The organism is Crocinitomix catalasitica ATCC 23190 (genome assembly GCF_000621625.1).
Lineage (GTDB): Bacteria > Bacteroidota > Bacteroidia > Flavobacteriales_D > Crocinitomicaceae > Crocinitomix > Crocinitomix catalasitica.
Genome location: NZ_JHXV01000005.1, coordinates 173,015 through 230,685, shown reverse-complemented (window position 1 = coordinate 230,685; position 57,671 = coordinate 173,015). Strand labels below are relative to the sequence as shown.

At 32.3% G+C, this 57,671-nt stretch carries 49 protein-coding genes (2 of these 49 running past the window's edge); 25 read left to right on the top strand and 24 right to left on the bottom strand.

Annotated elements, in window-relative coordinates:
- From T367_RS0103355 to T367_RS0103345, 3 genes are all read right to left on the bottom strand, one after another.
- Positions 1-683, bottom strand: the 5' portion of a protein-coding gene (locus T367_RS0103355; RefSeq protein WP_027418584.1) for a universal stress protein. 157 nt of this gene lie to the left of the window's left edge; only the first 683 of its 840 coding nucleotides appear in the window; its start codon is at positions 681-683; the stop codon falls past the left edge of the window.
- Between the two features lie 34 nt (positions 684-717).
- Positions 718-1,677, bottom strand: a complete 960-nt coding sequence (locus T367_RS0103350) for a hypothetical protein (RefSeq protein WP_027418583.1) — start codon at positions 1,675-1,677, stop codon at positions 718-720.
- Between the two features lie 126 nt (positions 1,678-1,803).
- Entirely contained in the window at positions 1,804-2,928 is a 1,125-nt protein-coding gene (locus T367_RS0103345; protein WP_027418582.1) for a site-specific integrase, read from the bottom strand.
- Between the two features lie 206 nt (positions 2,929-3,134).
- Here T367_RS0103345 and T367_RS0103340 point away from each other — a divergent pair, with 206 nt between their 5' ends.
- Both T367_RS0103340 and T367_RS0103335 read left to right on the top strand, forming a co-directional pair.
- On the top strand, positions 3,135-3,407 hold the full coding sequence (locus tag T367_RS0103340) for a hypothetical protein (RefSeq protein WP_027418581.1): 273 nt from the start codon (positions 3,135-3,137) through the stop codon (positions 3,405-3,407).
- Between the two features lie 139 nt (positions 3,408-3,546).
- Complete coding sequence (locus tag T367_RS0103335; protein ID WP_027418580.1) at positions 3,547-3,738, top strand: hypothetical protein; 192 nt, start codon at positions 3,547-3,549, stop codon at positions 3,736-3,738.
- On the opposite strand, the gene mnmA is transcribed toward T367_RS0103335, so the two are convergent.
- Positions 3,735-4,922 (bottom strand): tRNA 2-thiouridine(34) synthase MnmA, encoded by a 1,188-nt coding sequence (gene mnmA / locus T367_RS0103330; RefSeq protein ID WP_035842267.1) that lies wholly within the window; start codon positions 4,920-4,922, stop codon positions 3,735-3,737. The genes T367_RS0103335 and mnmA overlap by 4 nt on opposite strands.
- Positions 4,923-5,071: 149 nt before the next feature.
- On the opposite strand from mnmA, the gene T367_RS0103325 reads away from it, so the two are divergent.
- Positions 5,072-5,791, top strand: a complete 720-nt coding sequence (locus tag T367_RS0103325; protein ID WP_027418578.1) for a hypothetical protein — start codon at positions 5,072-5,074, stop codon at positions 5,789-5,791.
- Between the two features lie 6 nt (positions 5,792-5,797).
- Here the strand turns inward: T367_RS0103325 and T367_RS0103320 are convergent, their stop codons facing one another.
- From T367_RS0103320 to T367_RS0103300, 5 genes are read right to left on the bottom strand one after another with little or no spacing between them, the layout of a single operon-like run.
- Positions 5,798-6,370 carry a class I SAM-dependent methyltransferase gene (locus T367_RS0103320; RefSeq protein WP_027418577.1) on the bottom strand — a complete coding sequence of 191 codons (573 nt, stop codon included), beginning with the start codon at positions 6,368-6,370 and terminating at the stop codon, positions 5,798-5,800.
- Positions 6,371-6,376: 6 nt separating this feature from the next.
- On the bottom strand, positions 6,377-7,633 hold the full coding sequence (locus T367_RS0103315; protein ID WP_027418576.1) for a dihydroorotase: 1,257 nt from the start codon (positions 7,631-7,633) through the stop codon (positions 6,377-6,379).
- 19 nt (positions 7,634-7,652) lie between these two features.
- Positions 7,653-9,695: a vWA domain-containing protein gene (locus T367_RS0103310; protein WP_027418575.1), complete on the bottom strand. Its 2,043-nt coding sequence runs from the start codon at positions 9,693-9,695 to the stop codon at positions 7,653-7,655.
- Positions 9,696-9,747: 52 nt separating this feature from the next.
- A complete protein-coding gene (locus tag T367_RS0103305; protein ID WP_027418574.1) occupies positions 9,748-10,500 on the bottom strand; it encodes a TIGR02757 family protein in 753 nt (250 codons plus the stop codon).
- On the bottom strand, positions 10,500-11,153 hold the full coding sequence (locus tag T367_RS0103300) for an ABC transporter ATP-binding protein (protein WP_027418573.1): 654 nt from the start codon (positions 11,151-11,153) through the stop codon (positions 10,500-10,502). The genes T367_RS0103305 and T367_RS0103300 overlap by 1 nt, the downstream gene beginning before the upstream one ends.
- A 51-nt stretch (positions 11,154-11,204) precedes the next feature.
- Between T367_RS0103300 and T367_RS0103295 the strand changes: the two genes are divergently transcribed.
- From T367_RS0103295 to T367_RS0103275, 5 genes are all read left to right on the top strand, one after another.
- Complete coding sequence (locus tag T367_RS0103295) at positions 11,205-12,164, top strand: zinc metalloprotease (RefSeq protein ID WP_027418572.1); 960 nt, start codon at positions 11,205-11,207, stop codon at positions 12,162-12,164.
- Positions 12,157-12,705, top strand: a complete 549-nt coding sequence (locus T367_RS0103290) for a Smr/MutS family protein (RefSeq protein ID WP_027418571.1) — start codon at positions 12,157-12,159, stop codon at positions 12,703-12,705. Before T367_RS0103295 ends, T367_RS0103290 begins: the two co-directional genes overlap by 8 nt.
- Positions 12,706-12,883: 178 nt before the next feature.
- Complete coding sequence (locus T367_RS0103285; RefSeq protein ID WP_027418570.1) at positions 12,884-14,500, top strand: T9SS type B sorting domain-containing protein; 1,617 nt, start codon at positions 12,884-12,886, stop codon at positions 14,498-14,500.
- Between the two features lie 8 nt (positions 14,501-14,508).
- Entirely contained in the window at positions 14,509-15,420 is a 912-nt protein-coding gene (locus T367_RS0103280; protein WP_157454109.1) for a PorP/SprF family type IX secretion system membrane protein, read from the top strand.
- A gap of 1 nt (position 15,421) precedes the next feature.
- Positions 15,422-17,689 (top strand): OmpA family protein, encoded by a 2,268-nt coding sequence (locus tag T367_RS0103275; RefSeq protein ID WP_169736017.1) that lies wholly within the window; start codon positions 15,422-15,424, stop codon positions 17,687-17,689.
- 72 nt (positions 17,690-17,761) lie between these two features.
- Here the strand turns inward: T367_RS0103275 and T367_RS0103270 are convergent, their stop codons facing one another.
- A complete protein-coding gene (locus T367_RS0103270; protein WP_027418567.1) occupies positions 17,762-20,314 on the bottom strand; it encodes an ATP-dependent Clp protease ATP-binding subunit in 2,553 nt (850 codons plus the stop codon).
- Between the two features lie 285 nt (positions 20,315-20,599).
- On the opposite strand from T367_RS0103270, the gene gyrA reads away from it, so the two are divergent.
- From gyrA to T367_RS0103245, 5 genes are all read left to right on the top strand, one after another.
- On the top strand, positions 20,600-23,170 hold the full coding sequence (gene gyrA / locus T367_RS0103265; protein ID WP_027418566.1) for a DNA gyrase subunit A: 2,571 nt from the start codon (positions 20,600-20,602) through the stop codon (positions 23,168-23,170).
- A gap of 151 nt (positions 23,171-23,321) precedes the next feature.
- Entirely contained in the window at positions 23,322-24,509 is a 1,188-nt protein-coding gene (locus T367_RS0103260) for a tetratricopeptide repeat protein (RefSeq protein WP_027418565.1), read from the top strand.
- Between the two features lie 69 nt (positions 24,510-24,578).
- A complete protein-coding gene (locus T367_RS0103255) occupies positions 24,579-25,106 on the top strand; it encodes a GNAT family N-acetyltransferase (protein WP_027418564.1) in 528 nt (175 codons plus the stop codon).
- A 205-nt stretch (positions 25,107-25,311) separates the two neighbouring features.
- Entirely contained in the window at positions 25,312-25,848 is a 537-nt protein-coding gene (locus T367_RS0103250; protein ID WP_027418563.1) for an RNA polymerase sigma factor, read from the top strand.
- Positions 25,845-27,290, top strand: coding sequence for a hypothetical protein (locus T367_RS0103245; protein WP_027418562.1), 1,446 nt, complete (start codon positions 25,845-25,847; stop codon positions 27,288-27,290). Before T367_RS0103250 ends, T367_RS0103245 begins: the two co-directional genes overlap by 4 nt.
- 1,511 nt (positions 27,291-28,801) lie before the next feature.
- On the opposite strand, the gene T367_RS0103235 is transcribed toward T367_RS0103245, so the two are convergent.
- Positions 28,802-33,265 (bottom strand): FG-GAP-like repeat-containing protein, encoded by a 4,464-nt coding sequence (locus T367_RS0103235; protein WP_027418561.1) that lies wholly within the window; start codon positions 33,263-33,265, stop codon positions 28,802-28,804.
- 200 nt (positions 33,266-33,465) lie between these two features.
- Positions 33,466-34,215, bottom strand: coding sequence for a hypothetical protein (locus tag T367_RS0103230; protein ID WP_027418560.1), 750 nt, complete (start codon positions 34,213-34,215; stop codon positions 33,466-33,468).
- 474 nt (positions 34,216-34,689) lie between these two features.
- Here T367_RS0103230 and T367_RS0103225 point away from each other — a divergent pair, with 474 nt between their 5' ends.
- The gene (locus T367_RS0103225) at positions 34,690-36,372 is read left to right on the top strand and encodes an acyl-CoA synthetase (protein WP_245593017.1); all 1,683 of its coding nucleotides are present in this window, start codon (positions 34,690-34,692) and stop codon (positions 36,370-36,372) included.
- Between the two features lie 80 nt (positions 36,373-36,452).
- On the opposite strand, the gene T367_RS0103220 is transcribed toward T367_RS0103225, so the two are convergent.
- A complete protein-coding gene (locus T367_RS0103220; protein ID WP_027418558.1) occupies positions 36,453-37,694 on the bottom strand; it encodes a glycosyltransferase family 87 protein in 1,242 nt (413 codons plus the stop codon).
- A gap of 177 nt (positions 37,695-37,871) precedes the next feature.
- Positions 37,872-38,147, bottom strand: a complete 276-nt coding sequence (locus T367_RS0103215) for an EF-hand domain-containing protein (RefSeq protein ID WP_027418557.1) — start codon at positions 38,145-38,147, stop codon at positions 37,872-37,874.
- A gap of 645 nt (positions 38,148-38,792) precedes the next feature.
- Here T367_RS0103215 and T367_RS24825 point away from each other — a divergent pair.
- The 10 genes from T367_RS24825 to T367_RS21195 all read left to right on the top strand — a co-directional run bounded on the left by T367_RS24825 (position 38,793) and on the right by T367_RS21195 (position 47,666).
- Entirely contained in the window at positions 38,793-39,101 is a 309-nt protein-coding gene (locus T367_RS24825) for a hypothetical protein (RefSeq protein ID WP_157454108.1), read from the top strand.
- A 146-nt stretch (positions 39,102-39,247) separates the two neighbouring features.
- On the top strand, positions 39,248-39,631 hold the full coding sequence (locus tag T367_RS0103205; protein ID WP_157454107.1) for a hypothetical protein: 384 nt from the start codon (positions 39,248-39,250) through the stop codon (positions 39,629-39,631).
- Positions 39,632-40,319: 688 nt separating this feature from the next.
- Positions 40,320-41,084, top strand: a complete 765-nt coding sequence (locus T367_RS0103195; RefSeq protein WP_027418553.1) for a sensor histidine kinase — start codon at positions 40,320-40,322, stop codon at positions 41,082-41,084.
- An 11-nt stretch (positions 41,085-41,095) separates the two neighbouring features.
- Positions 41,096-41,758 carry a response regulator transcription factor gene (locus T367_RS0103190; RefSeq protein ID WP_027418552.1) on the top strand — a complete coding sequence of 221 codons (663 nt, stop codon included), beginning with the start codon at positions 41,096-41,098 and terminating at the stop codon, positions 41,756-41,758.
- A 9-nt stretch (positions 41,759-41,767) separates the two neighbouring features.
- Positions 41,768-42,325 (top strand): adenylyl-sulfate kinase, encoded by a 558-nt coding sequence (gene cysC / locus T367_RS21200; RefSeq protein WP_051568318.1) that lies wholly within the window; start codon positions 41,768-41,770, stop codon positions 42,323-42,325.
- Positions 42,312-43,397: a TIGR03032 family protein gene (locus tag T367_RS0103180; RefSeq protein ID WP_035842263.1), complete on the top strand. Its 1,086-nt coding sequence runs from the start codon at positions 42,312-42,314 to the stop codon at positions 43,395-43,397. The genes cysC and T367_RS0103180 overlap by 14 nt, the downstream gene beginning before the upstream one ends.
- A 151-nt stretch (positions 43,398-43,548) precedes the next feature.
- Positions 43,549-44,895 carry a T9SS type A sorting domain-containing protein gene (locus T367_RS0103175; RefSeq protein ID WP_027418550.1) on the top strand — a complete coding sequence of 449 codons (1,347 nt, stop codon included), beginning with the start codon at positions 43,549-43,551 and terminating at the stop codon, positions 44,893-44,895.
- A 167-nt stretch (positions 44,896-45,062) separates the two neighbouring features.
- On the top strand, positions 45,063-45,467 hold the full coding sequence (locus T367_RS0103170; protein ID WP_027418549.1) for a hypothetical protein: 405 nt from the start codon (positions 45,063-45,065) through the stop codon (positions 45,465-45,467).
- A 135-nt stretch (positions 45,468-45,602) separates the two neighbouring features.
- Positions 45,603-46,271 (top strand): DUF2461 domain-containing protein, encoded by a 669-nt coding sequence (locus T367_RS0103165; RefSeq protein WP_035842260.1) that lies wholly within the window; start codon positions 45,603-45,605, stop codon positions 46,269-46,271.
- A 147-nt stretch (positions 46,272-46,418) separates the two neighbouring features.
- Positions 46,419-47,666, top strand: a complete 1,248-nt coding sequence (locus tag T367_RS21195; RefSeq protein WP_051568317.1) for an adenylate/guanylate cyclase domain-containing protein — start codon at positions 46,419-46,421, stop codon at positions 47,664-47,666.
- Positions 47,667-47,670: 4 nt separating this feature from the next.
- Here T367_RS21195 and T367_RS0103155 read toward each other — a convergent pair whose 3' ends face one another.
- The 3 genes from T367_RS0103155 to T367_RS0103140 all read right to left on the bottom strand — a co-directional run bounded on the left by T367_RS0103155 (position 47,671) and on the right by T367_RS0103140 (position 49,197).
- Positions 47,671-48,372 carry a DUF6503 family protein gene (locus T367_RS0103155; RefSeq protein ID WP_027418547.1) on the bottom strand — a complete coding sequence of 234 codons (702 nt, stop codon included), beginning with the start codon at positions 48,370-48,372 and terminating at the stop codon, positions 47,671-47,673.
- 248 nt (positions 48,373-48,620) lie between these two features.
- A complete protein-coding gene (locus T367_RS25455) occupies positions 48,621-48,743 on the bottom strand; it encodes a hypothetical protein (protein WP_262485453.1) in 123 nt (40 codons plus the stop codon).
- Between the two features lie 172 nt (positions 48,744-48,915).
- A complete protein-coding gene (locus tag T367_RS0103140; RefSeq protein ID WP_157454106.1) occupies positions 48,916-49,197 on the bottom strand; it encodes a hypothetical protein in 282 nt (93 codons plus the stop codon).
- A 306-nt stretch (positions 49,198-49,503) separates the two neighbouring features.
- Here T367_RS0103140 and T367_RS21190 point away from each other — a divergent pair, with 306 nt between their 5' ends.
- Positions 49,504-50,904 (top strand): PIF1 family DEAD/DEAH box helicase, encoded by a 1,401-nt coding sequence (locus T367_RS21190; RefSeq protein ID WP_051568316.1) that lies wholly within the window; start codon positions 49,504-49,506, stop codon positions 50,902-50,904.
- Here the strand turns inward: T367_RS21190 and T367_RS0103130 are convergent.
- From T367_RS0103130 to T367_RS0103100, 7 genes are all read right to left on the bottom strand, one after another.
- Positions 50,901-51,389, bottom strand: coding sequence for a TolC family protein (locus T367_RS0103130; RefSeq protein ID WP_169736016.1), 489 nt, complete (start codon positions 51,387-51,389; stop codon positions 50,901-50,903). The genes T367_RS21190 and T367_RS0103130 overlap by 4 nt on opposite strands.
- A gap of 7 nt (positions 51,390-51,396) precedes the next feature.
- Positions 51,397-51,588: a hypothetical protein gene (locus tag T367_RS0103125; protein WP_035842253.1), complete on the bottom strand. Its 192-nt coding sequence runs from the start codon at positions 51,586-51,588 to the stop codon at positions 51,397-51,399.
- Positions 51,589-51,590: 2 nt separating this feature from the next.
- Entirely contained in the window at positions 51,591-51,827 is a 237-nt protein-coding gene (locus T367_RS0103120; protein ID WP_157454105.1) for a hypothetical protein, read from the bottom strand.
- Between the two features lie 129 nt (positions 51,828-51,956).
- Positions 51,957-52,724 carry a hypothetical protein gene (locus T367_RS0103115; protein WP_027418542.1) on the bottom strand — a complete coding sequence of 256 codons (768 nt, stop codon included), beginning with the start codon at positions 52,722-52,724 and terminating at the stop codon, positions 51,957-51,959.
- Between the two features lie 85 nt (positions 52,725-52,809).
- Entirely contained in the window at positions 52,810-53,310 is a 501-nt protein-coding gene (locus T367_RS21185) for a cold-shock protein (protein WP_051568315.1), read from the bottom strand.
- A gap of 247 nt (positions 53,311-53,557) precedes the next feature.
- Complete coding sequence (locus T367_RS0103105; RefSeq protein WP_027418541.1) at positions 53,558-55,354, bottom strand: hypothetical protein; 1,797 nt, start codon at positions 55,352-55,354, stop codon at positions 53,558-53,560.
- A 43-nt stretch (positions 55,355-55,397) separates the two neighbouring features.
- Positions 55,398-57,671: the 3' portion of an ATP-binding protein gene (locus T367_RS0103100; protein WP_027418540.1), read on the bottom strand. The gene runs 741 nt beyond the window's last position; the window shows 2,274 of its 3,015 coding nt (coding positions 742-3,015); its start codon lies beyond the right edge, outside the window — the gene reads right to left on this strand; its stop codon occupies positions 55,398-55,400.

The window sequence follows — 57,671 nt, the reverse complement described above, 5'->3', positions numbered from 1 at the left end:
TTGATATCGATGGAGTCAATAGAAACAAATTCTACATTATCATAATGGGATAATTCTATAGAGTTCTTAAAGTTCTCCATTAATGGTGTGATTGATTCTCCATGGGCTAAATCTATGTGTAGAACATGAAGTTTAGCCTTGAAAAATTTGGCTTGTACGAGAATATCTTCTAAAGCTTTTTTTTCGTCTTCTCTATAATCTACTAGAAAAACAATATTATTCATTAAGCCATCAAAAATCGCTTTTTCAGGTATAGCAAGAACAGGTTTATTGATATCCTCCAGTATGCTCAATGTTTTCGTCTCCATGAATATTTCAAAGAGTCCATTTTGCATACTTTGCGTGCCCATAATCACTAAATCAATTTTGTCTTCACGTTTTGCAATGTATTTTTTAATGTTTTCTAAAAAATCTCCTTCATTCACTACGTACTTTATTTCAACCTCTTTAGCCTGTTGTGCTAGCTTTATATTTTCAAACGGTTGGAATTTGTCTTTTTTATTAATAAAGTTTTCAATATCAATTTTGTCGTAGAATTTCTGAGCTTCAACCTTTGATGTTAATGGATTGTATGCATGGTAAACGATTAGTTTAGCTTTTGATTTTTTAGCATATTCTAGCGCATATGTGAAGGCATTGAATGAAAGCTCTGTAAAATTAGTGGGGAATAAAATTTTTTTCATTGTGCTAATTGTTGGTCTTCAGTTTTTAAATAAATCATCTATTTGCTAGGTAGTTAACAACAAATACTAATATAATACTTACAATTAACCCAATACAGACTTTGAAGAGATCCATCAATAAATTTTTGAACATTAATCTTCGTCCTTCATCTCTTCTTAGCATTAAGTTTATAGCGATCTCTCTTCCTGCTAAAATCCCAATAAATACCCAGGTTGTACTCATTGGTACTGAATTTAATTCTTTAAAATAAAACAAGATAATCCCATAAGTGAAATCAATTATGGTTGCTGAACGTAGATCGACAGTATTCGTTTTCGTTCGAATGATTGTTTGAATGGAGCCACCTTTTGTAGACATGATGTATGCTAACATACCAAGAATAATAACCAATGATAAGATCATTGTTAAGCTATCAAGTTTTCTAGGTAGGTAAACGTAAATATTCGCAAAATCTTGAATTAGCCATTGCGACCATAAGAAACCTGTCGATCCCCATTGTAAAATCGTCCATATTTTAGTCTCCCGTTTTGTGATAGGATTTTCTATAAAACGTTTTTCTACAGACTTAGCAATAATCACGTAAATTAAAATAGCTGCGGTAAATGCAACTAAATATCCTGACAGAGATTTAAGTACCATACTAGATAAGTTCTTCTCATTAAAAAAAGTAAGGATTAAAAAGGAGGTGCTTACAGGGATTCCAGTTCTAGTTAAGAGCATTAAAATGATGGGGGGAAGAAGGAAATACCATGAAAAATGTACTGGTAATGGGTATTTAGCTAATCGTCCATAAGATACGTCTCCGGCATAGTTGATGTATCCATAAATTAACGTTGCAGATAAAATTCCACCAGCGAATAGCCAGAGAATCCACCATTTTTTTCGTTCATTCGAACTTAAGAAAGTTCCTAAAGTTTGAATTGTATCATTGCCAACAACTGAATAAGCAGCTAGTATAAAACCTAAATACATTACTAAAGTAGAACTGTCCATCCAATTTATATTTTGAATACAAAAGAACCTCTTTAGAGTAGGCTAGCTGTTAACTGTATTTTAATTCTAAATTAACATTTAAGATGATTGTTAATACAATGTAAACTTAATAGAGTAGGAAATGATTCAACCAATATTTTTATTGGCTAATTTCCATTTAATTTCACGTATTGGTCGAATGTAATTCGTGATTAACGGCCAGCTATCTGGATTCTTTTCTAACGCTTTATGAATTTTCTTGTGATGATTTTTTAAAGCATCAGAAACAGCAGGTCCACTAATTTTTAACGCTTTAGCAAGATTCTTACCATTTATTCTTTGGTTTGATTGGTCAAGTTCTCTTGCTGCTCGTTCGTACTTGTCAAGTAGCTCGACTGTTTTATTCAATCCGATTAATTGAACCGTGTGTGACTTGTTTTGTTGATCTTGTATAGAATGAATTGGGCGAATTAAGTTAGCGGAAAGGTAAATATTCGATTTGTCAAGTGATAAATCGTAAGCTGTTGAACAAGCTGAATCGATAATTTCATTTAGTTCATTTAATCTTACTCCAGTTTCACTTAATTGATTCAAAAAGTCTGGCGCAAACTTTATAACACAATTAAATTTCGATTCGTGTTCGCCAATCAATTGAAGGATGTATTGATTAATGAATAAATCATTCGTTCGTTTGATTTCCGAAATCTCTTCATTTTTAGAAATAACTGTATCAATACTTTTTTGATAGGCGATTTGAATCTTTTCGATGTTGAATTGCTGTTGTTTATAGAAGTTGTAAATCCAAACCACTTGGTTTCGAATAGTTTTTCCAATACTTAGTTTCATTTCACTTGACAAATTATTCCTACTATTGGAAATGTAGAAATTACTAAATGATTTAGAAAATTCTATTGCAAACACATCTGATATGTCATCATTCGCACTGTCAACTCTAAAAATTAAGACGTTTTGTTCAATCTCATCTTGAATAGATAGTTGTTGAATTTGCTTACTTCTTGTTACGAAAGGTAAGTCGTTTTTATCTCCCCAAAATATTTCTTTCTTCAGACTTCTGAAGTCTTGAATCTTAGGTTTGATATCGCTAATGTCAATCTCTTGATGCGTATAACTCTCTTGATCCTCACCTTTACACATATAAGCATGTACACCTTTGTCATTACAAAAAGTGTAAATTCCTAAGTTTCCTTTAAACTGATCGTTTAAAGAATATAAAGCAATTAAGGCTGGGTGATATGTCGAGAATAAGTTCAAGGCTTAATTAAATTAAGTTACGACTTAATTATTGATTAAGTGCAAATTTAATAATTGTTTTTACTTAATCTTCTATTTTGAGTAGTAACTATGTCCGATATTTGCGATATATAATTCACTGAGAGGTTCTCGATTAAGTGCTAATTAAGATATGTTGGTCGATTGATTAAGTGTGTAGTGTAAACGATAGAATTAAATTACGGGATATGATGGGTATAAAAAAATGGATAATCAGCAATTTAAATCAGTTGGGGTTAAATAAAAAAGGAATCAAATCAAATTTATATAATAGGGCCAGTGCATTTTTTGATATCTCTTTACCGACGGATGAACCTCAAAAATTAAGAGCGTATAAAAATCGTACTGGAATAGGGGAGGGAAAGGACAGGAAAAGGTCTAAGCTCATTATGATTAAGGAAAATAGATCAAAAAATAGGCAGAATAAAGCTGTTAATTATTATAAACCTACGGGAAGTTAATGTATTAAAAATTAAGTGGTTGCACTTTACGAAGGTTGAATAAGAGATTTATTCCTTATAGAAAATAAATAGAATGAATAACCTTTTTTAAGTTGTGGCGTAATAATTGAGACGAATAAAGAAATATAAATTTTCAAATATGAATATGTCTTGCATCAAAAACACATTAATTAGAACAGCTAAAGTTCAGTTGGATACGCACAAACTTTTAGGTGCAGATTCTCATTTATCAATTTTAGAAGTAGCCGAATTGATTGATATTGTCAAAGGATATCATAAATTTCCAAAATCTAGAATAGGAAATTCAACGACTGTTTTTAGTTTGAATTAGTGAGAAATAACACCAGACCCAATTAGTTCATCATTTTTGTACCATGCAGCGAATTGTCCAGGACTAATGCCACTTACTGGTGTTTTAAAAAGAATGTATAAGCCATTTTCTTCACGATGTAATTCTGCATCCATTAAATCTTGTCTATAACGTATTCGGACCTTGTAAGGTTCAATCGATCCAATAGATAGTTTAAAATCATTTCGAATCCAGTGAATATCGTCATTTTCAATAAAAAGTGCCATTCTATTTAATCCTGGGTGTTCACTTCCTTGTCCTGTATAAATTGTATTGGTAATAGTATCCGTTCCGATTACAAATAACGGCTCAGTTTTACCTCCAATTGCCAAGCCTTTTCTTTGACCAATTGTAAAATAATGTGCTCCTTGATGTTGACCGATAACTGTTCCCATTTCTGGAGTATAAATAAATGGAACAGCCAAAGCTTTATAATCGCCTCCATTCGTTATTGTTTGGTACGACTGATATATTGGAAGGTTTGCATCCAATTCAATCACATTCCCTTCAATAGGTTTTAATTTTTGCTGTAGAAAAGTAGGTAGTTTAACTTTTCCGATGAAACAAAGTCCTTGAGAATCCTTTTTGTCCGCTGTAATTAAATCTTGTTCGGCCGCAATTTTTCGAACTTCAGATTTTTGCAAGTGGCCAATAGGAAATAATGCCATCGACAATTGTTCCTGTGTCAACTGACATAGAAAATAACTTTGGTCCTTATTATCATCCTCACCAGCGATTAATTGATATTCACCAGATGCGGCTTGACCTTTTTTACAATAATGTCCGGTAGCTACAAAATCTGCGCCTAATTTTTTTGCTGCATCCAGAAAAACGTCAAATTTTATCTCTCGATTACATAAAATATCGGGGTTAGGTGTTCTGCCAGCTTCATATTCGGCGAACATATAATCAACGATTCTCTCTTTATATTCAACTGATAAATCAATTGTTTGGAACGGGATACCCAATTTCTCAGCAACCAATAATGCATCTTGACTATCGTCTATCCAAGGGCAATCATCTGAAATTGTAACAGAATCATCATGCCAGTTCTTCATAAAAATTCCTATGACATTATAGCCTTCTTTTTGCAAGAGATAAGCAGCGACACTCGAATCTACTCCTCCAGATAAACCAACAACTACTTTTTTATTTTCTTTGCTCATTAGTGCAAAATTAATGAATTAGTTAGAATGTTTTGTGTTGAAAAATTCTAATTTCATAAATATTTTTTTGTTTGAAATTTCGGGCTATTTTTACTTTAACAGAATTTAACTTCGGATTTTGGAACAAAATTTGTTTCTTCGTGGTTAGTATGAAAGGGATCGTTGTTTTATTTTTAGTTTTTTCTTTATTTGGGTTTGGCCAGCAATCAAATTATAATGATTCATTGGTAACAATAACCGGTCAAGTTGTAGATACTATTCATTCAGTAGGATTCTATAATGTTGTAGTAATAAATAAAACGGTCGGAAAAGGCATATTTGGTGAGCACGATGGTAAATTTAAAATCACTGTTAAAAAATCGAATGTGGTTGGTGTTTCTGTGAGTGGTTACAAAACCATTTACCTGAGTTTTAAAGATAGTGTTTATCAAAACAATTATCATGTTGATCTTGTATTAACACCTTTAGTGATTCAGGGTAAAGAGGTTATCGTAAGACCTTTGAAAACGTTGGAAGAATTAAAGGAAGAGCGCGCAAATATTGCCAAGCGAGAAGTCCCTGTTGTTACAGTTACGAACGCAATTCAAAGTCCAATTACTGCTTTATACATGGCTTTTAGTAAGAAGGAAAAAACAAAAGTGCTTATTGCAGAAATGGAATTTAAGGATCAACAAGCGGATGTGGTCAAAGAAATCTTAAGAATTTATGTACACAATGATATTATCAATTTATCACAAGATGATTATGATGAATTTATACAGTTCTTAAATTTGAATACGGCGTTTTTACAAACTGCTAATGATTATGAATTGATCACATACATTAAATCTAAATATGAGCACTTCACTAAAATAAAAGACGGTTTTTAAGATTTATCAGGCTTTTGTAGCGTGATAAATAAATGCGGGTGGTATGTTTATTGTAACAAATCCAAGCTTGATTTTACCGAATTTTTTCTCAATCATTTTTTTTGCATTCAACGAGTATTGGTATTGAACGAAAGAGCCGCCTGTTCTTAATATTGCATGGCTTTTGATGATTATTCGTTTCTTAATTTTTTCTGGAATTACAGCCAAAGGAAGTGAAGATAAGATAGCGTCTACATGCTTTATATTGTTTTCTCTTAAAATCAAATCGATATTGTCGGCACTGTCTCTAACTAAGATTACGCGTGGGTCTTTCAAATTCTTTTGAAGTAATTTAAAGAACTCTTCGTTTAATTCAACTATAATTATTTTTGTATCAGCACTTGCGCGAGCGAGGATTTCTTTTGAAAAAACACCGGTTCCTGGGCCTAATTCTAAAATTGCCTTTGCATTTTCAAAGTCAATTTTATCACACATTTTATTTACTAAAAATTTAGAACTTGGGGCAAGTGCACCAACTTGTTTTCGTTCTTTAAAGAAAGTTTTTAAGAATGTAGTTTTATGTCTTTTAATTTTTGTCAAACTGATTTATTTAATCGTTAATTTACCTCGGTTGATTACGCCATAAGCTTTTCCTTTTAGGGTTTCTCCGATGTAAAAAGTATTTTTAGATTTTGATTCTAATGATTCCTCTGTCAATATATATTCTAAGTTAGGGTTGAATAAGGTTAGGTTTGCAATCGCTCCAACTTTCAATTCAGGTAAATCTAAATCGAAAACTTTTCTTGTGCGTGTAGCTAAAATATCCATTTTTTCAGCCAGCTTAAGTTTCTCAATACTATTCAGTAAAGAGAAGAAATGTTGAACACCGATCGCACCAAAATCCGCATGATCAAATTCAACATCTTTATTTTCTACATTCTCAGGTGTGTGATCAGAACAGACGAAATCAATGGTGCCATCTGCTAATCCTTCGATTAAAGCATTTTTGTCTATCTCTGTTCTTAAAGGAGGGAGCAGTTTTAACATGGTGTCAAAACCTGCAACATCTAAATCTATTTTAACTAAATTATGGATATAAGTGTCAGCAGTGACTTTTAGTCCTTCTTTTTTTGCTTTCCTGATTAATTCAACAGTATCTTTTGTAGAAATTCCAGTAAAATGAACACTACTTTCTGTATAACGAACTAAGTTCAAGTCTCGTTCAACGATAATGTATTCTTCAATAGCGGGAATAGAAGAGAGGCCGGTTAAAATACTTGCTTTGCCTTCATTAATCTGTCCTTCACCAAATATGGATCGGTTACAAGGAAATGAAATTGTTTTCCCATTAAAATTCTTCGCATATAAAAGTGCCCGATACATTAATCCTCCAGAAACAGCATTGCGGTAATCTGTAAAACCTAAACTTCCTGCTTGCTTTAAATCGTACATTTCGGATAGGTTGTCTCCTAACATCCCTTCTGTTAATGTAGCGAATGGAAATATTTCCGTCGGCGAATGTATTGACCTTTGACGGATGTATTCTATTTGAGATTTATTCGAAATTCTAGGGTTGGTATTTGGTGTTAAGCCAACTGCTGTAAATCCACCTGCCTCGGCAGCTCTTAATCCAGTTGTGATATCTTCCTTAACTTCATCACCTGGATCACAAAAATTTACCCTTGCATCCATCCACCCCAAAGAGATATGTAAATTAGGTAATTCAACAATTTGTCCTTCGCTTGATTCAATGTCCTTTTCAATTACTGCAATTTTTCCATTGCGAATAAGGATATCCTTTGTTTCACCATTTAAAGGGTGATTTAGGACAACTATTTTACACTTTTTAAGTAGAATTTCCATAATAAAATAGGTTAAGGTCTTAGCCTTTCCATAATTTTAATAATAAGATTTCAAACGCTATAAATACTAAGGCCAAAATTAAAAGAATTCTCCAGTATTCATTAGCCTTTAAACTGTTTATTTCTATCGTTCCTTCGTGATTGGTGGTAAAGCTATTTGCATTCTCCCAACCTATATTAGCAAAATTAGTTTTAATTTGATCAATGTCATAAGCTGAAATATCGGATTCTTCACGAGAATAATTAAGTCCTAAGTTTGTATTGAATTCATTTAAATCTCCTAAATAATAAAAACCTGCTCTTGATAAATAATTTTCTAAATGATTAAAACTGACGACAAGAGAATTTCCAGTATTTATTATTTCTGGAATAACATCAATACTATATTCCTCATTAACTAGGTGAATCGGTTTGTCTTCCGCGATCTTATTAATAAAAGGGAAATTACTCATATCCCCAATTGTATATGCGATTGGAACCTGAAAAGTCGAGGTTTCTGCAATACGCAACATCATTGTTGCAAATAAAGGATGGTTTTGGAAATTTGAGTATTTAATGTTTAAAGGGCTAGTCATGACTATGATTTTGCCATTCTTCACTGGTGTATAAAAAACGGCAGTATTTTGCTTATTCGTTCCAAATAAACTGAGATAATTATTTCTAGTGCTGGATTGTAAACGATACTGTCCAAAAATAGTTGGCGTTTTATAATTTTTTGGAGCGCTTTCAAAAACACCACTAAATAGGGGATCGGCATGATTGAAATAGTTTACAGATAATTGATTGGTGTCTAATTGAGAGAAAAGTGGAAGCTGATTTTTCACCATTATGGTGTTCCAGTTTGACAGGTTTAATTTTGATCCTGGAATCAGCATAACTGTTCCTCCTTTTTCTACAATTTCATCGATCACGCTTACTATACCACTCGGTAAATTATTGATGTTCTGAAAAATAACCAATTCCTTTCCGTGGAAATTTTCAGGAGCAGCAATGTCTGATTGGATAGTTTCGGCATTGTAGAATGAATTTAGACCATAGAGTTGAGATAAGTTATTATTTTCTTCAGCTTTGTTTTGTACGATTAGTATATTAACTGAGTCCTTAATGTTGTACGTGAAATAGAATTCATCGTCAAAAAAGAGTTGATTGGAAGCAATAGATATTTTGGCTTTTTTACTTCCTGAAACTCTATCTGTATAAGTTATTTTATCTGTAATCACGGCATTCGCTGGAATGGTGACACGTTTCATGCCAACTTCATTTCCGTTTATATTTAATTTAATACCGAGGTTGTCTTGTGCCTTGTCAGCATTGTTCTTAATTCTGAAGTAAACATCTGAAGGTGAGTTTAAACGATGAACTGGACTTTGGAACCAGATACTGTCGATATAAACATTCGCATTTTGTTCTACCTCTGCTTTATAAAAGTGAGTGGGAAGACTTTCACTTTCAAAATCTTCGAGTTTATTTGTGCTTTTTTGAAAATCACTGAATAGAAATAATCTTTCATTGCCAATGTTTTCAGCATTCGAAATTAAATCAGATTGCATCGAAATGACTGTTTGAAGCGGGGTTGAATTTGCAGAAAAATCAATTTTTTTTATCATTTCAATAATATCGGCTTTGGCATAGAATCGCTGATGAATTGAAAGCAGGTCGTTTGTAACCAAATTAATTCGCTCGTTTTGATCTAACGATTTAACCAAGTCTATCGCTTTATTTTTTACTTCATTTAAAAGATTGCCATCCTGACCTTCAGCTTGCATACTAAAAGTGTTGTCTATATAAATAGAAGTAATGTTTTCAGTTGCCTTTTTATCGTTCGTTGGAATATAGGGTTGAGCAAAAGCTAATATAAGGGCAGAAAGTGCCAATAATCTTGAGAATAATACGAGTAGATGTTTTAATTTTAATCCAGATTTTGAATCTTCAATAACTTCTTCTAAAAATTTAACCCGGGAAAAATAAACCGTTTTATATCGCCTAAAATTAAAGAGGTGAATGATAATTGGAATGGCGAGTAAGAAAAATGCCCATAAGAAATTGGGATATACAAAATTCATAATACAAATATGCTAAAACGTATTCGAAAATTGGTCTTTAAATTCGATCAAATTAAAATTCTTTATTAACACCTATCCCAAAAAGGGCATAATCATATTTACACGGATCAATAGGATCGAATTTTTTTAATTGGTCCATTAATTCTTCTAATGCCAGCCAATCATTCGATTTCCGTTTAATTAAATTGAGTTTTCTTGCTACATTACCTGTATGAACGTCGAGCGGTATGTATAATTCTGAAGGCTTTATTTCGGACCAAATCCCAAAGTCGACTCCTTTATTGTCATTTCTAGCCATCCATCTTAAAAACATATTAATCCTTTTCGAGGCTGATCCTTTTAATGGATTTGAAACATGTTTCTCTGTTCGTAATTCGTGAGGAGTTTCTAAAAATTGACTCCTAAAATTAGCAATTCTATCTTTAGTTGTCGTTCCATTTAAAAATGCAGATTCGAGACTTGAATTGTTTTGATAAATTGAGCGAAGTCCTAGAATAAAAAAGGAAAGGTCGTTGCTATTAAATGTGCGGTGAACGAATTTTAAATCTTTCAAGTTCGTTTGACTCGCATTCATAATAAAATCATACGGCGAATGTCCCATAATATCCACGAGTTTATTGCCTGACTTAAGAATTGCCTTTCGATTGCCCCAAGATATTGTAGCTATAATTAAACCAATTGATTCTATATCTTTTGGATCAGTAAATAAATGGGGAATGGAAATCGGGTCGTCCTTAATAAAATTCGACTGATTATATTTGTCCGTATAGTGTTCGAGAAGGTCTTTGAGTTCTGTTTTATTCATTACGGAATAATTAGTCCATCTTTCATTTCTAATGTTCGATCGGCCATTTTGGCTAAGTCGTGATTATGCGTAACAATCACAAAAGTTTGGCCAAATTCTTCTCTTAATTTGAAAAATAGTTCGTGCAACTCGTTTGAGTTTTTAGAATCTAAATTTCCTGAAGGCTCATCTGCGAAAATAATATCCGGGTTATTTATAAGTGCTCTTGCCACTGCAACGCGCTGCTGTTCACCTCCAGATAATTCACTAGGTTTATGATCGAGTCTAGAAGCTAAGCCTAAATAATTTAAAATTTCTTTGGCATCTTTTTCAGCACTTTTTTTACTCTTATTGCCGAATAATGCAGGGATCATTGCATTTTCCATTGCGGTAAATTCAGGTAATAATTGGTGGAATTGAAAAATGAAACCTAATTTCTCATTTCTTACCGCTGCCAATTGATTGCTTTTTAGTCCAGTAATAACTTGGTTATTAATTGAAACTTCTCCAGAATCTGGTCTGTCTAAGGTTCCTAATATTTGTAATAAAGTTGTCTTTCCAGCTCCAGATGCTCCAACAATACAAACTATTTCTTTCTGAGCAATCTCAAGATCAATTCCTTTAAGAATTGGCAGGTTGCCATATTTTTTATATATTCCTGTTGCCTTTAACATAGGTGGATAAAATTACTTAGTTTTGATTGTTTTAAGAGATAATTTTTGTGAATGTTTGAAAATACAGATAACTTTTTTCCAGATAAGCCCCAATTAACAGACTTAAATACGCGTTTAAACTGGGGTAAAAACTTGTTCATTATTTTGTTAATGGTACTGGTTTTGTCTGCTTTTCAGTCGGTTAATTATATTTTCTTTTTAGAAGTAATACTTGTGTTGTTGGTTCATGAATTTGGGCATTATTTTATTATGTTCTTCTTCAAAATAAAAACGCAGGGTTTATTTTTTATGTCATTTTTGAATAAACTAACTGCAGGGTTCAAATTTTCTGATTCGCAATGGAAAAGTGTATGGATTAACCTCATGGGGCCATTACCTGGATTACTAATTGGTATAGCTATTTTTTCGGTTGCAGTTAACGGTGAGGAAATGGAGGTTTTACTCGAATTGTCTTTGCTTTTTCTTGCTGTCAACGTGGTGAATATTCTACCATTAGATCCTTTTGATGGTGGAAGGATTATTGATGTTATGTTTTTTGGTAATAGTGAGAAGAAAAAGTTATATCTCACTTTAATTTCTTCCCTGCTAATTATTTTAACGGGGATATACTTTGAAGTTTGGCCTGTGACTATTTTTGGTTTGTTAATGGGGTTAAAAGTAAGAAGTACGCAGAAAAAAATGAATCTACACGCCCGTTTATCAGATGAAGAAATTGACTTTAATAAAGAATATGAGGATTTGTCTGATGCTGAATACTGGAAAATACGGGCTGTATTCCTAAATGAAAATCCAAAAATAAAATCTATCATTCCTGAAGGTTTTCAAGTTTGGGAAAATGAAAAACTACTGATGGATCAAGTCAATCAGCTGCTTAAGACCAATACAAAAAATGACATGTCAATAATGAGTAAAGTCATAATCTTAATTATTATATCTGGACTTATTTATTTTCCAATGCATCTCATATTTTCTAATTTTGACCTTTTAGAAGGGTATTTATATCATGAGTAAGTTTAATGTTAAGGATAGGGTTAGTGTATTGAATGATACGCTAGAAGGAGAGGTTATTGCAATTGTTGGTTCAATTATCACGATTGAAGATGCTGACGGTTTTACGAGGGATTACACTGAAAATGATCTTGCGCTTAATTTAAATCAAGTCTATTTTGATGAAAATGATACAATTGAAGTTAAAGATGCCTTGATATATGAATCCGAGATTATTTCTAAAAAGCATGTTAAAATAAAAAGAGAAACACCAGTCATTGATTTGCATATCGAACGTTTATTGGATAGGTATCAACATTTGACAAATGCTGAAATTGTTGTTCGCCAAATAAGCGCTTCCAAAGAGTTTATCACTAAATTAATTCGTGATAAAAATCCGAAAGGTATTCTCATTCATGGAATAGGTGCAGGTGCTTTAAAAAGTGATTTACAATATTATTTAGATAAATTGATGGATGATAATAAACATATCAAATCCTATGAAAGTATACACCTAGATAAGCAGGGTAGGTCGGGTGCTATTGAGATATATTTGAAAAACTGATATTTTATTTGACTGTTAATAAAATCAAAATACATGTTAATTATCAAGGTTTTAAGCTGGTCAAGTTTGTCTAAGTTGATTTTTCGAGTTAAATTTTTTATTTATTTACTTATATTAGCTTCGTATAAGTACGAATGTTTTCAGATTGTGTCCCAAATAAAAACTGACAAATTGACGAATGAATAGATTATCACATATATTAATTATAGCATTATTAAGTTTATTACCTGCTTCGTCATTTGGCCAACATATGGTCATGGAGAATATAGTAGGTGATGGTACAGATTATTTTGTGGCAGGTAAAGCACTTAGCAGTGGTATTAAAGCGCCATCTGTAATAGATGTGGATTCAAAAGGTAACTATTATTTCTCAGGTGGTTTGGACAAATTTCTTTATAAATATAATAAATCAGATTCGACTATAAGTAAAATTTTGGCAGATTCAGTAATCACAGGTATTACAATTGATAAAAATGACTTTTTGTATTACTGTCTAAATAGTGATTTTGGCCGTGGATATACGCTGAACAAAATGGATTTAGAAGATTACAGTATTACTATTGTTGCAGGTAACGGGATTGACGGATATCCTGAAGATGGTGTTTTGGCAACTGAAACACCCATCCGAAATGCTGTAGATGTAGTTTTAGATCCACAACAAGAAAATTTGTACTATATAAGTTTTTCAGACAATACAATACGGAGGATTCATTTAGAAAGTGGTTATACCTATTTAGTTGCTGGCGTTCCACCAGGGCTCATAGAAGATGAGGATATTGCAGATGGTACAGCTCCAAGAGCAGCAAATCTTAAATTGAGCTCAGGATTACTCGTGGATAGAGAAGGCCGTATTTATTTTACTCATAATCAAAGCATGATTAAAGTGATAGAACTTGACGGATTGATTTACCATTTTTTAGGTACTACTGAAATAGGTTATTCTGGTGATGGTGGACCGGCAGCAACTGCTCAGTTTAATGGTGCTCAAACAAAATATATTTTTGACAGCGCAGGAAATATTATTATTAGTGACCATGGTAATTATCGTATCAGAAAAATTGATATGGAAACAAAAATTATCACAACAATAGCAGGTACAGGAAATTCCCCGTCAGATGATGAGGAAGATCCCGGTTATTTGAATAATGGTGAGTTTTTACCTCTGCTTGATGTCGATATAAGACCTGTTGGTTTGGTTTATAATCAGTTTGATGAATTAATTTTCTGTGATACGGAATTAAAGATCAGAAGAATGTTTACTTGTAAAAACCCGGATAAACCTGTGGCTACAAATCCTTATAAAGCATGTAAAGGTGATGAGCTTACTTTTGAAATAGATGCTGATTTAAATGATGCTAATGAATGGTCTTGGTATAAAGAAGGTTGTTTAGTTGGTGAAAAAATAGGAACAACATCAAAAATCACATTTACAGCTGAAGGCGATGCTAGTTATTTTGTTGTAGGAACTGGAGGTTGTGCGAATTCAGAGGAGTGTACAGAGTTTATCGTTGAAAATCAATGTTTAGAATATTATAATACGTTTACACCTAATGGTGACGGTATTAACGATTATTTTGATATTCCTCTATTGGAGAATTATCCTGAGAATGAAGTTGTATTTTATAATCGATGGGGAGATCAGTTAGAAACGATAAAAAATTATGACAACTCAACTGTTTATTGGTCTGGAACAAATGGGGGGGGAGATAAACTAGCTGCTGGGACTTATTTCTTTACGGCAACATCCGGAAGTGAGAAAATAGCTTCTGGGTGGATTCAAATAATTTTAGATTAATAAAAAGTATGAGAAAAATTATACTGTTTTTTATCGTTAGTCTTAGCTTTAGTAGTTTTGCTCAATACGATGCATTATATACGCAATATGTTTACAATCCACTGGTTATTAATCCAGCTTATGCCGGTTCTAGAAACTCTCTAAGTTCAGTTTTAAGTCACCGAACTGGTTGGACGGGGATAGAAGACACTCCAAGTACTCAAACAGTTTCAGTTCATTCTAAATTCAAACACAATAACCTGGCTTGGGGATTTAATTTGAATAACGATAAACTTGGGGCAACTTCAAATTTATTCGCAGGTTTTACAGCAGGTTATCATTTGCAGTTTAAAAATAGTAAATTGTCAATCGCTATGCGAGCAGGTGTTTTCAATAGTAAAGTAGATGGTTCTAAGTTCACTTTTAGAAATCCTACAGATTATTTGAATCTTGGTGCGTCCCAAAGTTCATTGGTTCCAAATTTTGATTTTGGATTGTATTATTATGCACCTAACTATTATTTGGGATTAACTGTTAATCATTTTGTTGGACAAAAATTAAGATACAATAAGCTCGGTGGCGTAGTGATGGAAATAGAACCTTTGCTAATGCTAAGTGGAGGGTATGTGTTTGAAATTAATAATAAACTTAGTCTAAAACCTACATTTTTATTGAAAAAAACAGCCGAATTTGAGGCCAATCTTGATATTGGTTTAAATGCTTTTCTATTTAAAAAAGTCTGGTTCGGGATTAACGTAAGGAATAAATCAGCTTTAAATTTTTTATTAGACGTTAATATTACAGATTTTATGCGAATCGGTTATTCATACGACTTCTTTTTAAATAAAATTAGTTCAAGTTCCAACGGTGTGCATGAGATATTTGTTGGGTTTGAACTCAAAACTAAAAAAGATAATTCAGTTAATCCTAGATCGCTATAGTATGAAGTATATTTATGGAATAATATTGTTGGTGTTGATGAGCAATAGCTATGGACAATCATATGAATTATTTGATGTTGAAATTACGGCATCGCCTAATGAATCCATTAGTCTGAATTCGAATTATCATGACTATAACCCGTTTATAGTTAACAATCATATCTATTTTACATCGAATAGAGAGCCAGATTTACTTTTGGAAGGTGAAAACAACTGGAAGAATCATCACCAAACAAATATATTTACCGCTAAAGTAAAAGCCGATCGTAATAATTTCGGAGCAGTTAGTTTATTAAGTCAGCATTTAGGGGCAACTATAAATTCAGGATCAATAGCTTTTAGTGTAACAGGTGATTCAATTATCTTTGCGCAAGAAACTAAATCTGCAACCGGAGATGAAAAAATCATGCAGCTATATTTATCAACATTGATTAATAATAAGTGGTCGCGAGCAGAGAAGTTGAATATCGCTTTTGATTCCTATTCATGCGGACAGCCCTATTATCATTCTGCAAAAAAAACACTTTATTTTGTAGCAGATACTCCCGAAGGAATGGGGGGTAAGGATATTTATAAAACAACGTTAAGTGGTAATATTTGGTCTACTCCAGAGAATTTATCTGCGATTAATACTTCGGCAGACGATATGTTTCCTTTTTTAATTGATGGTATACTCTTTTTTGCGAGTGATAGAGAAGGTGGAAAAGGGGGCTTAGATTTTTATTGGAAGATTGATGGACAAAAAAAAGAAGTTCAAAATCTGAGTGGGATTAATTCAGAATTCGATGATTTTTCGTTGTTTATTCACGACGATTTAAAGCGGGGATATTTTTCTTCGAATAAATCAGGGAGCGATGATATTTATTCCTTTGATTTAAATAGAGAAATTATTGTTAATAATGAAATTGCTGGTAATTTTTCGTTCATGCAGATAGAAGGGAGTGCCAGTAATATTAAAGTTCAGGTTGTTAATTCTGATGAATTTGTTTTATACGAAACCATAACAGACAAAGATGGGAACTTCTTGTTTCAAGAACTTGACGCTGATGGAAACTATACTTTACGGGCTTTAACTGAAGAGGAATTATTAATGCGTTTATATAATAAGGAAGGTGATGTTGCAGCAACTTTCTTGAGTAATGAAAAGAAAGATTTTTTATTCAGGCAATTAGGGAACGAAAATTCAGGAACGATGTCTTTGATTCCAGAAGATATGATTGATCTTGCTTTAAATCAAGGTCATCTTTCTGCACAATTAATATATGAAGATGATCCAGGTAGATATCCGGTTAACTTGAAAGTTGAACTTATCGACGAAAATGATAAAATGCAATTTGAAACTTTAACTGATAAACAAGGTAATTTCGATTTTAAAGAATTGTCAATGTCGGATAATTATCTTTTGAAAATAGCAGAATCTGATGAAGATTATTTATTATTAATTTATGATTTAAAAGGAAATGTCGTTGCTCAGTTAAAAAAAGGAGAAGATGGTGTTTTTAATTATCGAAAATTAAATCCTGCGAATCAGAATAAATTAGTACTGGGACCGGATGATGACTTAGCATTTGAATATACATCTCAAACGATTTCAGGTTATTTTGAATATGATAATAATAAAACATTAAATAGAGAAGGTCTTAAAGTGGATGTTTTTAATACTAGTGGTGAATTAATTTCGGCAGCACCAACCAATAAAGAAGGGCAATTTAGGTTCAGAGATTTACCTTTGAATAGTTCTCTTTTATTCAAATTACGAGATGATGGTGCTAGTTTTATAATGGATGACTTTACCTTATATATTTTTGATAGAGGTGGTAAAAAAATTGCTGAACTAAAAATTGGGGCAGACGGTTTCTTTACATTTAAACCTTTAGGTTATGAAACGGCGAATAATTTAAGTAGTGTTGAAGAGGATAATCTTCAATTTATTCTTGGCGATAATACTAAGAAAGAAATCATTTTAGTTTATTTCGATTCGAATAAAAGTGAAGTTAAAAGTGATGATATGGCAACAATAAATAAGTTGTTGAAGGTTTTACAAAGTAATGAACGCATAAATGTAGAGATAAGTGCTTATGCAGATGCACAGGCGAATGACGAGTATAATTTAGCTTTATCAAGCAAAAGAGGTCATTGGATTGCTGATTACTTAATTAAAAAAGGAATAGATAAAAAGAGGTTTGCCATTAATGCTTATGGGGAGTCAAAATTGGTTGATGAATACAATGATGCGCTCAATAGGAGAGCAGAAATTAGATTGTTCTAGTATAGAATCTGTTTAGCATTCGAATTTATTAAAAAGAAAAACGCCTTGTAAATTTTACAAGGCGTTTTTTAGTTAATCTTCTTTTTCTGTTTCCTTTTTCTTCGGGGGCGTTTTTCCTTTTTCAATTTTAATCTCAATTTCAGCTTTCTTTTTGTTTAAGCCTATTGAAATTGTATCACCTTCCTTCAGTGTAGAATTAATGATTTCTTCTGCTAGTGGATCTTCAATGTATTTTTGAATAGCTCTGTTAAGCGGTCTTGCACCGTACTTCTCATCATATCCTTTCTCAGCAATATAATCCTTAGCATCTTTCGATATTTTAATTTTATAACCCAATTCATTAATTCGGCCATAAAGTTTTTTCAACTCTATTTCAATTATTTCGTGTATATCTTCTTTTGTTAAAGAGTTGAAAACAATCATGTCATCAATTCTGTTTAAGAACTCAGGAGAGAATGCTTTTTTCAAAGCGTTTTGAATAATTCTCTGACTGTTCTCATCTGTCTGAGAAATTTGAGATTTTGTTCCAAATCCAACACCTGTTCCAAAATCCTGTAATTGTCTAACACCAATATTCGAAGTCATTACAATAACGGTATTCTTAAAATCAATTTTTCTTCCAAGCCCATCAGTCATATGACCATCATCAAGAACTTGTAATAAAATATTAAAGACATCAGGATGTGCTTTTTCAATTTCATCTAAAAGAATTATCGAATACGGTTTTCTTCTAACTTTTTCAGTTAATTGTCCACCTTCTTCATATCCAACATAACCTGGAGGTGCTCCAACCAATCTTGAGATTGAGAATTTCTCCATATATTCTGACATATCCACACGGATTAATGCTTCTTCAGAATCGAACATTGTTGTCGCAAGTACTTTTGCTAATTGCGTTTTACCAACTCCAGTTGGTCCTAAGAAAAAGAATGATCCAATTGGTTTATTTGGGTCTTTCAATCCAGCTCGATTTCTTTGGATGGCTTTAACAACTTTTTGCACAGCCAAATCTTGCCCAATCACCGCTCCTTTAATCGCTTCTCCGAGACTTTGAATTTTTCCGTTTTCTGATTCTGAAACCTTTCTAAGTGGAATTCCTGTCATCATTGAAACAACTTCAGCAACATTGTCTTCAGTAACAACCACTCTATTGAGTTTTGTATTTTCTTCCCAGCGCTCCTGTGCTTTTTCAAGATCAGATTGTAAATTTTTCTCAGTATCTCTTAATTCAGCAGCCTTCTCATATTGTTGACTCTTAATTACATCACCTTTTTGATCTTTTACTTCCTCAATCTTCTTTTCTAGATCTGTAATTTCTTTAGGAACGTTGATGTTAGTAATATGGACTCTTGATCCAACTTCATCCATGGCATCAATCGCTTTGTCTGGTAGATTTCTATCAGACATATATCTTTCTGTCAATTTGACACAAGCGTCAATTGCTTCTTGCGTATAAGTCACACTGTGGTGTTCCTCATACCGTTCTTTAATATTATTAAGAATCTCGATGGACTCCGCAATACTTGTTGGTTCGATTAGAACTTTTTGGAAACGACGTTCTAAAGCACCATCCTTTTCAACGTATTGTCTGAATTCGTCCAATGTTGTTGCTCCAATTACTTGTATTTCTCCACGCGCTAAGGCCGGTTTAAACATGTTAGAGGCATCTAATGAGCCTGAAGCACCACCAGCACCGATTATTGTGTGTATCTCATCTATAAATAAGATAATGTCTCTTGATTTTTCAAGTTCATTCATTACGGCCTTCATTCGTTCTTCGAATTGACCTCTGTATTTTGTGCCAGCAACCAATGATGCCAAGTCCAATGAGATAATTCGTTTACCGAATAATACACGAGAAACTTTTTTCTGAACAATTCTTAATGCAAGACCTTCAGCAATCGCTGATTTACCAACACCAGGTTCACCTATTAAAATCGGGTTGTTCTTTTTTCTTCTCGACAAAATTTGTGAAACTCTTTCAATTTCTAATTGTCTACCAACGATAGGGTCTAGCTTATTCTCTTCAGCCATAGCTGTTAAATCACGACCGAAATTATCTAGTACAGGTGTTTTTGATTTACCATCACTAGCTCTTTTAGCTCCGCCGCTGTAGCTCGAACCTTCGCTCGGACTGTCATCGCTTTCTGAACTGTCTCCTGGAAATTCAGCTTTAGGGTATTTTTCGTCTTCAATCATAGCTTCTAATTCTTCTTTAATGTTTTCATAAATAACGCCGTACTTATTCAATACACGTGTAGCTAAATTATTCTCTTCGCGTAAAATAGCTAACAAGATGTGCTCTGTACCTACCTTGGTACTCTTGAATAGTTTGGCTTCTAGATAAGTGATTTTTAAAACTTTTTCAGCTTGCTTAACCAAAGGTATATTGTTCGCTGTAATTTGTTTTACTCTTGTTTCTTTTAAGGTTTTTTCTATATCAACCCTTATTTGCTGTAGGTCGACTTGGAATTCAAGTAATAATTTAATAGCCAATCCTTCACCTTCGCGAAGAATTCCTAATAAGATATGTTCAACTCCCAAATAATCGTTGCCTAATCGCAATGCTTCCTCTCTGCTATAAGAAAGGACATCTTTTGCTCTTGCAGAAAAATTTGCATCCATATTTTCTATATTTCTATACTAATGTTTAATACTTAATCTAATACTATGTCGGCCTTAAAAGACCTTTCTTACTAATTACGTAAAAAATCTTAGTTGGGTTGTTGTCCAAAATAAGTCATAATATTATCAATTCACAAGATACGGTACACAATTTTTATACCGATTGTTGAAAAAGATTATTTTCATGCCATTTTTGTTAATAAGTCGCCATTCTGACATGGATTTTTTAAGTAAATAATGAGTATTTTCGACGTCTGTAATTAATATAATAAGAATTCAAATTTTATGTCTGATACTGAAAAGATAATTAAAATTAATATAGACGAGGAAATGAGATCAGCATACATTGATTATTCAATGTCTGTAATTGTCTCTCGTGCACTACCTGATGTAAGGGATGGTTTAAAGCCAGTTCATCGTCGTGTTTTGTATGGAATGCAAGATTTAGGTGTGTATTCTAATAAACCTTATAAAAAGTCTGCTAGAATTGTTGGGGATGTACTAGGTAAGTATCACCCACATGGTGATTCTTCTGTATATGACGCTATGGTTAGGATGGCTCAACCATGGTCTTTGCGTTATCCAATGGTGGATGGTCAAGGTAACTTTGGTTCTGTAGATGGTGATAGTCCTGCAGCGATGCGTTATACGGAGTCTCGTTTACAGAAAATAGCTGAAGAATTATTGGCTGACTTAGATAAGGAGACGGTTGATTTTTCATTGAATTTTGATGATTCTTTAATGGAACCAACAGTTCTGCCAACTAAGATTCCGGGATTATTAGTGAATGGAGCGAGTGGTATTGCTGTAGGTATGGCAACAAATATGCCTCCTCACAATTTAACTGAGGTTGTAGACGGTATTGCTGCTTATATAGATAATAGAGATATTGATGTTGCTGGCTTGATGGAGTATATTAAAGCTCCAGATTTCCCTACAGGTGCGGTAATATATGGTTATGATGGCGTGAAAGAAGCTTTCGAAACAGGTAGAGGTCGTGTAATAATGCGTGCTAAAGCAATTTTCGAAGAAATTCGTGAAGGGAAAGAAGCAATTATAGTTACAGAGATTCCTTATCAAGTGAATAAGGCGGATATGATTAAAAAGACCGCTGATTTAGTAAATGAAGGTAAGATTTCTGGTATTTCTGATTTGAGAGATGAATCAGATAGAAATGGGATGCGTATTGTTTATGAATTAAAGCGAGATGCTATCCCGAATGTTGTGTTGAATAAGTTGTTCAAATATACAGCTCTACAGTCTTCATTCCCAGTTAATAATATAGCTTTAGTTAAAGGTCGTCCGGTTGCATTAAACCTTAAGGATATGATTGTTCACTTCGTTGAGCATAGACATGAAGTTGTTGTACGAAGAACACAATTCGAGCTTAGAAAAGCGGAAGAAAGAGCACATATTTTAGAGGGGTTAATTATCGCATCTGATAATATTGATGAAGTAATTAAATTAATTCGTGCGTCTAAAAGTCCAGACGAGGCAAGGGATAAATTAATTGCAAGGTTTGATTTAACGGAAATTCAATCGCGTGCAATTGTCGAAATGAGATTGAGACAATTAACAGGTCTTGAACAAGACAAGTTACGTGCAGAATATGAAGAGTTAATGAAGACAATTGCTGATTTAAAAGATATTCTAGGAAGCGAAGAACGCAGAATGGAAATAATTAAAGAAGAATTGGCTTATGTTAAAGATAAATATGGTGACGAAAGAAGATCTCGAATAGAATATTCTGCGAATGAAATGAGAATTGAAGACCTTATCCCTGATAATGAGGTGGTTATTACTATTTCTCATGCTGGATATATAAAAAGAACTTCTTTAGATGAGTATAGGGTTCAAAGTAGAGGAGGAGTTGGAGCGAAAGGAAGTGCAACAAGAGATAAAGATTTCTTAGAGCACTTATTTGTATCCACTAACCACAATTGGTTATTAATCTTTACAGAGAAAGGAAAATGTTTCTGGATGAGGATTTTTGAAGTTCCAGAAGGTGCTAAAGCCACTAAAGGTAGAGCATTGCAGAATTTGATCAATTTGGAGTCTGATGATTCAATCAAAGCGTTTATTAACGTTAAAGATATTAAGGATCCTGAGTATATTGAGAATAAGTATATTATTATGTGTACTAAGAATGGCGTGATCAAGAAAACTAAACTTGAGGCTTATTCTAGACCGAGAACAAATGGTATTAACGCGATTACAGTTCGTGATGGTGATGTTTTACTTGAAGCCAAATTGACGAATGGTACGAATGAGATCATGATGGCTCTTAAATCTGGTAAATCAATCCGTTTCAACGAAGAGAAGGTTAGATTTATGGGACGAACAGCTTCAGGTGTTCGTGGAATTACCCTAGCTAATCCAAAAGATGAAGTTGTGGGAATGATTTGTGTTGAAAGTGATGAAGCAAACGTATTAGTTGTATCTAGTAATGGTTACGGTAAACGTTCTGAAGTAGCTGACTATAGAATTACAAATAGAGGCGGTAAAGGTGTTAAAACCATTAATGTTACTGAGAAAACGGGATCGTTAATTGCAATTAAGAATGTAACTGATGAGGATGATTTAATGATTATCACTAAAAAAGGTATTACAATTCGTATGCATGTTGATGCTTTAAGGATAATGGGTCGTGCTACACAAGGTGTTCGTTTGATTAGTCTTAGAGGTGGTGATGAAATTGCTGCTGTTGCTAAAGTTTATAGAGACAGAGATGTAGAAGATGAAGTAGAATTAGATGAAGATGGTAATCCAATAGTTATGGATGTTACAGATGCTGATTCTGATGATTCAACTGAAGCAAATACAGCTTCTGATACTGACTCTTCGGAGGAAGAATAAGTCATTAATTCGGCCCCAACTATATTTGATATTTAGCAAGTATAGTTGGACTGAAAGACTGAAATAGTATATTGGCACAAAAATTGGGTGCATAAAAAATGTGGAAAAACAATAGTTCTGCATCTTAAAACAAAAATGAAAATAGAGTAAAATGAAAAAAATATTTCTAGGATTAACAATTATCATTAGTGCAACTTCTTTTAGTCAAAAAAAGAACGTAACAAACGCTGTAATGGCTTTTGACGATTACAATAAGAATAAATTAAATGATAAAGAGGCTGCTTCGAAGGATCTGCTTGAGGCAAAAGAATATATCGATTTAGCAGCAGCGCATGAGGACACACAAGCAGAATCCAAAACATTGTACTATAAAGGAAAGATTTATGTAGAGCTTTCAATGTATGCTAATTCATCTCAGTTAGTGTCATTGGCTGCGTTTAAAGATGAAAAAGTAATGGAAACTGGATTCAATAGTTTACGTGAAGCTAAGAAAGATCCAAAAGATCGTTACGGTGATGACATTGCAAATTATGTAAATTTCTACCGTAATAATTTATACACACTAGGTAGTGCTGCGTATAGTGAACAAAAATATGATGTTGCTATGGCAGGACTTTTAGGAGCTGCTGAATTTGGAGATGTAGCAGGTATTGTAGATTCTTCATTCTACTTTTTTGGTGGGATTTCAGCTTTTAATGCAGAAGAGTATGTAATTGCTCAAGAGGCATTCCAAAAATGTATCGAAATCAATTACAACTTAGATCAAAGTGTTGCTTATCAAGCGCAAATTTTTCAAAAACAAGGTAAGACAGCAGAAGCGGAACAATCATTAAAAGATGCAATTTCAAAATACCCTAAGAATAAAGGGTTATTGATTGAGTTGATCAATTTCTATATTGATGGTGATCGTGACAACGAAGCTTTAGACGCATTAAATGCAGCTTTGGAATTAGATCCAAAGAATACAGCATTACTCTTTAACTCAGGTGCTATTTATGAAAATATGGGAGATTTTGAGAATGCAAAAAGTGCATACGAAAGGTTGATTGCCATCGAACCAGAAGCGGTAAGAGGACAATTCGCAATGGGCGGTTTGTACTTTAATAAAGGCGCTGATTTAAATAATGCTGCAAATCAATTGGCTTTAGGTGATCCTAAATATGATACTATGGTTGAAGAATCTAAAGGATATTTTGAAAAAGCTGTTCCATTCTTGGAAAAAGCAGCGGAAACTTCACCTAAAGATAGAGCAGTTTTAGAGTCGTTAATGGCAGCATACAGTAAAACTGGATCAATGGATAAGTTCAAAGAGATTAAAGCGCGAATAGCAGCTTTATAATCATATAAAATGAATTAAAATTTGACCCGTCATTGTTTATAACTTTGACGGGTTTCTTTATGAAATAAAATGATTGAAGTTAAATCCGCATACGATCAGCAATTGAGTGCTGAAGAATTAAAACAACTATACCGTATAGTGCAGTTGGCTTATGAACTAACTGAAGTGGAGGTATGGGGTGAGAATTATATTCGAATTCCATTTGATGATTATTTAAAACTTATAGAGAAAGATGAAATTCTTGTGGCGTACCATGAGAATACAGTTGTTGGTGGAATTCATTGTTATCCGCGAGGAGAAAGTAGCTATTCGTTTAGTTTATTGGCTGCCGATTTTTCAAAAAGTGGGTTAGGAATTGGGCGTGCACTAATTGATGGAGTTATCACTCGAGCTAAAGCTGCTAAGGTAAATCAGATTGAAATTGAGATTCTTAGACCAAAAGCAATTGAGCTCCCCTTTAAAATTAGACTGGCTAATTGGTATAAGAAAATGGGGTTTAAATATACGCATTCTCAAAATTTTGCAGAAGTTATCCCCTTAAAAGCAAAGAACTTATTAAATCCTAGTGATTTCGATTATTATACCCTGGACATTTAATCACTATAGACTATTGTCTTTATTTTTTAATTAAATCAATAGGTTATTTTGTTTTCTTACATAATACATTTAACACCAGTCATTAATCTTTTGTCTATTATCTTTATTCTGCTGTTCAAATTAAAAACTTGTTTTTAATTTGAACAGTCATGTAACCATTTTGCTTTTGATAACACTTAACCAATAAGGAAAATTCTTTTTCAAAATGAATAAAGCGAAGCAACAAAAATTTTTAAATCTATATAAACCGGTTCATGAACGGTTTGAAAGGTTCTGCCGAGCTAGAGTTTATGGAGGAATGGATCATAAGGATTTAATGAATGATACTTTATTGAAAGCGTTTGAAAGTTTTGATAAACTAAGATCTGATCAAGCGTTTCTTTCGTACTTATTCAGTATTAGTACACGATTATTAGCGAATAACAGTCGTAAAATGAAACCAGAATATCAAAATTTTGAACGTGAAACTGATCAAGTTTTGGATGTCAATGCAAAAACTGATATAAAGGTTGAAATTAAGCTGCTCTATGAGGCTATTTCAAAGCTGAATATTTTACAGAAGGAATGTATTATTCTTTATGAAATCTCAGGTTTTTCAATAAAAGAGATTGCTGATATTCAAATATCTACAGAGTCTGCTATAAAACAAAGGTTAAGAAGAGCGCGAATACAATTGAAGGAGATTTTGTCTTCGAATTATTCCATTCAAATTAACAATAAAATAGAGGAGGAGTCAATATGAAAATTAATGATGACAAATTAGATGAATTGTTTAAGAAGTCTCGACTTCAGCAATCGGAATATTCCTACGAATCTATTGAAGAAGAATTCCTTAAGCGTAGCAAAACGAATAAGTTTAACTTAAAAAAATGGTTTATTATGTCAACAATAGCAATAATTATAGGAGTTTTATCAGCTTTTTATTTTTCCGTTTCACCGAATAAAACAGGAGCCGTATCAGAAACGACAAATGAGGTAATGCATAAAAGGATTATCGCTGAATCAGAGATTGCGAAAGAATCAGAAATAATTTTAACTGAAGCGATACACAAGGATGGTTCGAAAGAAACTATAGAAATAGTTGAAAACAGCATATTACTAGGAGTTTTAGAAAATAAAAACCGAATAGATGGAGAAGATAAAACTGATAATGCAGCAATTTCTAGAAAAACAAAACGATTAAATAAATCCAAAACTCCAGATACAAATAAGATTATTGGGTATCATCAACGTTTTCAGATCAATAGGAATTCGACAGAAGAAGATTTGAAATCCATTCAAAAACAAGCGAATGAAGACGGTCTATTTTTTGAATACCGAATTCTGAGAGAAAGAGAAAAAGTGGATAAAATAATTTTGAACCTTTCTTCAAACAAAGAGATCGGTATTTGTTCGTCTGAAGCAGCAATAGAGTTCGATGATAATGACGATTCCTACAGTTTTGGATGGGATAAAAATGATCGGGGAGAGGTGACCAATATTGATATTGAAGATACAATTTCAGTGTCTGCAAATAGATTCAAATCATCGGCATTTTCGAATAAACAATTTGCGAATAATAATGACGAAAATTCACAGAAAAGGCATGTGTTTTATTTTACACGACAGTCATCTGAAAGGGATTTTGAACTAATTAAAGATAGCGCTGGAACATTTGGCATTGAAATGAAATACAAATTGAAAGAGAAGAACTCAATCCTAAATAAAGTGAGTTTAGAATTAAAATTCGAAAATGAAAATACCAATGGTGCGTTTACTTATATTGGTACTTATGACGAGAAAGATAGTTTGAAGAAAAAACACTATTTCGGTTGGATAGAAGATGCGGAAAATAATATAATTAAAGTAACTACAGGTAGCAAACAGTTGATTCCGAGTAGATCACGTAATATGTTATTTAGTGATAGTTTACAAATTACACAACTAACAACATTGGAAGAATTTGAGAATTTTAAATCGAAGGCAGCCAAAATAGGTCTTGAATTTACTTATAAAACAAAATACAATGATGGTAAGATAGTTTCTGTAGATGTAGAGCTTGAATCTTTTGATAAGGGAGAAAAAAATATTAATTGCAGTGCTAAATACACGTCAAATAATGGCATTAGTGAGTTTAGCATAGGTTATTTTTTAAATGCTGAAGGAAAAGTTGTCAAGGTTGGATCGAATCGTTATAATAAATAGTTAGCAATAGGGCTCTCAAATAAATGATAGTCTTTTATGTGATTGGGATTATTATAATTCCTTATTTCTTAGGTCAAAAAAGTAAAATCCCGGCATCTCGATTTACAAGGGGGAGCGCCGGGATTCTATATGGCTCAATTATCAAAGTAGCGATGAAATTGAACTTTTTCGAGTTAGGGTTTATTACAAATTTGTTGTTTTACATTATTCTATTTAACATAATATATATTATAAGAATAATATAATAATCTTAAACTAGATCCATATCTAAGCTGGTAATCTTTCTTTTAATACAGCTCATTCTCATCACATAATAGATAATTCTCATAAGACTTATAATTTTGTTCGAGACAAATATCAGAACTATCCAAAGGAATAAAAAGAGGAAAAACACTAATTCCATACAGGAAAAACCCCTTTTTTTATAAAAATAATTTGATTCATATAGATGTCATGTAATAAATTTTATATCTACTTAAATTGTGTTAAATTAATTCTAAAATTAATTTAACTTCAGACTGATTTAAATAATAATTTGAACATCGACACATTCATTAGATCTATTCAGATATAATGTTAATTATTTAATAAACAGTTTGTTATTAAGGTGTCGAACTATGTTTTTGAATCAATTGTTAACTTAAAAACTATCAATATTGCGTGAGATTCTCCGTTTATGGTAGTGAAATCCAAACTTAATTGCAGACTTAGATCCATATAAAGGCAGTGCAATTATGCTTTTTTTTGGGTTGTCAGAATTCTAATAATGGTTCGGAAATTTGGGAATATATTATGGTTGAACTCCATGATGCCATGGTAATCGGAAATAAATATGAAATATTGTTTTAGATTACTAATGGTACTGAAAATATTGGACATAGATATAAATGTGATGGCTTTTGTGTCAATCTGTCAATAATGCCAATCGTACAAACAGGTTCTGCACCTATTTTAGATACGCCTGAACCTGAAATTGAAGGTGAGTTTTTTTCGAACGAATGGGAAAAATAGACATTATCTTCACAGCTGATGAAGCTGTAACATTCCCCTACTCTTTAATGATTTTTAACGAGGTATTTAACTGGTCGATATATTATCAAACAATATGTATTCTCAAGAAAAATTTGTGAAGTATTGATTTTAACTAAATAAACGTTGATAATATATAAGCCTTTCAATTTGGAGGGCTTTTTTAGACATTCATGCTAATTAAAAGAATGAAGCAATCAAATATTAAATTATTCCACAATTAACAATCTTACGTAGCATAACGTTAATTCTAATTACAAAATATATAATACGCATAGATCTACTGTTTAGTTGATTACAAATATCTGAAACGAATAAATGTTACAAAAGAGGAAATACCCCTTTTTTAGAATTTAATAATGATGGTTTATTAGTCCTTACGAAGGATCAATTTTTCTGTTATCGTTATGATACAAATGCTTACTAGACTAACTTAAATATAAAATTGACTTAGTCTCAAGAACATATAAAGTAGAAGCTTGTTATTCTACGACCAATTTATCTGTAAATACAAGCGTATGATCAGTTATTTGTATTTTTATAATATACAATCCTGAACTCCAATTTTTAGTATTCACTGTTAATTTTCCTTCATTGAAGATGCTTTCTGAATAAACAGATTTCCCGCTAATATCATGAATTTGAATAAGATATTGATCTGCTATATTTTCAGGTGATTTAATTGTGAAGCTACCTTTACTTGGGTTCGGATAAATTTGAAAATTAAGGCTAGAATTATTGGTTATTCCTAAGCAACTTTCAACTGTAACTATCATTGAATCCGTTTTTGAACATCCATTGTCATCCTCGTATTGATAATAAATAGTATGTTCCCCTACTCCTGCAATACTTGGTGAAAAATCTTCACCACTCACACCTGGGCCATAAAAGGATCCTCCACTTGGAGAACCGCTAATTGGCAGTGAGCCGTGTATTTCACATATTGTTTCATCTGTAAAGGGATAGATGTATACACTAGCAACGTTCCAATGTCTTAGAATCGTCTTTAAAATAGAATCGCAACCAGTATCAAAAGTTGAAAGCGTGTCGGAATAAACGCCCCTTAACGTTCTGTATTCACCATATAAAAATATTGATTCATCTGGACATATCGTTACTGTTTCAGTCAATATCGAAATATCCTCTTTAGTGACATTGGTAATTATAATTGAGTCACAGCCATGTTCAGTTGATAAAGTGTCTCTATATAAGCCGATATTGTCGATGTACTCACCAAACAAAAAGACACTATCTCCTTCACAAAAATAGGTGTATTGTCTGCTCGTGTAAACATCGTTTAACATTAAATACGTCACAACCGTCGAATCACATCCCGCAAAGGTTGTTAAGGGATTACTATATGTGCCGATTTCAGTTTCGTAATTATCAAAGATTAAGATGCTATCACCTGGGCAAATGAACATCGTATCGAGTTTTGTTATAAATACAGGACTTACTTCTATCGAAAAAATGGAATCGACTTCACAAAAATCTGTACTTATTGAAAGGTTTATTTCGAAATTACCTGAAGTATCAGCAAGCCAATTTAATGTTCCTCCTTCGAATAGTCGAATATCGTCAATATTCCAGCTAATATCCGTATTTGGAGGGATAAAGGCTAAGCTCGCTTCTAAATAGTTGTTTTCACAAGTGAAAGAGGAAAATTCAAGACTTTCCATAATGTCATTACAATCATATAGAGTATGAATTTTTGTATTTGTGATGATTGGAGGATTAAAATCAAAATAGATTTCTGCGGTATTGTTGATCTCCGTTCCTCTTTCTAATTCTTCAGCTAAATAAATACGATATTTTACAAAGCCATGACTTTTTAATTCATTCACATTACTATCGGGCAACATAATGTCTTTAAAGAAGAATTCGACTTTACCACCTGGATCAATCCGAATACTCATATTATGACTTGACGAAATGGGCTCAATTGACAACCAATTCAAATTAGAATCTAACTGATCCTCAATTCGAACTTGAACTGCGGTGTCATTCCCTGTATTTTGAAACCTAATGGTATAATCAATTTGGTCAACAAAAGTTGGAATATAACCCAAACTATCAATTCCTGCTGGTTCAGCCATTTTATCATTGGGATCGTAAGCACAAACTAAGACCTGATTTAAAGTGTCAAAAGTTTCAAAAACAGGACGTCCTAATGAGTCTGCAGAAGCTATAAAAACACTCATCAGGGTATCGCCCATAGCTAGAAAAGAAGGCATTTCAACACTGGTTACAATTTGAAAATCATCAAAATAATTCAAGCTATCATAAGACCAATAAATATTTTGTCCTACAATAGAGTCTGGAGCCAATTCCGAATCAACAAAACTGATGTCATCATCTAAAATCAAATGTGCAATTCCTGATGGAACAGTGGTTCCTTCGTTTTTAATAGTCAACCAATAATTAATGACAGTATTGCACCTTGGGAAGCCGCCGGTTATATCGTTCGAAAGTGTATCCAAAATAATTTCAGGATAAAAACCAAAATCCAAACTATCCCGGTATATAAAGTCCTCATCAACGTAAACATTATAAACAGCCGAATCAGAACTGAGACTCCAAAGGTCAGGTACTGTAGGTTCTATAATATAAGAATCAACTATTTCACTATCAAAATTCACAAAATATTTTCCGTCAGAATGGGCAAATGAAAAAAAAGTTTCTGGCGTAGAAAAAACTTCACCAAAATTTACACCGACTTCTAAACTGTCACGAAAACCGTTGTTATTCGCATCAACATAACAATCACCTCTTACTTGAAATGGATCTCGATAATAATTTTCTATTAAATTGATTTGATCAGAACTAAAATCGGAATAGATTATATCAAAATCTGTATCATTATCTAAATCTGAAAATACGATACTAGATGCACGATTAGATTTGATTTTAAATCCTGGGGCAAAACTTTCGTTACCCAAATTTAAACAGACACCTAAAGTAGAAGATGATTTATAGTAAAGAACGTCTTTATCACCATCTAGATCTATATCACAAGCATAAACGTTTCTAAAATTATTTCCCTCAGCATAAATTTCTTTTGGTTCTAAAAAACTACCATCGTCATTATTTTCGTACCAAGATATGTTATTAAATGATGATACGATTATGTCAATATCATCATCACCATCCAAATCTTCAACCCAAAAATCAAAAAAACTATCTATATCATCAGAAAGGTTTATTTCTAGTGAAAAAACACCATCTAAATTTTTATACCAAGCTAATTTTTCATCTTCATTAGAAATGCAAAGAATATCATTTTTACCATCCATATCAATATCAGTAGACCTTATCAAAAGAGGCTCCCTTATCGATGTTGAAATAATAATCTGTGGACCAAAAGTACCAGAACCATCATTTGCGTACCAGGCAATTTTATCATCTCCTACTGAAGCAGAAACAATATCTAAATCACCATCATCGTCTACATCAAATACAATTACACATTGAGGTTCCATCACATCGGTAGTCACAATAATTCTTGGTTCGAATAATCCTCCACCTAGATTCTTTTTCCAATAAATTTCATTCTCAGTTTCTGAAGCATATACTATATCTTCTATTCCGTCATTATCGATATCTCCAGTGAACATTGACACAATTCCCACAGCATTACTATCAATTTTATGATATTCACCAAACCCAATTCCTTCTTCTTTCTCAAACCATGCAATTGCGCTATCAGCATAAGATTTTGCAATTATATCGAAATCACCATCATTGTCCACATCCATTTCAATCAAGTTTGTTGGGACCCTAAATTTATAATATGTATGCAGTTTTCGCAACTCAGCAAGAGTGCCTGCATCATTAGTTAAAATATTAACTTCTGCGCCTAACCCATATATTAATTCAGGATATAAATCACCATTGAGGTCATTTGAGAACGAAATTAGACTAGCATTACCAAAATCTTCAAGAGGCTGTTCATCACCTAATTCACCGCTGATGTTTTCACAATAAACCGTAACACTAGGACTGAGAAATCCAGAATCACCAAATATTATAAAGTCAAAATCACCATCTTGATCTATGTCAATAATATTAAAGCCAATTATATTAGAAAAACTAAAACTATCTGAGATCAAAATTTCATCGCTATAAGTTCCTGCACCATCTAGATTCTCGAACCAGACCAGTTTGCTAGGCGCAAAAATATTGCAGGTTACTAAATCCAAGTCTCCATCCTCATCAAAATCAATTATCTCAATAGACCTATACCAGCCTCTATCATACATGATCTCATTAGCTTCAGGAAATTCTCCATCAATATTCTGATACCAGCTAATCATCGTAGAATCACCATCTTCTTCCATTGTTGTCACCATAAAATCTAGATTACCATCACCGTCAATATCCGCTGAACTTATTTGTGAATAGACACGTCTCAAATAATCATCTTCGATAATAATCTTATCAGAAAATAGACCACCTCCTAAATTTATTTGTAAGGTTAAAGTTAATGTACCCAGTACCACTAAATCTCCCAATTCATCACCGTTTACATCAAAGATATCATAAGACATAATTCTTGGACCATAATGAGTTGTCGGGAGTGATTCTTGCTCAAAACTACCATCTCCATTATTCTTAAACCATACAAAATTAGGGCTAGTATATCCGATAATATCTTCTAATCCGTCATTGTCGAAATCGTAAACCTTTATATCCGATACCGGTCTATCCGTAATAGATAATGTAATTTGTTCAGAAAAAATTTCTCCATCGATATTTTCAAAACAACTAAATTTATTGTCATCATTAGAAAATACAAAAATATCATCGTCCCCGTCAGAATCATAATCCAATGCCGCCGACCTTGCAGCCCCAGCCATACTTTTTGTTAGCTCTATATCTGGTCCAAACTGACCGAAAGAATAGAATGAATTCAAGAGAGTGACCAAAACAATTAAATAGAACCGCATAAAGAGTAAAAGTTAGGTAATTACCTCAAATTTAGTTTAATTCCAGGTAAACTGCAAATAGTTAGAATTATAGTAGTAACAGTAATAATGTGCCAGAAGAATATTAGCTTAAAAAGCGTTATATATTTATGCTAATTAATCAAAGAATCAAACTCTTTTGAATGATTGCAGAATCAATAAGAAACTGATGTAACGAATGATCATTGGTCAAATTTATTTTTTGCTTCAGTCAAAAAAGTCAATGCGGTTTTATCATCTAAGTTCGTAGCAGCTATTGTAGCACCATTCCAATCTGTTCGCCAATTACCAACTTCCATTTCTTCAAAGGTTTTTGTTACAATTGCTGCTCCATTTTTATAGCCAGATGCATAAAAGTAGAAGTCATCAACTAAGGTGTCTGGAATTGCTATGCCTGCACCCATAAAGGTGTTTTCTGTTTCTAACTTTGCATAAATACCTAAATCAAAATGATGTGGCCAAATTCTTATTGGTGAATCTAATTTTTCATTTTCTAAAAACTGTTCGAATGCATTTTGTGCTTTACTCAATTCTTTTGCGATTTTCTTTAACTTTTCGGTAGATAATGAAAATTGATAATCATTGATCATATCATCATAAGGTAATTTGTAATGAAAATTATAACTAATAGAATTTGAAATCTTATTTTCCTTAGCTTGTTCCTTAATCCAATGAACAATTTCATTATGGCTATTCGAATTGATGCTCGCTTCACTACTCACAGCACCGTTTTTAAGCCATTCTATATTACCAGAATTTAGATTTATAGCCAATTGATTTTGAGCTCCAAAAACATGTGTTTCCATTCTGTTTTTATTAGAATTCCAGCCTACGTTTGTATGGCTATCATCTGCTTGTTTGTCAAGAAAACTAATTCCCGCTGCCGCTAAATATTGTGCCGCTTGGTGTAATTCTTTTATTGTGTTTTTCATAATTATTTCGAATTCAATCGTTCCTTATCGTATAACATTTTTAATTCACATTTACGAATATCACGGAATGTCAGGTAGGATTGTATTAAGCATCAGAATATGTTGGTTATTTATTATAAAACATATGCCAAATCTTAAGTCGATTTAAAAATCAGATCCTTACATATTTATGAATTGACTATAAATGTTTAGGTCGGGAGATTGAAATTTTAAAGTCATTAAAAACTTTCTTAAAGACTATCTTTTTCGATTCTATTTTGCCGGGATTTTATAAGTAGGGCTAGAATTTTTAATCTCATTTAATTTGAAATATTTAACAAAAAAATAGTATTAATTTTTTTGCAATAAATGTTAAATTTATAGAAGTTGTGATAAAATATAATCGTTATTTTGACTATGTCTTTTCTTAAAACTGTCTTAAAAACTGAATAAACAAGCAAGTAGCACCCAAATAATAACTTAACTATGCAAAAAATGTATCGGAAATTCCGCGAACTCATCGCTAAAAATAAATTCGATGAATTAAAAAATTTAGAAATTAATGTCAACAACAAGTTCAATTGGGTACGTGATGTTTTTGAAGATATCAATGTCAAAGATCATCCAGAAGATATTGCATTAATCTGGGAGGATGAAAAAGAGACGATTGAATTCACCTTTTTAAGATTAAAGCAGAATTCCAACTCAATGTTGAATTTCTTAAGAAATAAAGGGGTTGAAGAACAAGATATTATTGCTTTTCAAATGCCACTACTTTCAGCTAATTGGTTAACAATGATAGCTGGTATAAAAGGAGGTTTTCGTTTGATTCCTATCGCCACCATTCTCGGAGTAAATGATTTAGTTTACCGTTTTGAGAAATTGATGCCAAAAGTTGTTCTAGCAGATTTGGACAATGCAATAAAAATTGACGAAGCAGAAATTATTACAGGAAAAAAAATTCATTTAAAAATTCTGGTCGAAGGTGAAAGAGAAGGCTGGTATAGTTTTTCAGATGTTTTGAAAGAATCTAATCAGGCAGAAGCTGCCGACACTAATTTAACAGATCCATTATTCTTGTTTTTTACTTCCGGAACTACTGGAATGCCAAAAATCGTGACACATACGCACCTAAGTTATCCGATTGGTCATATGACAACTGCAGCTTGGATTGGTTTGAAACATGGTGACGTTCATTATAATATTTCACAACCAGGCTGGGCTAAATTCGCCTGGAGTAGTTTTTTTGCGCCGTGGAATGTTGGTGCAACTATATTCGCATATCACAGCACCAAAAGGTTTAATACCCGTGAGGCATTAGTTTTAATGGAAAAACATGCGGTTTCTACTTTTTGCTCCCCTCCTACTGTTTTAAGGTTGTTAATTCAAGAAGATTTGAGTGCGTATGATTTGAAATTACGTCAATGTGTTTCAGCTGGCGAACCTTTGAATCCAGAAGTGATAGAAGCTTGGAAAAAAGGCACGGGAACGCTCATTCGTGACGGTTATGGTCAAACTGAAAGTACTTGTTTGGTCGCAAATTTACCAGGTACTGAAGTTAAATATGGTAGTATGGGGAAACCAACATTTCTATATGATATTGTAATTGCTGATGATGAAGGCAATGAATTGCCTAACCTGGAAGAAGGAAATATAACTGTGCGAACAGATACAGGCAAGCCAAACGGTATTTTTGCAGATTATTTTGGCGATCCTGATAAAAAAGAAAAAGTTTTCAAACACAACCTGTACTACACTGGAGATAAGGCGTATAAAGACAATGATGGTTATGTTTGGTTTGTTGGAAGGGACGATGATGTTATTAAATCATCAGATTATCGAATAGGACCATTTGAAGTTGAAAGTGTACTCTTAGAACATTTGTCAGTTCAAGAGTCAGCCGTTGTTGGTACACCACATCCTGTTAAAGGATATGAAGTCAAGGCATTTATCGTTTTAAATACCAATCAAGTGCCATCAAAAGCCTTAGCAGAAGAAATTTTCACTTATTCTAGAAAAAATATCGCTCCTTTTAAAATGCCTAGGGTCATAGAATTTACAACTGAATTACCCAAAACAATTAGCGGTAAAATTAGAAGGATTGAACTACGCGCAGCAGAGGCTATGGCGAAAGCAAATAAAACGATTATAGAATACGAATTTTTTTATAAGAAATAGATACGTAAAAAGCCTTTGTTTTTTGACTTAAAACCACCAAATATACTTGGTGGTTTTTTTATTGGATAGGAATAGAGACCTTAGTTATTATCTAATTTTACGCTTTCACTCCCCCAACTATTTCGATTCTTGTGATAAACAATCAAAGCAGTTGTAATAATCATCAAATTACCAATACCTAAAAGCCCCATGCTTTTATAATTTTCATTAAGATAATCACCCATCATATCTGTTGAATTTCCCCCATATAAGAATATCATAAAGGCAATCAGTGGAATCCAAACAAAGCGTTTTGGAATAGAAAAATATTGGATCAGTATTGAAATTAATGGAAGTGAAAACAGAAAGTGCTCTGTGTCTGTGATAAATACATTTGGAATAAAAGCAATCAATACAAAAAGATGTATGATCAACGCTGTATTCTTTCTATTGGTACGTTCTTCATGACTTAAAACCTCGTTTTTATTATTGATTCGAATGATTCGCCAGAAATAAAGACTTGTGATCACCGCAATAATTCCAAGTAATAGGAATGAAAATTCAGTTCCTATTGAAATTCCTGTATAACGATTAAGGATATAAAAGATTGTATTATTACTTTTTAAATATGAAGAATGATCAAGCATTGCGGCAAACCAATCGAAATAAAGATAAATGCCCTTAGAGAATCCTATTAATATTAAGGAAAGAACTACAGACAAAGCGCCAACAGCACCTATGCTTAATATTTCCTTATACTTTTTATGTAATAATAATGGTAAAACAAACACGATGAAGTACGGTTTGGTAATGATAATAAAAGCGATAATAATTCCAAATTTCACATACTTATTTTCGATGAGATATTGAATGGAAAGTGTTAATAAAAACACTAGAATCATATTTATATTCCCCAAGTGTAAATCACGAACTAAGTGAATAAGAATAGCGATTAAAACAATAAAAAGCGTGAGGTAATACTTCTTTTTAAAGTCAAAAAGATACCTCCTTATAATACGTTCCAGAAGTGGAAATGTAAGGATGGCGCAGGCCAATGTTATCAGAAAATGAAGTATACAAGCCACCTTATATGGAAGTAAAGCATATGGCACAAAAAAGAAAAGTGTAAATGGAGAATATTTGTAGAAACCCGTGTCTAGACCAACAGATGTGCCGTAAATTTGACCATTTTCAAGCAAAGCTGTTGCAGCTGCATACATTACTTCAAGATCGTGTAACCAAAAACGTTCATTAATCAGTTGAAACGTTAACATCGTCATGAAAAGTAGAAATGTCAGTAAGGCAAAAAGTTTTGATGCTTTAGTTTCAAATAATCGACGCATTGTTTTTTTACTTTTATTACAAATTTAGTTGAAGATTTAAATTCATACTCAAAACAGCCTAATTATTATTGTTTTAATACCAGCCTTGATTCTTTATTAAAAATGTGTCAAAAAAAAACACATGCGCATTCGCATGTGTTTTCCCGCTTATGAAAAAATCAGTTATTAACTGATGCACTATTTCTTTGGTCTAATACCTCTTTCAGGTTTTGGAGCATTATCTAATTCCTCTCGTGAAATGAATCCATCATCATCAGTATCAATCGTATCGAAATTATCTTTTAAAGGACCTTTGATTTCATCTTTATTCGCGTCGAACTTTTCGAATATTTCATCCGTTGTTGGAGGTGTTCTTTTCTCTCCGCCTCCAGGAGGTTGAGCAAATAGAGTATTATTACTTACCAAGAATAATGCTGTAACTACAACGAATAATTTAATTTTATAGGATTTCATAATGTTGTTTTTGTTTTATAGTCAGACTGTGATTTATATAAAAGGATTAATCAGTAGTAGCATAATTTTGAAAAAGGAATAAAATAGCTTGTAATTATAATTTTTAAAGCATTGTAGATGTATGCTTTGAACCTTTGTTCTTGTGAAAAAAGATTGTTTTGAATTTTATTATTAAAGCAAGTCTATAAAGAATCTACGGTCTTATTCAGTTTAAACCACAGCATAATTCATTTTATCAATTGTTCAGATTGTTTTGACCAAATTGGTTTAATTTTGCATTTTTTTTCAACTATTCGTGCTCTAATGGGAAGTGTTTATTGGATATATTTAATTTTACTCTATTCTTGTGTTCTCTATGGATTTATCTATTTTAAACGACTCTTATTCTCGTATAAACTATTTGTACTCTTTTTATTGACTACTGCAATTAGTGAAAGCTTATCGAGTGTTTTTACGGAGTATTTAGGTTATAATACGATCTTATATCATTTTTATATTCCAATTCAAATTCTCTTTTACGGCGTTTTCTATTCATTAAATAATGGTACTTCGAAGCTTTTTTATACCCAGACACGTTTTTATATTGCTTTATTTTTGAGCGTTTCGTGTTTTTTTAATTCAATATTTGTGCAATCCGTAAAATTTATGCCAACGTATAGCTTGTTTTTATTAGTTCTCTTTATTGTGCCTGTCGTATTGTTGTCTTATAAAAAAATGCTGTTAGAACCAAGTCAAATAAGCATTTTACAGCAACCTTTATTTTGGATTAATTTTGGAAATATTTTCTTTTACACCATTACACTTTTCTCATTGAGTTTTATGTTAATCGCCAAGTCAAAAGTCAGTATCGATTTATCAATAAACATTCTTGTTTATACTAATTTCATTCTTTATACCACCTTTTTTAACGCTTTGAGGCTGGCATCTAAGAAAAGAAAAAGAGCAATGATTTAAACTGACATTTTATTGTTTGTAAATATAAATAAACTAGTATTTCCCTCTTATTTACAGTACGTTAAGCTATGTCGAATCGACCTTTTTAATGTATGGTTATTTGGGCAAACCGTTTTAAGTCATTATGTTTAACAAAAAAAATAATTATGGATCTTAATTTTAAACGATACGGAATGCAGTTATCATGGCAACAAGCACAGGGACTAATTCACAACTATAACCAATCTACAATTCAACTAAAGGTTACGGTGAATAATGTAGCAATGACGTTAAGCGGGTTGAGTTTTCCAAGGTCTGAAGTTGAAGCAATTCTGAACCAAAGTACAGATGTGGAACGGGTGTTCTTCGCATTAGGACAACACGACGGATCAGAACCTGGCGTTGAAGCGGGGTCTACAATTATAATGTTGGGCATGAAAAAAGTCAACAATCAGGACTATTTAATGGTTAATTCAAGTGATAAAATCTTTGAATATTGCGCGCCATGTCCATCTGTATGTCCGACAAACGTTAATCTGCCTCAAATTTAGTTTTCTTACTGTTAGTTAGATTTAATAAAAGGAAATAAAGTAATGGGACTTTTTGTTTATTATGTTTATTTGGCAATTATATCTGCTTCTGTAATTTTGGGTTTTTCTCAATTTTATCAATTGTCTAAGCCTTTCAAATTATTAGTATTTTTTTTACTGATTACGTTTATAAGTGAAACAATGTCACTCTATTTTCGTCAGTGGATTGGATATAATACTATACTATACCATATATATATTCCAATTCAACTATTGTTTTTTGGTATTTTCTATTCGTTTATGAGTAAACAATTGAAACCTATTTATAAAAACCGATATTTTTTAGTTGCACTTCTGTTTTGTATACTTTCTATACTCAGTTCAATTTTTATAGAATCGGTAAAAAGTATGCCGACTTATAGTTTACTTTTAGTTGTATTATATATTGTTCCCGTAGTACTTTTATCTTACCGGAAAATGTTACTTTCTCCTAATCAAAATCCCATATTAAAACAGCCTTTATTTTGGGTTAATTTTGGTTATTTATCCTTTTTCACAATCGCCGTATTCTCTTTAAGTTTTATGATTTTCGCCAAATACGTTAATTTCATTATACTACCAGCATCGATAATCTTTTATTCAAACATACTGCAATACGGGGTTTTATTTAATGCAATCCGATTAGAAATTAAAAACGAAACTGAAACTTATGGATAAAAATTCACTTGATTATATTTTGCCAATCATTGTTGGGGCCATTGTTTTTTCAATGTTGGTCGTATTTATTATTTATTTTATTCTGCTTTACAGAAAATCGCAGGATAAGTATCTATATGAACAAGAATTATTAAAACAAGAATTCCTTGCTGCAGAGGCTGAAATAAGTGAAGAAACATTGAAGAATGTTTCGAGAGAATTACATGATAATTATGGGCAAATCGCCTCTTTAATTAAGATCAATTTGAATTTAATTTCTAGTGATTTATCTGAAAATGACCAAGCTAAAGTACAGGAATCCATCAACTTAGTAAAACAATTAATTCAAGATATTAGAAGTTTGTCAGCTAATTTAAATGGAGATAAAATAAAAGAGAATGGCTGGATTTCAATGATCGAAAATGAAGTCGCTCGAATTAATAGAATTGGACAGATTAATTATGCTTTTGAATTGGAGACGGAAATGACAGATTTAGGTCATGAAAAAGAACTCATTCTCTTTAGAATAACCCAAGAAATATTTAATAATATGCTTAAATATTCTCAAGCAACAGAAGGTAGTTTTAGCATGGTAAATAAAGACAATGCTTTGCTATTGACTTATAAAGACAATGGTCGCGGATTTGATATCAACAATGAAAAAAATCAAAATGGTTCAGGCCTCAAAAACATCAGAGAAAGAGCTAAGTTGATTGGTGCGAGTTGTTTGATTAAAAGTGAAGTTAATAAAGGAACAGAAATTCAGATTATTTTGTAAATTCATCCCCAATGAGCAATGAAATCCCAAAATTAAACATAGCCGTAGTTGATGATCATGGTTTATACAGAAGTGGCTTAACCAATTTAATAGAATCATTATCCGACAATTTAAAAGTAGTATTAACAGCAAGTAACGGAAAGGAGTTTTTAGATCTTCTAAAAACCAATACTTTACCTGATTTGGTGATTCTTGATGTGGATATGCCTATTTTAAATGGTTTTGAAACAGCAAAAATAATGTCAAAAGAATACCCAAGTATTCCTATTCTTATTATCACGATGCTCAGTGACGAAGCCAGCTTAATTAGAATGTTGCGAAACGGTGTTCGCGGGTATTTAAGTAAAGATATCGAACCGAGCGAATTAAAATCTGCGATTTTAGCTATTTCACAAAAAGGATTTCATTATACGGATGTGATAACAGGTCGATTGATTAATTCTATTCAAAACGATGAAGTGGAGCAAGAAAATTTGCAAAAACTGTCGAATAGAGAATTGACGTTTATCGAATATTGCTGTTCTGAAAAAACCTATAAACAAATTGCGGAAGAAATGTTGTTAAGTCCCAAAACAATAGATGGATATAGAGCAGCACTTTTTGAAAAATTAGAAGTAAAAACAAGGGTTGGATTGGTGTTATTCGCCATAAAAAACGGTTATGTTAAAGTTTAATTACTAAAGATGAATTCAATAGAAGCAAAAGTGTTTTGGTTTACGGGATTGTCAGGTGCGGGAAAAACTACAATCGCTACAAATATTGGATCAACCTTTAAAGAGAATTATAACTACACTTTTAATTTATTGGATGGCGACATCTTGAGAGTTGGGCTTTGTGGTGACCTTGGATTTAGCGTTGAAGATAGAAAGGAAAATATCAGAAGAGTTGCAGAAGTTGCTAAATTATTTCTTAACCGAAATATTTCTTCTTTGTGCACCTTTATCAGTCCAACAAATGAGATAAGAGATTTAGCAAAAGCAATAATAGGTGAAAAGAACTTTGTTGAAATTTATATTAATACGCCCTTAACTATTTGCGAAAACAGGGATACCAAAGGGCTTTATAAAAAAGTTAGAGCCGGAGAAATAAAAAATTTTACTGGAATAGATGCTGTTTACGAATCGCCAATATCTCCAGATTATATTCTAAATTGTTACGATAATACTGTCCAAGACAGTCTAGATGAAATCAATTCATTCATCGCCTTAAAATTAAAATTACCTGTTAATGGAGACCAATAATAATACAGCACCTTTCTCTTGTGTATATACGCCCAATGTACCTGAATTATTAGCGAAATTGAATTGCTCGCTTGCAATCACGACTTATCAGGCAGGCAAGTTAATCTTTATCTCGCCAAAAGAAGAAGAGTTTTTAATACAATTACCCCGTACTTTTCTCAAACCAATGGGCATTGCATATAATTCAAAAAAAGGCAAATTGGGAATTGCATGCAAAGATACCGTTGAACTTTTTCAAAATTCTCAAGCATTGGCGGATTACTATCCAAATTCACCAAAAAAATATGATGCCTTATTCATGCCTAGGGCAACACTCTATTCTGGAGGGATAGACGTGCATGATTTACGATTCGGAAATCAAGATGAAATATACGGGGTGAATACCTTATTCTCATGTCTTGTAAAGTTTGATTCTAATCATAGCTTTACACCAATCTGGCAACCAAAATTTATATCGAAACTAGTTTCAGAAGATAGATGTCATTTAAACGGGATGGTTTTAGAAAATGGGAAACCTAAATATGTGACTTGTTTTAGTCAGACTGATACAAAACAAGGTTGGAGAGAGAATATTACGAAAACAGGAGCTTTAATTAATGTTGATACAAATGAAATAATCTGTGATGATTTAGCCATGCCCCACTCCCCCATGCTCATAGATAATAATATATTTTTACTACAATCTGCAACGGGTGAATTATTAGAAATTGATCCTAAAACCGGTAAAAAAACGTCAATTATCAACCTTCAAGGTTTTGTAAGAGGAATGTCACAAATTGGAGACTACCTATTCATCGGGTTGTCAAAACTAAGAAAAAACTCAAGTACTTTTGCTCATCTAGAAATCGCGGATAAAGCAAAAGATGCCGGGATTGCAATCGTACATTTACCAACGAAAAGTTTTTGTGGTGAAATTAAATATCGCACAACAGTTGATGAGATTTATGATATTGAAGTTATTCCTGATTTTTTACGTCCTAATATTGTAAACAATCAAATGCCAATTTCTAAATTAGGAATCACTACGCCAAATCAAACATTTTGGGGAATAGCTCCTAAAGCAAAGCTTTAAGAATTATAAACTTTATTGGAGAGATTTGACAATTATATTTTATACTTAAATTTATTTCTTCAATTGTGGATAAATAAATATAATAATCTTGTAACTTTCGAGTTAGTTTAAGCGTCTTTCTAACGATTCAAGACTAAGAAAAAAACGGTATATGAAAAAAACTATTTACTCAAATGATTTACAGCAATTTAAAAATACTGCGGCAAAGATAAATCACCTTATAAGAACTGGTAATTGGGTTGAATTAGCCGAAAATAAAAGAGGTGCCTATAAAGATTCTCTTGTTCGTTTGTTTAATAAATTAAAGAATATTTTCAGCATTCGTTCTTTAAAACGAATTTTAGGAGCTGCCATTATTCTGATTTCAAATCAAGTTAGTGCGCAGGTATTTGGACCAGTTGAAGTGAACCCTTTCAATACTTCAAACAATGGTGCATATATTCATTTACCTACGTTTGTAGACATAGATAATGATGGTGATTTAGATTTGTTAACGACTGATGAAGATGGTTTTTCGTTTATCTACCAAGAAAATATAGGAACCGTAAATTCACCAGATTTTGCTGATCCTATATCCAATCCATTCGGTTTATTGCCGAGTTACTATGTTTATACGCCTAAACATGTCGATTTGGATAATGATGGCGATTATGATATTGTAGCTTCAGGTTACTATGGTATTTTAATTTATTTTGAAAATATTGGTACGCCAGAGTCCCCTAACTTTGATGCAGAAGTTGAAGATCTGTATGACTTGGATTTAGAATTCACCTTTTTGACCGATTTTGTTGATATTGACGGAGATGGTGATTTTGATATGTTTGTTAACCGTGTTGATGTTGATACTTATGATGGAAGTTTTGTTTACTACGAGAACACTGGTACGCCAGAATTAGCAAATTTTGGAGAAGATCTAATTAACCCCTTTGGATTAAATGCAGAAGCTGGATATTTATTTATGTTTGGTGATTTTGCAGATTTAGATTTGGATGGTGATTTAGATTTGATTCGTGCCGAATTTTATGGAGACAGAGCATATTATCATGAAAATATTGGTACAGCAGATAGTCCAAATTTTGCTTTAGGTGATGGTGTTGGTTCACCATTCGGTTTAAGTAGAATTGAGTACGCTGTAGGTGCAACTTTTGCAGATATAGACGGTGATGGAGATCAGGACGTATTTATTTCTGATTATTATGGCGCTTTGCATTACTTTGAAAACATTGAATTCAATCTAGGTATTGGATCGGATAATGATCAATTTAGTTTTGAAGTTTATCCGAACCCATCTTCTGATTTTATAACTATTCAATACGATGCTGATAAGATTGAATTAAAAGAGCTGCAAATAATCAGTATTGAAGGTAAATCGCTCCAAAAAAGAACTTCTGATTTTAAGAGTCCTTTAAATATTTCAAGTTTACCGCTCGGAATATATATCATTCAATTAAAAACTGATGATAAGAAAACTATTCAGAAAGAATTCGTTAAGCACTAAAATTTCACAATGTTTCTAAATAAAATGGTCTCTATTCCTCTCAGTGAAGAAATCTTTTAAAAAAAGCAATTATAAGCAACTCTATCAATGCTTATACGTCTCATAAATGTTGATAGAAAGAATTATTAAATTTTACTTATATTTGATTAATTAAAAAAAACACGATTATGAAAAAATTATCTTCTTTATTTGTTATCCTTTGTTTAGGATTTGTTACAAATATTCAAGCTCAAGAATTGATGAAGGATGGAGTGAAAATAGGAGACTATACAACGACAGGAGATGTCATTGTTGCTGACGTGGTTGTCGGAAACTTTAATCCTGAAGGAACGATAACTGTTGATGGAGAGGCTGTAGGTAATGTAAGTATGGACGGAGAGATTTCTAAAGACGGTGTTGTAGTTGGAAAATTTGAACCGAACGGAAAGATTATGGTCGACGGAGTTGAAGTTGGTTTAATTACTTCTACGGGGAATATCTTTAAAGACGGCGTAGAAATAGGCGTTGCAAAAGCGATCAATCCTAAATTTGCAGCAGCAATTTACTTTTTCGATTTCTTTGATTTTGAATAAAATAATCATATAACATATTTCAAAACAGCTCCAAAAATGGGGCTGTTTTTTTTTGATCAAAACTATTGATCTTTATAAATAATAATTTACAGAAGAGAAATGTGCGTTTTGCGAATTCTTTAATAATTAATCAGCATGAGTATTACCAACGACACATTACATTTTTTAAAGGCCTTAGAAGCGAATAACAATAGAGAATGGTTCAATGAAAATAAGTCGATATTTAAGTCACATGAAGCAAATGCAAAAGCATTTTTTCAAGAAATTGAGAAAGAATTAAATACAATCGACAATATCTCAGGACATAAAGTGTATCGTATCTATCGCGATGTTCGTTTTTCAAAGGATAAAAGCCCTTATAAGAATAGATTTGCAGGAGGTTTTACTCGAGCGACAGCAGCATTAAGAGGCGGGTATTATCTTAATATAGAGCCAGGTAATTCTGGAGTTGGTGGTGGTTTTTATTCACCGAATAAAGAAGATTTACAAAGAATTAGACAAGAGGTAGCCTTCGACCCTACTCCTTTGCAAGCAATACTCAACGAGACTAAGTTTAAGCAGACATTCGGTGAACTTCAAGGTGATGCACTTAAAACGGCTCCTCGTGGATATAATATCGATTCACCAGGAATTGAAATTCTTCAAAAAAAACAATTTATTTTATTTAAGTCGTTTACGGATAAGGAAGTAATATCTCCAGACTTCTTAAAAAATGTAATTATGACCTATTCTGTTTTACGTCCATTTTTCGACTATATGAGTGATGTTTTGACGACTGATGAAAACGGTACGTCAATTCTTTAAACAATTAATTTGCGTCTTGTTTCAATTAATTTATACTTAATTTTATAATTAAAATTTATGTATTTTTACATGCATGGTTTTTGAAGTGTATGTTTCAAATTTCCTACCTAAACTTTAGTTATTTTATTACTAATTATTAATTATTCGATGCCAACCAATTGGTTATTATTAATTCTGTTTATCGCTTTTAACTTGAATTTGTCAGCACAGGATGCTGAACAGATTTTTAATGAAGGGGTTTCATTAAAAACTTCGAGTAAAAAAATCAAAGCGATATTAAAACTAGAAGAAGCACTTGATCATGCTGTTGATGAGAGAAATATTGAAATTCAAATGCGTTGTCATTTAGAATTAGCTGAGCTAAAAAATAATCTAATCTATTATAAAGAGGCTTTAAAACATTATGATCAATTTTCAGATCTCTATCGCAGTGAGATGAATAGTAAAAATAAAAGGTTGACAGATTCAGTTTCGACATTAGAAGGAGAAGTACAAGTGCATATTGCCGAAATTCAAGATAAAACTGAAGAAATCGATTCATTAACAACTGAACAGCTAAAAGCTGAACTTGACATTCAACAATTAGAAATAGACAATCAAAAGCAAGAACTAGCGGCAAAGGATGCTGACAACCGTAAGAATATACTTCTGTTGGGTCTTGCCATGCTTACCATTGTTATTGCCTTCATAGCACGTGGCTATTTCAGAAAAAGAAAAACCAATATAACTTTACAAAATAAAAATTTTGAAATCATTAAAGAACAAGAAAAATCGGAAGGTCTACTATTAAATATACTCCCGAAATCGGTCGCAGAAGAATTGAAAAAATACGGTAAAACGACTTCTAAACTACACGAAGATGTAACAGTAATGTTTACAGATTTTGTTGGTTTTACACAATTTTCAGAAGCGACTACTCCAGAGAATTTAGTAGCTCAAATCGATACTTATTTTAGTGAATTCGATAATATCATGTCGAAACATAAAATCGAAAAAATAAAAACCATTGGCGATGCCTATTTAGCTGTCTGTGGAATTCCCGAAGCGCAAGATGAACATATGAAAAATATGATTTTAGCTGCAAAAGACATTGTTAAATTCGTCAATCAACATGTTAAGGAATTAAAGGCGGCTAACAAACCCTATTTAGAGATTAGAATTGGTTTACATTCAGGACCATTAATTGCAGGTGTTGTAGGGTCTAAAAAATTCGCATACGATGTTTGGGGTGACACTGTTAACATCGCGGCCCGAATGGAACAAGCCGGAGAGAAAGGTGAAATTAATGTCTCAGAAACAATATACGAAAACAGTAAACATCAATTCAATTTTGAATATAGAGGAGAACTTGCAGCGAAAAACAAAGGGGAAATGAAAATGTATTTTGTTTCCTAACTTATTATTTTACAGTACTTAAGATAAATACGTCTTCAGTGTTAATTAAACTCAATTCTTTTAAGCTATCCGATTCAAACAATACTGGTAATTCTGCTAAAGGCGTTCCAACTGGTGCGCCATAATTTACATAATCTTGAAAAGTAATACCTTCAACAACTCTTGGATTATTTGCAGCTCTAAAACGAACTCCACCGCCTTCTTCATCAAAACTAACCTCTACAACAAAGTAGTTATTGTCTTTAATCGCAATATCACTTACATAAGTTTTGTTTACTGCTTTATCAATTAATTTATGCGGTAAAGTGGCAAAATAAATTACGGAATTTAAAGCCTCTTGGTATTTAAAACGTTCCTTTTCTTCAAGCTCTTGTAAAGCTTCATTTATGGTACGTTCAAAACTATCATTAGTCATGCGATCAACCGTCAATTGACCGTTACTTGTGTCGATTTTAGAATAGGTATATTGCGTTCCTTCATTTTCAAAAGTATATTGTACACCTCTAAATACAAACTGATACGCTGCAGAATTGTATAAATCACCACCATGAGCTGTAAAAGCCAAATTAATGATGCTATCTCCTACTGTAATAACTTCTTCTTGTACTTCTTTAGCGGTTTCTGTATTCTCGTCAAGATCTTGAGTTTCTGGATCACAAGCATATAGTAAAGGTATTAATAAGATAGCTATAAATGAATATTTCATAAATCGATTTTTTGGGTATAGACGTTGAATTAACTCGTTAATTACAAATATCGTCAATATTTACTTTCATTTGATATTGCTTTTTCAATAGCTTCTAAATATCCCTTTAATACTTGTAGATGCGGCACTAAATCAGCAATGAATTTCAAGTTGTTAATCTCGTCTAAATATGCAAATGTGTCTGTAATATTTTTTTTAGCTGCCGAATAATCTCCTGCATCGCATAAATCAGCAATTGCCTTGGTGACTTATATAATTACAGCGAAGGAATAATTATCCTTAAAATTGTCGTTATGAATTTGTTCTGTATCAGTCTCGTCACTCCAATTCAAACCTAATGATTTAGTGATTTTAACGGTTTCTTTTTTCACTTCATCAAAATATGATATATTAATTTTAATCTTTTCTTATTCTATAAATTGATATGGATGGTCTAATTGTAAATTTTACAATGGCCATTAGATATAAAGAGCTGAACACTTCCTCCAAACCAAAGGTTACTGAATTGTTCTTTGGGTTTTCTCAGGAATTCCATACAAGGTTTTAAAAATAGAATGATTGATTCAATTCGTAAGCAATTAACGCCAAAGGAACATCTCTCCATGCTTGCCCCAATGGATTAAGAAATTGAATCTCAACAATTGCTGTTTTTGGATTACTGCTCTGACGTGGCGGTAAATTTTGCTTCACTAATTCTAATTTCAAATTTGAACGATCGACTGGCAATAAAGTAATTCTTTTCCAATGATCAACATCATAAGTCACCGCGGTTGAACTGGAGCCTTCGCCATATTTTGGCATACTGATAGCTGTATAGTTTTTCATTTCACCGATATTCACAATCCAATTATTCCCGCCAATAATATTCAATTCAGCTTTCCCATATTGATTCGTGATGAAATGTGATTTTTGAAAAGTATTCGATTCAATACAATTAATTTCTATGTCCCCTAGTGGATTTTGGTCTTGATCGGTAACATGAATTTAATAGACCATTTTTCCTTGATCGAGTACCGTAAGAGAAAGATAAACAAGTAGATATAAAAGGAATATTTTTTTCGTATTGTAGGGGATTTAATAACTATTGCTTATTTAATAAACAATGAACAGGAGATTTGTTACAAAAATTCTATGATTCCCAAGTATATTCGATTCAAAGGCATTAACTTTATTCTATCAAATTATATAATGACACAAGAAAAGGCATTAGCACTTCTAAAATCGGGAGCGAACTTATTTTTAACTGGTTCAGCTGGAGCTGGAAAAACGTATGTGTTAAATCAGTTTATTCAATACCTACAGGATGCAAAAATCCATGTGGCTATAACAGCTTCAACAGGAATTGCTGCGACACATATAAAAGGAAACACTATTCATTCGTGGTCAGGTATTGGAATAAAGCAGATCATTGCGAGTAAGGATTTAGAATATTTAAAGAAAACGAATGTTTACAGAGATCAATTCAATAAAACTAAGGTTTTAATCATTGATGAGATTTCGATGTTACACAAAGATCAACTAAACAGTATACATCAAATTCTTTCCTATTGTAGAGATAATCCCATGGCTTTTGGAGGAATTCAAGTGGTTTTGTGCGGAGATTTTTTCCAATTACCACCAATAGGAAACTATCATGAAACAAGCAAAGATAAATTCGCTTTCATGAGTGACGCATGGGTTTGGGGAGAATTTAAAATCGCGTATCTAACTGATCAATACAGACAATCGGAGAATGAGTTAAACCGAATTCTAGAAGAAATTCGTTCGGGTAAAATCTCACAAAACACTATAGATTCGCTTAACGAAGCCAAAGGCAATACTTTTGAAAAAGAGATTGAGCCAACAAAGTTGTATACACACAATGTAGATGTTGACACGATAAACAATAAATTCCTTGAAAATTTACCAGGAAAAAGGAGATATTTTAAAGCCTTAACAAAAGGGGACAAATCTTTAGTAACCACACTTAAAAAATCAGTATTGACACAAGATAATATGTCTTTAAAGATTGGCGCTAAAGTCATGTTTGTGAAAAATAATAGTGAGAAAAACTATATCAATGGGACTTTAGGTGAGATCATTGATTACTCAACATTAGGTTTTCCAGTAGTTAAAACACTTGAAGGGGATGAAATTACAACGAGTCTTGAGGAATGGTCAATATTGAATGAAGCAGGTCATCCTTTAGCAACCTATCAACAAGTCCCACTTCGATTAGCATGGGCTATTACTGTTCATAAAAGTCAAGGTATGACTTTAGACGCTGCTGAGCTTGATCTTAGCAAAACATTCGAGCGTGGACAGGGTTATGTTGCATTATCAAGACTTCGTGCTTTAGACCGTTTAAAACTGTTAGGATTTAACAATGTTGCATTACAAGTCGACCCGCTTGCATTAAAAGCGGATAGACGTTTTAGAGAATTGTCCCAAATATTAGATGAAGAGACCAATTTAGATGAATTGGATGTAAAACGAAAAGACTTTATCCGCAAATCAGGCGGTCGCGTACTCACTAAATTGCAAAAGGATTAAATATATTTATTCATTACCTCTCCAGAAAGGCGATCGAGATTAAGACGAATAACTTGTAGCAAATAATTCAGTTCTGTCACCTGAATACTTGTTTGTAATAATGCATTCTGCATCAACCTAAAATCATATCCCGAAATTTGACCTTCTTTAAATTGTTCAGCTGTTACTCGATATACACTCTGCATAGTCACTTCATTTTCTTGCGCAAGAATTAATCTATTTTGTGCAGATAGAAAGTTTTGATATAGTGTCAAGATTTGTGCTTTCAAATCCAGTTTTACATTCTCTGTGGTCAACATTGCATTTCCATTTGCAAATTCTGCATTTTTAATTGCTTCATTATCAAATTTATTAGAACTAATTATATAAACGTCTACATTAAGACTTGGAAGCGTTGCTGACTCCGAAGATTCGTTGTTTGTTCGGCAAGAACTTATGATTGCTAGAAGAACAAAAAAAGTTGGTAACAGATTTTTTTTAAACATTAACATTCTATTTGATTTTGTGAGGTTTTACGATATAATCTGGAGCTGGTAAAGTTTTAATACGCAGCATTAATCTGTTCATGACACTTGAGAAAGTTGCCAATTCTAAATCAGAAAACTCATTCGTTAGTAATGCGTTGCTTTGATTAATTGAGTTGTATATGATAGGCGTTAATTCTTTCCCTTTCTCAGTCATCATTACTAAGTGGCATCGCCTGTCATCTTTGTCTTGTTCTCTTTTGAGTAATCCACTTTCGGATAAATAATCGATCGTAAAATTGAAACTTTATCTTTTTGCAAAGCTTCAGCTATTTCACCTTGATTAAGCTTACTTGAATGCTCATTAACAAAAGTTAAAATTCTGAAGTGACGTTCTAAACCATACGGTTTCATTAAGGCAGATAGCGTACTGAAGTAAACTTCTGATATTCTTGCCATTTGGAAACCATATATTTGTAAATCCGTCAAAATATTTAGTTGCATTTTGTAATGGTTACAAATGTAACTAAGTAAAATGGATCTAAATGTAAAAATATGTTATAACAGATATATTTGGTAATCAGCTAACTAGATCGTAATTTTTATCGATCCAAAAGAAAGTACTGCTGTTCCATTATGCATTGCCGGTTGGAATTTTGGAAGAGCTTTTAATATACGTTCCGCTTCTTTTTCAATGAATATATTCTCCGCATCTATAAAATGTCGATATTCAATTCCACCTTGCAGGTTTACAATAAATTCAACAATAACTTCTCCATGAATTTCATTCAGATTTTCATCATAGATGAGGGATTTATTGTTCTTAATTGACTTTTGCAGTTTTTTAGCAGATGCTTTAACGTTCTTACAACCAAGAACGAGAGCTGGTTGATCAGATTTGAAATAAACCCTATTATTATCCGCATTCATTAAATAGGTAGCTTTTAAGACTCCATCATCATATGATTCGTTCAGTTTAATTTCTCCATTTTCAAAATATCGTGTAAGCTCTCCATGCAGCACGTCATTTTTATATGATGCAGACACCTTTAAATTCCCGTTTTTATAAAACCATTTTGAAATACCCTCCTTTTTATTTTCAACGAGTGATAAATTGGAGTAAATGTTTTGATCCTTAAAAAAGTAGGAACGCTCGCAACGGTTCATATCATTGCAAGTGGTTATTGACGAATAATAATGCGTCTCAATATCCGTAGTTATATTCCACTGCTTTGTATAATATATAGTGTCACCAATTGTTTGAGAAACAGCTGTAATTACAGGGAATGTAAGAAAAATAAGTAGTAGAAATTTTATGACGGAAAATGATTTTCGGGTCGAATCTTTAGTTGTCATTCAGAATTAAAATAATATAAAAAGTAAATTTACTATTCTACGAAGAAAATAGTAAAGTACTTTTGAAATTTAAAAAAAACGAATTTTATTCTTCTTCACTATCAGTAGCATCTTCTTCAGCTTCAACTACAGGTTTATCAACTGCAATTTTAACATTGAAAGCGCTTAAGCCTCTAGGACCTCTCTCTAGTTCAAAATTAACTTTATCACCTTCAGCAATTTCTGGATATGCATTGTTAATGTGAACAAAGTATTTATCTTGAGAGTTTGCATCGTTAATGAATCCAAACCCTTTTTCTGAATTAAAAAATGCAATGGAACCAATCAATTCTGGATCTTCATCTGCTTTTTCTCTTCTTGGAATTCCGATTTCAATACTTTTAGCATTGATTTTTTTCTTTTTAGATAAATCTGGCGGACTATCTACTAAGTTTCCATTTTCATCAACGTACGCTAGCATACTTTCAAAGTCACCACCGTCTGAGTTTGCTTTACGCTCCTCTTTCTTTAACAACTTGTCTTTTCGCTTCTTAAGTCGTTTTTTTTCTTTTTCTTTTTTACTAAAGGTTTCCTGGGATCTTGCCATTCTTTTTTTTAAATGTAATTTATTAAGTGTTCAACATTTGACGATACGTTAGAATGCAACTTGAATAAAGGGAACTTAAAAAATGGTTCAATTGACTCTTCTGTTTATAAAAGTTTTCACCTTAAAAACACTTTTGGTTGCATTTAATACCGAATGATAATGCAAATATAGGCTTTATTAATTAGAATAAAAAAATATTAATGAATTGAATTAGTTCTCATAAATCGCATTAACACGCAACTATAGATTATTTACTCCCTCTAAATTTCTGTGGATTATGTCTTGTTATTAGATCAAATTCTTCTTCACTTAAATACGATTTCAATTGAAGGAAGATATCTTTATCTGCTTTTTGACTTCGTACAACATAGAAATCTGAACCGAAAAGGACTTTGGTTCTTAATATTTCTTTCGTTACGTAAGTCGGCTTATTCGATGAGTTGTTTTCGTATGATGAGGCTTTAGAAATAGTTTGCTTCAGCAAAGGGAAGAACGAAGGTTTACTGACGAGATAACTAATATCAGCGTAAAAATTGTCATAGTGAATCATCATACTGCAACATATTGAATACCAATCTGTATATTTCCATAAATGCTCATATCTTCTCCAAGGAATTTCGTTTTGATCTTCGACTTTCAAATTAATGGCAGCAACACCTTTTGTCATGAGTTGCTGCGCATAAATATCCCTATCTCTTTCAAGATATTTAGCCCATTCTTCTGCCCCACCAAAGTGAGCAAATGATATTTTTAATTGAGACAGATTCGTTTTCAATTCGGTTTCTTGGTTTTCAAATCCAAATATTTTTTTTAAATCTTGATTCTTAGTTTTTGAAATAAGAATCCTTAATAATGGCTCTTCTAAAAGGCATAGATAGTTTAACGGATGTGTAAAATTAATTTGAAAATCGACATTTTTTGTTTCTGGAAAAAGTAATGGTTTCATCTCATTACTGCCAAAGCTTTCATTAAATACAGGGTGATACATCCAATCTTTTTGCAATTTTCCTCTATAATAAATAGAGCCTTTTATGCCGTGTGAAATAATTGGAAGGTTATTTTCGGTCGCATATTTCCACAAAACCAATAACCTTTCATCAAATGGAAAATATCCTAGTGCAGGATAGATTTTAAATCCTGCAAAACCTTTGTTTTCGATGAATTCTTTAATTAAACAATCTTTTAATACAATTTTGTCATCACGAATTTCATAATCAAAGAATGTTTTGCCTTCCATAGTTATCCTTCTGGGATCTATAAAAATAAAAGCATGAAATTCATCTTTATCATTCAGTTTTTCTAATTCTAATAATTGATTTCTAAAATTATACTTAGGTTTAATTTGACCAGCTTCCATAAAAGCCATATCCATTGACAATAAATAAAAATGAGTTCCTATTGGGTATTGATGTTTTAACTTGTTTGCAATACCACCTTGTTTCTTGTAGATCGCAAATCGAGCCATCATTAAATATCGGCCAAGTAGTTGCTTGATCTCAGAGCTTGGAAGAAGATGAAAAAAACGCCAAATTAAATTGAGAAGATACAGTGAAATTTTTCTAACGCTTGGCACTACAAGTACAAAAATGAAAGCCAGGATTACCCCTAACCAATGTGGTAACCAATTTGGTCTAACAATTAATAAACGGTATTCATATAACCAATCTCTCGCAATAACAACTCTTTGAGACCAATCTAAATCAACCACTGGTAAATTTGTAACTAGCAAATTAAATAAGGTCAAAAAAGCTACAAGACCAATGTAAAAAACAACAATGAATAATACTGCTTTTAATAAAGTAACACGATAAATAAACCTTAACGCTTGATACTTGATTCGTCTAATTTTTCTATAAAAAGGCTTAAATTGCTTTTCTTTCAGAAGGTTAATAAAGATGTAAATTCTAACGAATGTAGGCAAATGAATTAAATAATAGAAAGGCCAAGGAATAATTGTTTTCGCTAAATACGGTGGAACATAATTATGGGTAAACACATGACTATGAGCATTTGTTATAGGCGGTTTTGGATCTAGATTTTTCATAAAACTGAGTTAAAGATATTATTTACAACCTATTAACTGTGTTTTATAACAAGAATTCTGTTTTTAATTGATTTACTTTTTTTGGAGCGTTCCACAATTCGAAATATTTAACAGCTTCTAATAAATGATTCTTTCCTTCAAATGGTGCGTTGTATTTAAGATATAATCTGCCAATTTTTTCATTATAAGAAGCAACTACTGGAATGAAATTCTCTTTTTTGGCGGCATGAATAGCATCTAATAAAAATTTTATTGCCAATTCTGAATCTTGTTTACAATCTGCTTTTAGTCCTTTAATCAATAAAGCGATATGGTGGAAATTAGGATTGTTATTCTTTATAATTGGTTTTAAAATGTGAAATAATTTTGCTAACCTTTTTAAAGTTTCTTTTTTTGGATGCCCGTTTGCGTATAATTCATGCGCACCAATCGCACTATAAACCAGTTGATTGATTTCAATTGCGCGAACAGTTCTTAAATCTTTATTTTCAAGATTATTGAGTAATAAAGGAATGGCGTTTATGTCACGCATTAAAACTGCGTATTGTATTTGAAAGATTGAATTTGTAAACACCATCGGTTGAAACTCGTTCGTTTCATCAATAGGCAAATAATTTATTTTTACCTGTTCTGATTGCACGGAATTTAGAGAAACAACGATATTTTTTAATTCATCCAAGTTTTCATAGAAGTACTTATTATTCGTTCGCTTTAAAAAATACAGGTAATTATTTATTAGACTGATTAATGATTTTAAATCCGTTCCGACAATAAGGTGTAACTCTGATAATATTAAGGTTGAGTACATCGCTAAATGATAATTACCTATCACCTGCGCATGATAGTAATTCATTTGCAAAGGTTTAATCGTGTCTTTTATTCTACCGAATAGTAAACTATAAACAGCGAAAAACCTGAATTGGGCTTCTGTTTTAAGTGAAGGATCTTTAAAGTTCAAGACCATTTCGTTTGCAGTCTTGAAATATTTATTCGATAATTCAACGTTCCGTAAACCAAAGGCTAAAATTTTACCATATCCAACTATACCAAAATACGAATTAGATGAAACACCATTTGACAGTGTTAATTCCAAACTTTTAAAAAAGTTGTAGGCTATAGCTTTCTTATTCCTAATGTAACAGATATCCCCCAAGGATAATAACAGTTCTTGAGCTAAAACCTCTTCTTCTTTAGGTATTTTAGGGTCACTTAAAACTTTATTCAAATTCCTTCTAACTAACTGAAAGTTAACTTGAAATAATTTTAAATATAGGTGGAAGTAAGTTATATTAGATATCAGGTTTATTTTCAAAGCTTTCAAAGCTAAAACACCGCTTCTCCATGATGAATTTAAATCTGATACTATATTATACATCTTAATAAACTCACCGTGTACTGTTGCTTTTTCAATATTGGACTCTGCGTATTTTAAAGCAAATTCTAAATGTTTGACAGCATTTACCAGGTCGTTTTTTAAATATGATGTTCTTCCTGCCAATAAATATAAATTATAGATTTCTTCTTGTTCCCATTCAAGAAGGTTAAGCTTGACTAAACGCAAAGCATTTTCAAAATATACTAAAGCTGAATTATAAGCCGTATTTTTCAAAGCTTTCTTTCCGGCGTCTATATTTAAGTGGGCTAATTTTTTATTCGTGATTCCTTTGCCTATATATCTATTTGAATGATTAAATTGATAAACAATCTCGTATATATTCTTTGAAACAGCTGCATTAGCTAAAGCTGACAAATAGGATTGGCCCAATCTAAAATGTGCACGCTCTCTTTTTTCATTGTCTAATGCCTGATATGCTGAGTATTGATATATTTTATGTGAAAACTTGAGATAGTTATTGTCCGATGCTTGATCATCTTTATTTATTAGGATACCCTTCCCCATAAAATAGCTAATGGCATCATGTATCTTAACCAAGGGCACGTCAATTATTTGTTGTAAAGTAAAAATGCTGAACTTGTTTCCAATAACTGCTGCAGTGGACAAAACTTCTCTAGTTTCTGCAGGCAAGGAGTCTAATTTCTTTTTCAAGAAGCAATAAATGTCGGAACTTGCATTTATCTTTTTAAGAGCAGTTATATTGTACTTATATTGAGCTTGCTCTTCTACAAATACAAGCAATTCAATTTCCATAAAATATTGAATTGCTTCATTGATAAAAAATGGATTCCCAGCAGTAAATTGGAATAAAAGTTCTGACAGGATTAATTTTGATTCATCTTCAATATTGTAGTTTTTATTACAATAATTTTCAATGTCATTTGTATTTAATCCAGAGAGCTTAATTTCCGTTTGAAGGTA

Coding starts and splice junctions, on each gene's coding strand:
- T367_RS0103350 (WP_027418583.1), bottom strand. CDS start 1,677: ATGGACAGTTCTACTTTAGTAATGTATTTAGGTTTTATACTAGCTGCT.
- T367_RS0103340 (WP_027418581.1), top strand. CDS start 3,135: ATGATGGGTATAAAAAAATGGATAATCAGCAATTTAAATCAGTTGGGG.
- T367_RS0103335 (WP_027418580.1), top strand. CDS start 3,547: ATGAATATGTCTTGCATCAAAAACACATTAATTAGAACAGCTAAAGTT.
- mnmA (WP_035842267.1), bottom strand. CDS start 4,922: ATGAGCAAAGAAAATAAAAAAGTAGTTGTTGGTTTATCTGGAGGAGTA.
- T367_RS0103325 (WP_027418578.1), top strand. CDS start 5,072: ATGAAAGGGATCGTTGTTTTATTTTTAGTTTTTTCTTTATTTGGGTTT.
- T367_RS0103315 (WP_027418576.1), bottom strand. CDS start 7,633: ATGGAAATTCTACTTAAAAAGTGTAAAATAGTTGTCCTAAATCACCCT.
- T367_RS0103310 (WP_027418575.1), bottom strand. CDS start 9,695: ATGAATTTTGTATATCCCAATTTCTTATGGGCATTTTTCTTACTCGCC.
- T367_RS0103305 (WP_027418574.1), bottom strand. CDS start 10,500: ATGAATAAAACAGAACTCAAAGACCTTCTCGAACACTATACGGACAAA.
- T367_RS0103300 (WP_027418573.1), bottom strand. CDS start 11,153: ATGTTAAAGGCAACAGGAATATATAAAAAATATGGCAACCTGCCAATT.
- T367_RS0103295 (WP_027418572.1), top strand. CDS start 11,205: ATGTTTGAAAATACAGATAACTTTTTTCCAGATAAGCCCCAATTAACA.
- T367_RS0103290 (WP_027418571.1), top strand. CDS start 12,157: ATGAGTAAGTTTAATGTTAAGGATAGGGTTAGTGTATTGAATGATACG.
- T367_RS0103285 (WP_027418570.1), top strand. CDS start 12,884: ATGAATAGATTATCACATATATTAATTATAGCATTATTAAGTTTATTA.
- T367_RS0103280 (WP_157454109.1), top strand. CDS start 14,509: ATGAGAAAAATTATACTGTTTTTTATCGTTAGTCTTAGCTTTAGTAGT.
- T367_RS0103275 (WP_169736017.1), top strand. CDS start 15,422: ATGAAGTATATTTATGGAATAATATTGTTGGTGTTGATGAGCAATAGC.
- T367_RS0103270 (WP_027418567.1), bottom strand. CDS start 20,314: ATGGATGCAAATTTTTCTGCAAGAGCAAAAGATGTCCTTTCTTATAGC.
- gyrA (WP_027418566.1), top strand. CDS start 20,600: ATGTCTGATACTGAAAAGATAATTAAAATTAATATAGACGAGGAAATG.
- T367_RS0103260 (WP_027418565.1), top strand. CDS start 23,322: ATGAAAAAAATATTTCTAGGATTAACAATTATCATTAGTGCAACTTCT.
- T367_RS0103255 (WP_027418564.1), top strand. CDS start 24,579: ATGATTGAAGTTAAATCCGCATACGATCAGCAATTGAGTGCTGAAGAA.
- T367_RS0103250 (WP_027418563.1), top strand. CDS start 25,312: ATGAATAAAGCGAAGCAACAAAAATTTTTAAATCTATATAAACCGGTT.
- T367_RS0103245 (WP_027418562.1), top strand. CDS start 25,845: ATGAAAATTAATGATGACAAATTAGATGAATTGTTTAAGAAGTCTCGA.
- T367_RS0103235 (WP_027418561.1), bottom strand. CDS start 33,265: ATGCGGTTCTATTTAATTGTTTTGGTCACTCTCTTGAATTCATTCTAT.
- T367_RS0103230 (WP_027418560.1), bottom strand. CDS start 34,215: ATGAAAAACACAATAAAAGAATTACACCAAGCGGCACAATATTTAGCG.
- T367_RS0103225 (WP_245593017.1), top strand. CDS start 34,690: ATGTATCGGAAATTCCGCGAACTCATCGCTAAAAATAAATTCGATGAA.
- T367_RS0103220 (WP_027418558.1), bottom strand. CDS start 37,694: ATGCGTCGATTATTTGAAACTAAAGCATCAAAACTTTTTGCCTTACTG.
- T367_RS0103215 (WP_027418557.1), bottom strand. CDS start 38,147: ATGAAATCCTATAAAATTAAATTATTCGTTGTAGTTACAGCATTATTC.
- T367_RS24825 (WP_157454108.1), top strand. CDS start 38,793: ATGCCAACGTATAGCTTGTTTTTATTAGTTCTCTTTATTGTGCCTGTC.
- T367_RS0103205 (WP_157454107.1), top strand. CDS start 39,248: ATGGATCTTAATTTTAAACGATACGGAATGCAGTTATCATGGCAACAA.
- T367_RS0103195 (WP_027418553.1), top strand. CDS start 40,320: ATGGATAAAAATTCACTTGATTATATTTTGCCAATCATTGTTGGGGCC.
- T367_RS0103190 (WP_027418552.1), top strand. CDS start 41,096: ATGAGCAATGAAATCCCAAAATTAAACATAGCCGTAGTTGATGATCAT.
- cysC (WP_051568318.1), top strand. CDS start 41,768: ATGAATTCAATAGAAGCAAAAGTGTTTTGGTTTACGGGATTGTCAGGT.
- T367_RS0103180 (WP_035842263.1), top strand. CDS start 42,312: ATGGAGACCAATAATAATACAGCACCTTTCTCTTGTGTATATACGCCC.
- T367_RS0103175 (WP_027418550.1), top strand. CDS start 43,549: ATGAAAAAAACTATTTACTCAAATGATTTACAGCAATTTAAAAATACT.
- T367_RS0103170 (WP_027418549.1), top strand. CDS start 45,063: ATGAAAAAATTATCTTCTTTATTTGTTATCCTTTGTTTAGGATTTGTT.
- T367_RS0103165 (WP_035842260.1), top strand. CDS start 45,603: ATGAGTATTACCAACGACACATTACATTTTTTAAAGGCCTTAGAAGCG.
- T367_RS21195 (WP_051568317.1), top strand. CDS start 46,419: ATGCCAACCAATTGGTTATTATTAATTCTGTTTATCGCTTTTAACTTG.
- T367_RS0103155 (WP_027418547.1), bottom strand. CDS start 48,372: ATGAAATATTCATTTATAGCTATCTTATTAATACCTTTACTATATGCT.
- T367_RS0103140 (WP_157454106.1), bottom strand. CDS start 49,197: ATGAAAAACTATACAGCTATCAGTATGCCAAAATATGGCGAAGGCTCC.
- T367_RS21190 (WP_051568316.1), top strand. CDS start 49,504: ATGATTCCCAAGTATATTCGATTCAAAGGCATTAACTTTATTCTATCA.
- T367_RS0103130 (WP_169736016.1), bottom strand. CDS start 51,389: ATGTTTAAAAAAAATCTGTTACCAACTTTTTTTGTTCTTCTAGCAATC.
- T367_RS0103125 (WP_035842253.1), bottom strand. CDS start 51,588: ATGATGACTGAGAAAGGGAAAGAATTAACGCCTATCATATACAACTCA.
- T367_RS0103120 (WP_157454105.1), bottom strand. CDS start 51,827: ATGGCAAGAATATCAGAAGTTTACTTCAGTACGCTATCTGCCTTAATG.
- T367_RS0103115 (WP_027418542.1), bottom strand. CDS start 52,724: ATGACAACTAAAGATTCGACCCGAAAATCATTTTCCGTCATAAAATTT.
- T367_RS21185 (WP_051568315.1), bottom strand. CDS start 53,310: ATGGCAAGATCCCAGGAAACCTTTAGTAAAAAAGAAAAAGAAAAAAAA.
- T367_RS0103105 (WP_027418541.1), bottom strand. CDS start 55,354: ATGAAAAATCTAGATCCAAAACCGCCTATAACAAATGCTCATAGTCAT.